This window comes from Pseudomonas ovata (assembly GCF_003131185.1).
Taxonomy (GTDB): domain Bacteria; phylum Pseudomonadota; class Gammaproteobacteria; order Pseudomonadales; family Pseudomonadaceae; genus Aquipseudomonas; species Aquipseudomonas ovata.
In genome coordinates this window covers 1-56330 of sequence record NZ_QFFU01000016.1, presented here as the reverse complement: position 1 = coordinate 56330, position 56330 = coordinate 1, and the positions used below count along the sequence as shown (strand labels likewise).

Sequence of the window (56330 nt, the reverse complement as noted above, 5' to 3'; positions counted from 1 at the left end):
GCGCCTCAGAGGGCCCGGTTTTACCCAGCCTGTTCGCATCGCCCTCTGGTCAGTGACGCCTACCGGTTCCCAGCTTCTGCCCATTCCCAGCGTTTGATAAGTTTGTTTTTTCGTGCCATTGATTTGCAAAACTGATCAATCTTCACACCGAATGCAACAGAAACTGCTGCACCGCCCGCGCCTCGGGGGTGACCAGGCTCTGTTCGTTCCAGATCAGGCCCAGCTCCATGTCCGGCACCGGATCGCTGAGCGGACGCGTTTCCAGGCGCCGGCCTTCCAGCGACCAGTGGCGAAAGACCATTTTCGACAGCACCGTCACGCCAAAACCGTTGGCCACCAGGCCGCGCAAGGCCTCCATCGAACTGGTCCGGAACGCCACGCGCGGGCTGACCCCGCACTGTTGCCAGTAGCGATTGGTCGACGCCTCGCCCTCATCGACAGTGAACATCAGGTAAGGCAGGGGCTCCAGGTCCTTGAGGCTGATTTTCTCGGCCTGCATCAAGGGGTGATCCACCGGCAGCCAGACCTGGCGCTTGGACTGCATCAGCACCGCCTTGTTGAGGGCCAGGTCCGGGTCGGAATTGGAGACAATGATCAGTCCCAGGTCCAGCGCGCCGCTGGACACCGCATTCTCGATCGAGACCCGGTCCATGTCCTGCAGGTCGAACTCTACATCCGGGTAGCTGCGGCGAAAGCGCATCAGCACGGTGGGCAAGTAGTAGCCCAGTACGGTGTAGCTGGCGCCGATGCGCACCGTGCCGCTGATGGCCGCCCCGGTGCTCAACGGCTCGCTCACGGCATCCTGCACGGCATTGAGGATCGAGCGGGTGCGTTCCAGAAACCGGTGGCCTTCCAGTGTCAGGCGCACGCCATAGGGCAGGCGCTCGAACAGGCTGACATTGAGGGCCTGCTCCAGTTGCGCCACGGCAGCGGTGATCGCCGACTGGGAAATATGCTCGCTGGCGGCGGCCAGGGAGAACTGGCCCATCTCGGCGGCGGCGCGAAAATAGCGCAGTTGACGAAGCGAAATGTCACGGGGATGGGCCATCTGTTTTTTTTATACCCGATGTCTGTTTTTAGAAATTTACGATAGCGCAAGCGCAGACTAACGTACTTGAAAACCGATCGCGGGTCTCTCAAGCGGTCGACTACAAGAATAAAAGCCTGAGGATCCGCCGCATGAACAGTCCTGTGTCGACCGTCACTCCAACGCTTGATGACAAGTACCTGCAAGCCTCGGGCACGGTCCTGATGACCGGCGTGCAGGCCCTGGTCAGGCTGCCGATGATGCAGCGCCAGCGCGACCTGGCAGCGGGGCTCAACACCGCAGGCTTCATCTCCGGCTATCGCGGCTCGCCCCTGGGCGGCTTCGACCAGGCCTTGTGGAAGGCCCGCGAGCACCTCAAGACCCAGCACGTCACCTTTCACCCAGGGCTCAACGAAGACCTGGCGGCGACCTCGTTGTGGGGCACCCAACAGGTCAACCTGTTCGAGGGCGCGCAGTACGACGGCGTGTTCGGCATGTGGTACGGCAAGGGCCCGGGCGTCGACCGCTGTGGCGACGTGCTGCGCCATGCCAATGCGGCCGGCACGTCACAGTTTGGTGGCGTGCTGGCCATTGCCGGTGACGATCACGGCGCGCGTTCCTCTTCACTGCCGCACCAGACCGAGCACATCTTCAAGGCGGTGATGATCCCGGTGCTGGCGCCGTCGGGGGTGCAAGAGTACCTCGACTTCGGCCTGCACGGCTTTGCCATGTCGCGCTACTCGGGCTGCTGGGTGGCCATGAAAGCGGTGGCCGACACCGTCGAAAGCGGCGCGGTGGTCGACGTCAGCCTGGACCGGGTCAATCCGGTGATCCCCGATTTCGAATTGCCCGCCGGCGGCCTGAACATCCGCTGGCCGGACCCGCCGCTGGCGCAGGAACAGCGCCTGATGGAGCACAAGCTGTACGCCGTGGCCGCCTATGCGCGGGCCAATGGCCTGGACCGCATCGTGCTGGACGCGCCGCGTGCGCGGATCGGCATCGTCACCTCCGGCAAGTCGTACCTCGACGTCTGCCAGGCGCTGAAGATCCTGGGCATCGATCAGGACCGCGCCGCGCAACTGGGCCTGCGGGTGTACAAGGTCGGCATGGTCTGGCCGCTGGACGCCGAAGGCGTGCGGCACTTTGCCGACGGGCTGGAAGAGATCATCGTGGTTGAGGAAAAGCGCCAGATGATCGAATACCAGCTCAAGGAAGAGCTGTACAACTGGCGCGAGGACGTGCGCCCGCGCATCGTCGGCAAGTTCGACGACAAGGGCGAGTGGACCCGGCCGCACACCGACTGGCTGCTGCCGGCCACCAGCGACCTGACCCCTTCGCAGATCGCCCGGGCCCTGGCCAAGCGCATCCTGCGTTATCACCAGAGTGGCGAATTGCAGGTGGCCCTGGCGGTGCTCGAAGCCGGGCTGGCCGCCAACCAGCGCTTCACCACGCTGATGGACCGCCTGCCGCATTACTGCTCGGGCTGCCCGCACAACAGCTCGACCAAAGTGCCCGAGGGCAGCCGCGCCCTGGCCGGCATCGGTTGCCATTACATGGCCGCCTGGATCTACCCGCAGACCAAGACCTTCAGCCAGATGGGCGGCGAGGGCGCGGCCTGGATCGGCCAGGCGCCGTTCACCCGCACCCCGCACGTGTTCGTCAACCTGGGCGACGGCACCTATTTTCACTCCGGGTTGCTGGCCATTCGTGCTGCGGTCGCGGCCAAGGTCAACATCACCTACAAGATTCTCTACAACGACGCGGTGGCCATGACCGGCGGGCAGCCGGTGGATGGCTCGTTGAGCGTGGCGCAGATTTCCCGGCAACTGGCAGCCGAAGGCGTGCAGCGCATCGTGGTGGTCACCGACGACACCGAGCGCTACAAGACCATCACCGACCTGGCGCCTGGCGTACCGGTGCTGTCCCGTGCACAAATGGACGAGGTGCAAACCTCCCTGCGCGAGTACCAGGGCGTGTCGGCGCTGATCTACGACCAGACCTGCGCTGCCGAAAAACGCCGCCGTCGCAAGCGCGGCAAGTTTGCCGACCCGGCGCGCCGGGTGATGATCAACGAGGCGGTGTGTGAAGGCTGCGGCGACTGCAGCAGCCAGTCCAACTGCATGTCGGTGACCACGGTGCAGACCGAGTTCGGCAGCAAGCGCGAGATCGACCAGTCGTCGTGCAACAAGGACTTCACCTGCCTGGAAGGCTTCTGCCCCAGCTTTGTCACCATCGAGGGCGGTGCGCTGCGCAAACCCAAGGCACTGGCCGACCAGGAACGCTGGGACCTGCCGGAGCCTGAAGTGGCAGCGCTGGCGCAACCGTTCAGCATTCTGATCACCGGCGTCGGCGGCACCGGCGTGGTGACCATTGGGGCGTTGCTGGGCATGGCCGCGTTTATCGAAGGCAAGGGCACCTTGAGCCTGGACATGGCCGGCATGGCGCAGAAAGGCGGTGCGGTGTGGTCGCACATCCGCATTGCCGCGCACCAGGACCAGTTGCATGCACCGCGCATCGCCGAGGGCGAAGCCAACCTGCTGCTCGGGTGCGACCTGGTGGTCAGTGCCAACACCGAGACCCTGCTGAAAATGCGCCAGGGCGTGACCTTTGCCGTGATCAACAGCGAAGAAAGCCTGACCGGCACCTTTGTGCGCACCTTCGCCCGGCAAGCCGAAAGCGGCGATGTCCAGGCCCACCCGGACCCGATGTTTCGCACTGCCGACATGGCCCGGCAGATCAGCGAAGCGGTCGGCGACAAGCAGGTGCAGTTTCTCAATGCCAGCCGCATCGCCACCGCCCTGATGGGCGACTCGATTGCCACCAACACCTTCATGCTCGGCTTTGCCTGCCAGAAAGGCTGGCTGCCGGTGACCGAAGCTGCGCTGCTCAAGGCCATCGAACTGAACGGTACGGCGGTGGCCTTCAACCAGGCCGCCTTTGCCTGGGGACGCCGTGCAGCGTTCGACCTGCCACGAGTGCAGGCCAGGATCGACGAGGCGCAGGTCAAGAGCGCCGACCGGGTGCTGTCGCAGACGCTGGCCGAGCAGGTCAGCCGCCGGGCCGACTTCCTCACCCAGTACCAGAACGCTGCACTGGCCCGGCGCTACACCACCCGCGTCGACGCCTTCGTCGCTGCCGAAACCCGTCTGGTTGGCCATGCCGGCCCGCTGAGCGAGGCGGTGGCGCGGCACTATTTCAAGGTGCTGGCAATCAAGGACGAGTACGAAGTGGCGCGGCTGTATACCGACGGCCAGTTCCTGAAAAAGATCGAGTCGACCTTCGAGGGTGACTACCGCCTGCGCTTTCACCTGGCGCCGCCGGTGCTGAACACCTCCGGAGCCGGGCAAAAAGCCAAGAAAACCTACGGCCCATGGATGCTCAAGGCGCTGCGCCTGCTGAGCCACTGCAAGGCGGTGCGCAATACCTGGCTCGACCCGTTCGCCCGCACCCATGAACGCAAGGCCGAACTGGCTTGGCAGCGCGAGTACGAGAGCCTGCTGGATGAACTGCTCGGCGGCCTGAACGCCGGCAACCTCACCCTGGCCCTTGAGCTGGCCCGCCTGCCGGACGCCGTGCGCGGCTATGGTGCGGTCAAGGACCGCTACCTGCAACACGCCCGGCAGCATAAGGACACCCTGCTCGCGCAGTGGCGCAACCCGGTGCTGTTTCACGAGGTGGCAAATCCTGCGACCCGCATTGCCGCCGCGCAGCTGTAAACGCACTGATCTACCCTCATACCTATAAGAATCGATAAGGACGGAGAACCGACATGAGCCATCTACCGGGACTGAATTTTTTCCTTGGCGAAGAGATCGACATGCTGCGCGACGCCGTGGCCGGTTTTGCCGCCAAGGAAATTGCGCCACGCGCCGAAGAGGCCGACCGCACCGACCAGTTCCCCATGGACCTGTGGCGCAAGTTCGGCGACATGGGCCTGCTGGGCCTGACCGTCAGCGAAGAATATGGCGGCGCGGGCATGGGCTACCTGGCGCACATGATCGCCATGGAAGAAATCTCCCGCGCCGCCGGCGGCATCGGCCTGTCGTACGGTGCGCACTCCAACCTGTGCGTCAACCAGATCAACCGCAACGGCACCGACGAACAGAAGCGTCGCTTCCTGCCCGGCCTCATCAGCGGCGAACACATCGGCGCGCTGGCCATGAGCGAGCCCAATGCCGGCTCTGACGTGGTGTCGATGAAACTGCGCGCCGACCGCCAGGGCGACCGCTACGTGCTCAACGGCACCAAGATGTGGATCACCAACGGCCCCGATTGCGATGTGCTGGTGGTCTACGCCAAGACCGACCTGGCCGCCGGCGCCAAGGGCATGACCGCATTCATCGTCGAAAAGGGCGCGGCCGGGTTCTCGGTGGCGCAGAAGCTCGACAAGCTGGGCATGCGTGGCTCGCACACCGGCGAGCTGGTGTTCCAGGACGTGGAAGTGCCACAGGAAAACGTACTGGGTGGCGTCGGCGAGGGCGTCAAGGTGCTGATGAGCGGCCTGGACTACGAGCGCGCCGTGTTGTCCGGTGGCCCGCTGGGCCTGATGCAGGCGGCCATGGACGTGGTGGTGCCGTACATCCACGACCGCAAGCAGTTCGGCCAGAGCATCGGCCAGTTCCAGCTGATCCAGGCCAAGATGGCCGACATGTACACCACCCAGCAGGCCTGCCGCGCCTACCTGTATGCCGTGGGCAAGCACCTGGACGGGCTGGGCAGCGGCCATGTGCGCCAGGTGCGCAAGGACTGCGCGGGGGTTATCTTGTATGCCGCCGAAAAGGCCACCTGGCTGGCCGGCGAAGCGATCCAGATCCTGGGCGGCAATGGTTATATCAACGAGTTTCCGGTGGGCCGGCTGTGGCGCGACGCCAAGTTGTACGAGATCGGCGCCGGCACCAGCGAAATCCGCCGCATGCTGATTGGCCGCGAGCTGTTCAACGAAACGCTTTGATGCCCATAACAACAAGAGGCGGCCAATGAGCACACTCAAGACCCAACTCAACCCCCGTTCTGCCGACTTCCAGGCCAACCGCGAAGCGATGCTGGCGCAGGTCGAGGCGCTGCGCACCCTGTTGGCCCAGGTGCACGAAGGCGGTGGCGCCAAGGCCCGGCAACGGCATGTGGCCAAGGGCAAGCTGCTGCCACGCGAGCGCATCGACCAGTTGCTCGACCCCGGCTCGCCATTTCTTGAAATCGGCGCCCTGGCCGCCTGGGAGGTGTACGGCGAAGACGTCGCCGCCGCCGGTGTGATCGCCGGCATCGGCCGCATCGAAGGCGTCGAATGCATGATCATCGCCAACGACGCCACCGTGAAGGGCGGCAGCTACTACCCGCTGACAGTCAAGAAACACCTGCGGGCCCAGGACATTGCCCGGCACAACCGTTTGCCGTGCCTGTACCTGGTCGATTCCGGCGGCGCCAACCTGCCGCGCCAGGACGAGGTGTTTCCCGACCGCGACCATTTTGGCCGGATCTTTTTCAACCAGGCCAACCTCAGTGCCCAAGGCATCCCGCAGATCGCCGTGGTCATGGGCTCGTGCACCGCCGGCGGCGCCTACGTGCCGGCCATGAGCGACGAAACCATCATGGTCGCCCAACAAGCGACGATTTTTCTTGCCGGCCCGCCGCTGGTCAAGGCCGCCACCGGCGAGGTGGTCACCGCCGAAGCCCTGGGCGGCGCGGATGTGCACTGCAAGACCTCGGGGGTGGCCGACCATTACGCTGAAAACGACGCCCACGCCCTGGCACTGGCGCGGCGCTGCGTGGCCAACCTCAACTGGCGCAAGCTGGGGCAACTGGACTGCGTGGCCCCCATCGCGCCGCGCTATGCAGCCGACGAGCTGTATGGCGTGATCCCGGCCGACACCAAGCAGCCATTCGACGTGCGCGAAATCATTGCGCGCCTGGTCGATGACTCGGCCCTTGATGAGTTCAAGGCGCTGTTCGGCACTACGCTGGTGTGCGGCTTTGCACGGCTCAACGGTTACCCGATCGCGATCCTGGCCAACAACGGCATCCTGTTTGCCGAGGCCGCGCAAAAGGGCGCGCACTTTATCGAACTGGCCTGCCAGCGCGGCATCCCCTTGGTCTTTCTGCAGAACATCACCGGTTTCATGGTCGGGCAAAAATACGAGGCTGGCGGCATTGCCAAGCACGGCGCCAAGCTGGTGACGGCCGTGGCCTGCGCCCAGGTGCCCAAGTTCACCGTGATCATTGGCGGCAGCTTCGGGGCCGGCAACTACGGCATGTGCGGGCGTGCGTTCGACCCACGCTTCCTGTGGATGTGGCCCAACGCCCGGATTGGCGTGATGGGCGCGCAACAGGCTGCCGGCGTGTTGGTGCAGGTCAAGCAGGAGCAGGCAGAGCGTGCCGGCCAGACCTTCAGCGCCGAAGATGAACAACGCCTCCGGCAGCCGATCGTCGAGCAATACGAGCGCCAGGCCCATGCCTTTTATTCCAGCGCCCGCTTGTGGGATGACGGTGTGATTGATCCAGCGCAGACCCGCGAGGTGCTGGCGCTGGCCTTGTCGGCCAGCCTCAACGCCCCGATCGAGCCGACCCGCTTCGGCGTGTTCCGCATGTAAGCCGGCGCCCCTGCTCAAGGACAGAACGATGAGCCATTTCACCACCTTGCAACTGCAGCGCGACCCTCGTGGGGTCGCCACGCTCTGGCTGAACCGGCCGGAGAAAAACAACGCTTTCAATGCACAGATGATCCATGAGCTGATTACAGTATTGCGCCAGCTCGACGCTGACGAGACCGTGCGCTTCCTGCTGCTGCGCGGGCGCGGCAAGCACTTCAGTGCCGGGGCTGACCTGGCCTGGATGCAGGCCGCCGCCGGCCTCGATTACGCGGCCAACCTCAAGGACGCGCATGAGCTGGGCGAGTTGATGAGCCTGCTGTATCACCTGCCGTTTCCGACCCTGGCCGTGGTGCAGGGCGCCGCCTTCGGCGGTGCGGTGGGGTTGTGCGCCTGTTGCGACATCGCCATTGGCGCCGTGGACGCGCTGTTCAGCCTGTCCGAGGTGCGCATCGGCCTGGCACCGGGGGTCATCAGCCCGTACGTGGTGCAGGCCATCGGCGAACGCGCCAGCCGCCGCTATGCCTTGAGCGGCGAACGTTTCAGCGGCGAACGCGCCCGTGAGCTGGGCTTGCTGGCCGAGGTCTATGCGGCTGACGGGCTTGAGGCGGCAGTCGAGCAATGGACCGCCACCTTGCGGCTTAACAGCCCGCAAGCCATGCGGGTGTGCAAGGCATTGCTGCAGGATGTCGGCAGCGGCGTATTGAGCGAGGCCTTGCGCCTGCGCACGGAAAACACCATCGCTGGCATCCGGGTCAGTGAGGAAGGCCAGGAAGGCCTGAATGCCTTTCTTGAAAAACGCCCCCCCTCATGGGCTTGATCGACCTTGACGTCCCCCTCGACAGAGCGAATGCCATGAACACAACCACAATCACCACGCTGCTGGTCGCCAATCGCGGCGAGATCGCCTGCCGGGTCATGCGCACCGCCAAGGCGCTGGGGATCACCTGCGTGGCGGTGCACAGTGAAATCGACCGTCACGCCCGTCATGTGCGCGAGGCCGATATCGCGGTCAACCTGGGCGGCGCCAGGCCCGCCGAAAGCTACCTGTCGATCGAGCGCATCATCGAGGCGGCCCGTGCCACCGGTGCGCAGGCGGTGCATCCGGGCTACGGTTTTTTATCCGAGAACGCCGGCTTTGCCCGCCAGCTCGAAGCGGCCGGGCTGATATTCCTCGGCCCCCCGGCCAGCGCCATCGAAGCGATGGGCAGCAAGTCGGCGGCCAAGTCATTGATGGAACAAGCCGGTGTGCCCCTGGTGCCCGGTTACCACGGCGAAGACCAGAGCCTGGACACCTTCCGCCGTGCCTGCGCAACCATCGGTTACCCGATGCTGCTCAAGGCCACCGCCGGCGGGGGCGGCAAGGGCATGAAAGTGGTCGAGCACGAAGGCCAACTGGCCGAGGCGCTGTCGTCCGCCCAGCGCGAGGCGCAGTCCTCGTTTGGGGACGCACGCATGCTGGTGGAAAAATACGTGCTCCAGCCACGGCACGTCGAAATCCAGGTGTTCGCCGACCAGCACGGTCATTGCCTGTACCTCAATGAGCGCGACTGCTCGATCCAGCGCCGGCACCAGAAGGTCGTCGAAGAAGCGCCGGCCCCGGGCCTGTCGCCTGAGCTGCGCCAGGCCATGGGCGAGGCGGCGGTGCAGGCCGCCCAGGCCATCGGCTATGTTGGCGCCGGCACCGTGGAATTTCTGCTCGATGCACGCGGTGAATTTTTCTTCATGGAAATGAACACCCGCCTGCAGGTCGAGCACCCGGTGACCGAGGCCATCACCGGCCTTGACCTGGTGGCCTGGCAGATCCGCGTGGCCCGTGGCGAGCCGCTGCCGATCACCCAGGCGCAGGTGCCGCTCAACGGCCATGCCATCGAAGTGCGCCTGTATGCCGAAGACCCCGAGGGCGGCTTCCTGCCGGCCAGCGGTCATCTGGACCTGTACCGCGAACCTCAGCCGGGACCGGGGCGTCGGGTCGACAGCGGCGTCGAGCAGGGCGATGAGGTCTCGCCGTTCTACGACCCGATGGTCGCCAAGCTCATCGCCTGGGGCGAGAACCGCGAAGAAGCCCGCCAGCGCCTGCTCGCCATGCTGGCCGAAACGGTCATCGGCGGCTTCAAGACCAACCTGGCTTTTCTGCAACGCATCCTGGCCCACCCGGCGTTTGCCGAAGCGCAGCTGGACACCGGCTTTATCGAGCGCCACCACGCACAGCTTTTGCCAGCGCCTGGCGAACTGCCTGAAGCGTTCTGGCAACAGGCGGCGAGCGGCTTGCTCGACACTGATACTGTCCGGCAGCGTGCTGACGACCCGCATTCACCCTGGGCCAGCCGGCATGGCTGGCGCAGCGGCCTGCCTCAGGCCTGTGCCGTGACGCTGGTGTGCGGTGAGGTCACGCAGCGCGTACTGCTCGAACCGCAAACGTGCGGGACGGTCAACCGCGCAGGCCGGGTGCGCCAGGGCGACACCTTGTATGTGCGCTGGGGCGTGCAGTGGCACGCGGTGCGCCGCTTCGATCCGCTGGCTGCCGTCCAGGCCGGCCATGGCCATCAAGGCGGGCTGGCCGCGCCCATGAACGGCAGCATCGTCAGGGTCCTGGTCGAGGCCGGCCAGATCGTGGAGGCGGGCGCCGCACTGGTGGTGCTCGACGCCATGAAAATGGAGCACAGCATTCGTGCGGCCGAGGCCGGGACCGTGGCGGCCGTGTATTGCCGCGAAGGCGAGCTGGTCAGTGAAGGCACCGTGCTGGTCGATATGGAGGCCGCCTCATGAACCTGCCTACCCATGTACGCCTGGTGGAAGTCGGCCCCCGCGACGGGCTGCAGAATGAACAGCGCCCGCTGGGGCTCGAACAGAAAATCCAGTTGATCGACCGCCTCTCGGCCACCGGCCTGAGCCATATCGAAGCCGGCAGTTTCGTCTCGCCCAAGTGGGTGCCGCAAATGGCCGGTAGCGCCGAAGTCTTTGCCGGCATCACCCAGCGGCCCGGTGTCACCTACAGTGCGCTGACCCCTAATTTGAAAGGGCTGGAAGCCGCCCTGCAGGCCGGGGTCAAGGAAGTCGCCGTGTTCGCGGCCGCCTCCGAGGCGTTCTCGCAACGCAATATCAACTGCTCGATTGCCGAGAGCCTGGCGCGCTTCGTGCCGGTGCTGGAGACCGCACGGCGTCACGGCGTGCAGGTGCGTGGCTACGTGTCCTGCGTGCTGGGGTGTCCTTATGAAGGGCAGGTGGCGCCCGGACAGGTGCGCTCGGTCGCCCGCGAACTGTACGAAATGGGTTGTCATGAAATCTCCCTGGGCGACACCCTGGGCGTCGGCACCGCCTCGGCCACGCGCACCTTGCTCGATGTCGTCAGCCGGGACGTGGCCCGCGAACACCTGGCCGGGCACTTTCACGACACCTACGGCCAGGCCGTGACCAATATCTACGCCAGCCTGCTGGAGGGCATCAGCGTGTTCGACAGCTCCGTGGCCGGCCTCGGCGGCTGCCCCTACGCCAAGGGCGCCTCCGGCAACGTGGCCACCGAAGACGTGTTGTACCTGCTGCACGGCATGGGGATTCAGACCGGCGTCGATCTGGACAAGGTGGTGGCGGCGGGAAACTTCATCTGCGAACAACTGGGCCGCAGCAATGCCTCGAAGGTGGCGGCGGCCTGTGCGGCGGGGGCGTAGGGGGATTTCGACAGGCATAACCTGCGGTTTATGTAAAACACCTGAATCAAGACAGGGTACCTACATCAGAGACATCGTACCCATTCTTGGTTTTACTCATATTCAAGGCGTACTTTCTCGCCGGCCCGGCCAACCAAGCAACGGATATTCGTTGTCCTGATGAATTTTCATGGCCTGGGGCAGGAAGGCTCGCAAGGCGCCTTCAGGTAAAAGATTGCTGAGTACAGGGTTGCAGATATTCAGGCGCTATAGTGAATACGTTTTTCCCGCTGGAGTACCCGGCAACGTACCTCATCCGCTCGCCCTTGAGCGTCAGCTGCTATGAGGCCGCATCAATCGGTCTTGCAACGTGCAAAAAAAGGCGCTCCGAAGAGCGCCCCTTGACTGCTTATTGCAAGCTGACCGTCTTGAGGTCGGGCTTCGATGAGCCGCCGATCTCGATGCGACGGGGCTTGGCTTCTTCCGGCACGATGCGCTGCAGTTCAATGCTCAGCAAGCCATTGTTCAATGCCGCGCCCTTGACTTCGATGTGATCGGCCAGGCGGAATGACAACCGGAATGCCCGTTGGGCAATGCCTTGGTGCAGGTAGGTGACTTCCTTCTCGGATTCACGCTTGCCTCCGGCCACGGTCAGCACACCGTTCTCGACCTGGATGTCCATGTCCTGCTCGGTCAGGCCGGCTGCCGCAATCACGATCCTGTATTCGTTGTCGCCATGCTTCTCGACGTTGTGAGGAGGGTAGGCGTTTCCGGCCTCGCTACGGAGCGCCGATTCGAACAGGTCGTTGAAGCGATCAAAACCGACTGACTGACGGAACAGGGGAGCCAGCGAAAGATGAGTAGCCATTTCAAAATCTCCTGAGTGTTCTCCAAGTGATTTAAGACGTGACCCGTTTTCGGCATCACGTACCGCAAATATAAGAACGGCAAAACGGCTTTCAAGGGCAGGAAATAGAAAATTTCAGACAGGCTGGCGGCGTGTTTGATAACGACGCGTTATAAGAGCAAGGCCGCGCAATGGGCGGGGCTTGAGGGCGGGCGAGGGGGGCAAAGGGGCGGTTCAGTGTCGAAAACCCGTTTCAGATCAACGCTTTTGCCTTGACCAAACCCCGGAAACGACAAAGCCCTGAACGATCAGGGCTTTGTGCTATCAAAGATGGCGGAGGCATAGAGATTCGAACTCTAGGACCTGTTACAGTCGGCAGTTTTCAAGACTGCTGCCTTAAACCACTCGGCCATACCTCCACTTTTGCTGCGGGCGCCATAATACCCGAATGTAACAAGCTGTCAAACTCTCCCGGTGGTGAGTCAGGGCGCCTCTGTTATGATCTTTGCAACTTGTCATTTCACAGCAAGCTTATCAACTGTAAGGAGCTTCGCCATGCGCGAACAGGATTACGTTCTCAAAACCGGTACGCAGGAGGCCGACCAGCTCGAGGTCAGTCGTGTCCTGCGCAACACTTACGGCCTTCTGGCCCTCACCCTGGCCTTCAGCGGCGTCATGGCGTTCGTTGCCCAGCAGATGGGCGTGCGCTACCCGAACGTGTTCGTGGTGCTGATCGGCTTTTATGGTCTGTTCTTCCTCACCGCCAAGCTGCGTGATTCGGTCTGGGGTATCGTTTCGACCTTCGCCCTGACCGGCTTCATGGGCTTTATCCTGGGCCCGATCCTCAACCGCTACCTGGGCATGACCGGTGGCGCTGAAGTGGTCGGTTCGGCGTTTGCCATGACTGCCCTGGTCTTTGGTGGCCTGTCGGCCTACGTGCTGATGACCCGCAAGGACATGAGCTTCCTGGGCGGCTTCATCACCGCAGGCTTCTTCGTGCTGCTGGCGGCCGTGCTGGCCAGCCTGTTCTTCCAGATCAGCGGCCTGCAACTGGCGATCAGCGCAGGTTTCGTACTGTTCTCGTCGGCCTGCATCCTGTTCCAGACCAGCGCGATCATCCACGGTGGCGAGCGTAACTACATCATGGCGACCATCAGCCTGTATGTATCGATCTACAACCTGTTCATCAGCCTGTTGCAGATCTTCGGCATCATGAGCCGCGACGACTAATCGTCACCTGGCCTCACAAAAAGCCCGCGCAAGCGGGCTTTTTGCTGTTTACGTCAATTGGCAAAGCGTTGCAGGGAAAAGGCCGAGAGGTCGATGTCGCTGGCGCCCTGCACGCAGCGCTGCGCCAGGGCCTCGCCCAGTGCGGCTGAATGCTTGAAGCCGTGCCCGGAGCAGGCCGAGACCACGGTGACGTTGCGCAGGCGCGGGTGTTCGTCGACGATGAAGTGGTAGTCGGGGGTCACGGTGTAGGTACACACCGAGGACTTGGTCACCGCTGGCCGCAGGCCGTCAATCTTGCCCAGCACCTGTGTGCGGTACATGGCCTGGACCTGATTGTCATCGACCGTACGGTCCAGCGCCGCAGGGTCGCAGGCCTGGTGGTACTGCTCGGTGGCCATCTTCATGCTGCCTTCGCCAGGCAGGGGCGGGAAGCCATAACTGACGTCGGTAAAGCCTGGCCCGTGGGTGAGAATGAAGCTGGGTGAGTGAGCGGCAAATACGCCAGGGGCTTCAATCTCGAACCAGTACAGCACTTGCCGGCAGACCCGCAGCAGTGAATCGAAGGGCGCGCCCAGCAGGCCGGCCGTCCACATCCCGGCAGCGATAATCACCTTGTCGGCCAGGATCGTGCCCTGGTCGGTGCTGATCTGCACTGCCGTACTGACATTCTCCAGCGCCGTGACCGTCTCGTTGACCCGCAGAGTGGCGCCGTGCTGCGCTGCCTGTTGCAATTGCACGGCAATGCATCGTTCCGGGCGCAGGTAACCGCCCTCGGGCTCGAAATAGCCGATGGCACTGTCCAGCACCGGGGCAAACTGTGCAAAGCGTTGGCGGATTGCCCTGGCGTCCAGGACCTCGTGATCAATGCCATAGGCTTGCGCCAGGGCGATGGTCCTGTGGGTAAAGTCGTCGGCGTCCCTGGGGTCGTAGCGTGGGCTGGAGGTCATCACCAGCACGCCGCACTGCTCGAACAGCGGCTCACCCGACAAAGCCTCCAGCTCGCGCCACAGCTGGTGCGAGCGTTGCACCAGCGGCAGGTACTGCGGCCCCTCGCCATTGGACAGACGAGTGATCCGTGTGTCGCCATGGCTGGAGCCCTGGGTATGCGGTGGGGCATAGCGGTCGATACCCACGGCCTTCACGCCTGCCTTGGCCAGTTGGTACAGCGTAGCGGCACCCATCGCGCCCAGGCCGAGCACGGCCACCTCGTAATGCTGCTGCATGGTCGGTTCGCCTTGGAAAAGGGCATCATTTCAACGGCAGGCCGATGAAAAATCAATGCCTTATCGAAGGCCGCAGCCGATCTGAAGCCTGCTGGTCCCTTTAGTCGATGTGACCATTGGTCGCTTGCTTTTATTTGTCATTTAGGGTTCGAAAAAGCTTCAAAAGTTGTCCACGAAAATCGTGGGTATGTCTGTGGGTAACTTTGCGAAACCCTTGTGTAGCGGGGTGTTTGGGGGTGTGGTTAATTTTTGATCAGTGCTTGATTCGGCCTGATGGCTGCACAGGTCAGAAGCTTTTTCAACTGCGAAAGCGAGCCTGAAAACAGGTTTTTTATGCCGTTGATCAGTGGTTTACAGCCGCCTTGGGCCCATGAAAAAAGGCGCGACCCTCATCGGGACGCGCCTTTTCATGACCTGCCGGGTGATCAGACGATCGGCTGGTCGCTCCACTCACCGTTGACCAGGCGACGCAGACCCAACGGGTTGGCGTTCTGCAGGGCCGGTGGCAGCAGGCTGTCGGCGTGGTTCTGGTAGCAGACCGGGCGCAGGAAGCGGTCGATGGCCAGGGTGCCCACCGAGGTGCCGCGCGAATCGGAGGTCGCAGGGTACGGGCCGCCGTGAACCATGGCGTCGCAGACCTCGACACCGGTCGGGTAGCCGTTGACCAGGATACGACCGACCTTGTCTTCCAGCAGCGGCAGCAGCCACTGGTAGCCGGACAGGTCGGTCGGCTCGCCGATCAGGGTCGCGGTCAACTGGCCACGCAGGGCCAACAGGGCGTTCTTCAGTTCGGCATCATCGGCCACTTCGATGGCGATGGTGGTCGGGCCGAAGACTTCTTCCTGCAGCAGTTCGTCGCCGTTGAGCAGCAGGCTCACGTCAGCCTTGAACAGCTGTGCCTGGGCTTGCTTGCCTTCCTGGACCTTGCCGGCCAGGTGTGTGACACCCGGGTGCGACAACAGGTGCTCGACGCCTTTGCTGTAGCTGCGCAGGCCGCCGGCATTGAGCATGGTCTGGGCACCCTGGCCGCCGATGTGCTCGGCCAGTTGCTCCAGGAACGTCGAGAAGGCCGGCGAACGCAGACCGATGACCACGCCCGGGTTGGTGCAGAACTGGCCGGCACCCATGACCACGGACGAGGCCAGGTCGCGGGCAACGGTTTCGCCACGCACATTGAGCGCCTCGGGCAGCACGATCACCGGGTTGATGCTCGACATCTCGGCGAACACCGGGATCGGTTGCGGGCGCTCGGCGGCCATCTTGCTCAGGGCATTGCCGCCACCCAGGGAGCCGGTGAAGCCGACGGCCTGGATGGCCGGATGCTTGACCAGGCCTTCGCCGACGCCGTTGCCGAAGATCATGTTGAACACGCCTTTAGGCATGCCGGTGCGCTCGGCGGCACGGATGATGGCCTGGCCGACCAGATCGGCGGTGGCCATGTGGCCGCTGTGCGCCTTGAACACCACCGGGCAGCCGGCGGCCAGGGCTGCAGCGGTATCGCCGCCGGCAGTGGAGAAGGCCAGCGGGAAGTTGCTGGCGCCGAACACGGCCACCGGGCCTACGCCGATGCGGTACTGGCGCAGGTCGACGCGCGGCAGTGGCTTGCGGTCCGGCAGCGGCAGGTCGATGCGCGCGCCCAGGTAGTCGCCACGACGCAGGATCTGCGCGAACAGACGCATCTGGCCGCTGGTGCGACCGCGCTCACCCTGGATGCGGGCTTGTGGCAAAGCCGTTTCCTGGCACACCACGGCGACGAAGTCGTCACCCAGTTGATCGAGTTCATCGGCGATGGCGTCGAGGAACTCGGCGCGGCGTTCAGGGCTCAGTTGACGAAATTCAGGGAAGGCGGCCTTGGCCGCATTGGCGGCGGCGTCGATTTCGCCTTCGGTGGCCTGCACGAAGGTGTAGGGCAGGGCTTCACCGGTGGTGGCGTCCAGGCTTTGCTGCTGGGTCTGACCAAGGGCGCTGCGGGCGCCGCCGATGAAGTTGTGGCCGAGAAGGGTGGACATCGGTATCTCCTGTTGTTTTGACATGGGCGGCGGGTTGATCACCTGCCTGGTGCCCCGTGGGTTGCCGAATCGCGGATGGATGAAGATGGAACTGGCGAGCTGCACACAGGCCAGCACCGGTGCATCGATAAGTTGGCAGTCATCGTACAACTACGCCTGTCCGATGCGCAACTGCCACTCAGTGTTAACCTATGGCCATCATCTGCCCTTCGGAGTCGGGACATGATCTATGTGTGGCTAATCGTTGCAGCTGTCATGGGGTTCTTTGCGCTGGGCAAACTGAGTGCTCATCTGCGGCGTGTACGCAAAATGCGTCGTGAACAGGTCATTCGCCATTACAAGCTGCCGGCCGGTCTGTTCGAAACCCTGCGCCATCGCCATCCGCACCTGACCATCAAGGATTGCCAACTGGTCGCCCAGGGCCTGCGCCAGTTCTTCCTTGCCTATCACAATAGCGGTCATCGCTATGTGTCGATGCCTTCGCAAGTGGTCGACGACCTGTGGCATGAGTTCATCCTGCACACCCGCGCCTATGAAGACTTCTGCAAGCAGGCCTTTGGCGGCCTGCTGCACCATACCCCGGCCGCCGCACTGGGCGATGAGGCGCCGGCCAAGGGCAATGCCGGTTTGCGCCGTACCTGGTGGCACGTCTGCCGTGAAGACAACATCCATCCACGTGTGCCCCGGCGCCTGCCGTTGTTGTTTGCGCTGGACGCCAAGCTGGTGATCGCCGGTGGCTTTGTGTACATGCTGGACTGCCAGGGCATGCGGCGCGCCAGCAGCGACACCAGCCCCGGCCCCGTCATCTATTGCGGGGGCGACCTGGCCGCCCCTGGCAGCGATGGCTACTCCAGCCCGAGCGATGCCGGGTGCAGCGGCGGCCCCGATGGCGACGGCGATGGCGGCTCCGGTGGCGATGGCGGCGGTGACAGCAGTGGCTGTGGCGGTGGCTGTGGCGGCGGCGGGGGCGACTGACGCCTGATCAGGCCGCTGCACTGGCCGCCTGCCGTGAATTCCAGATAAAACCCGACAGTGCCAGCAAAGGCAGGACAGTGCCGGCGATCACGATCGCGCCCCAGCCGCCGTGGTTGAACAACACGCTGGCCATCGCCGAGCCGGCCGCCCCGCCCAGGAAAATACTGGTCATGTACAGCGCATTCAGGCGGCTGCGGCTGTTGGCATCCAGAGCGTAGACCGCGCGCTGGCCCAGCACCATGTTCACCTGCACACAGAAGTCCAGCACGATGCCGGTCAAGGCCAGGCCAATGACACTGGCACCGAGCGTCGTGAGCGCTGGCAAAAAGCACAGTGCGGCCAGCAGCAGGACCGTGAGGCTGGTCTGGCGGGTGTAGCCGGCATCGGCCAGCCGTCCGCTGATGGGTGCGGCCACTGCACCGATGGCCCCGGCGAGGGCGAACAGCGCGATCTGGCTCTGCGACAGGCCATGGTTGCGCACCAGTTCCAGCGGCACAGCGGTCCAGAACAGGCTGAACGTGGCAAACAGGCAGGCTTGATAGAACGCCCGCTGGCGCAGCACCGGCTGGGTGCGCAGCAGATGCCACAGCGAGGCCAGCAGTTGCGGGTAGGACGCGCTGTGCTGCGGCTTGCGCGGTGGCAGGGTGACGGCCAGCACCGCGCAGAGGCCGACCATGACCACGGCCGCCGCGGCAAACACGGCCCGCCAGCCAAAATGATCGGCCACCAGGCTGGCAATCGGCCGCGCCAGCAGGATGCCCAGCAGCAACCCACCCATGATCGAACCGACCACGCGGCCACGCGAGTCTTCCGGGGCCAGGTGCGCGGCCAATGGAATCAGGATCTGCACTGACACCGAGCTGAATCCCACCAGCAGGCACAGCACCAGGAACAGATTGGGTTGTTCCACCAGCGCCGCCCCGGCCAGGCCCAGCACGGTCAGCAAAGTGGTGGCGATGATCAGTCGACGGTTCTCCAGCAGGTCGCCCAGCGGCACCAGAAAAAACAGCCCCAGCGCATAACCGATCTGGGTCAGCGACACGATCAGGCTGGCCAGGGTCGGCGACAGCCCCAGGTCCGGCGCGATCAGCGCAATGATCGGTTGCGCGTAGTAGATATTGGCCACGATGGCGCCACAGCAGAAGGCGAATAGCAGGACCAGGCGGCGGGTCATCGGGGTGGCGGGCGAGTTCATGATCGGGCGAGGGCTCTGGAATGGGTTAACGGCAGAATATGAGCAGGCTAACGGTATGGGCTTGCGGCCAGAAGGGTTGGCAGATTGATACTGGATATTTCCGGTGCTGATGACGGGGTTGTCAGGACGCCGCATTTTTGTGCGTGGCAATCAGTCTTCGCGACCGTTGGTCGCTCCCACGCACTGACTCTGTTGGAGCGACCATCGGTCGCGAAAGGGCCGGCTCAGGCGCACTATTTTTTGCCGGGCAATCAGTCTTCGCGACCGTTGGTCGCTCCTACACCACTGAGCGTGGTGCCGGGTCCGCATTCCAGGATCAGGCTGGCGCCACCAAACCGGCTGCTTTCGATCCGCAGGCCAAACCCGTGCAATTCTGCAATCGCCGCCACCAGCGACAGGCCCAGGCCGAAGCCTTGCGGGTTGTCGTGTTCGCTGCGGTGAAAACGCTGGAACACCAGTTGGCGTTCGGCTTCGGGAATGCCGGGGCCGGAGTCCTGTACTTCGATGCGTGGCGTGCCTTGCCAGGTGCTGGCGTTCAGCGCCACGGTGCCGCCGGTCGGGGTGAACTTGATGGCATTGTCCAGCAGATTGGCCAGGGCTTCGAACAGCAAGGCCCGGTCACCGACCACCGCAGGCAACGGCTCGTCCAGGTTCAACAGCAGGGTGATTTCGCCTTCTTCGGCCAGCGGCAGGTAGAAGTCATGCACTTCGCGCAACAAAGCCGCCAGGTCCAGGGCCACGAAGGCCGAGCGCCGGCGCTGGTCCTGCAGTTCGGAGATACGCAGCAGGCCGCGAAAGCGCGCCATCAGCGAGTCGGCCTCGGCAATCACCTGGCTGATTTCCGGGCTGTGCGGCGAATCCGGGGCTTCCTGCTGGATGCGGTAGAGCCGGGCGCGCAGGCGGGTCAGCGGGGTGCGCAGGTCGTGGGCAATGTTGTCGCACACGCCCTTGACCTCGTTCATCAACCGTTCGATCTGTTCGAGCATGGCATTGACGATCAGCGCCAGCATGTCCAGCTCGTCACGCCGCGAAGACACCGGCAGGCGCTTGCTCATGTCGCCGCTGACAATCGCCTCGGCGCTGGCCTGCAAGGCATGAATGCGGCGCAAGGGCCGGCGCCGCAGCAAGTACCAGCCGGCGACCCCGGGAATGATGGTCAGCGACAGGCCCCAGAGCAGGGCATGCAGGATCAGGGTCGAGACCGCAAACAGCGAGCCGTTGTCGCGTACCAGGATCAACCAGTTGCCAGCACGGGTACGCGTGGCCACGGCCGCACAGCTGCTGCGTGGCATGTTGGGATCGGTGGAGGCGATGCAATTGCCCAGCTCGTGAATCTGACCGTCCAGTGGCAGATTGGCCGGAATCTGCCGGATGGGTCCGAACAGCGGCCGCAAGCGTGCATCGAACAGGCCGAAGGCGTCCACGGCCGGTTTGTCGAAGGCCATGCTCGCCACCAGCGCGTCGACCAGGTCCTGGCCTTCGAAGCGGGCGAACAGTTGTTGGCGCTGGATCAGCGAATGGCGCGCCATCTGGTCCAGGTAACCCTTGACCTCCCAGTACAGCACCCCCAGCAAAATGCTGCTCCAGGCCACGAACAAGGTGCTGTACAGCGCCAGCAGACGGCTGCTGGAGGAGCGCCAGCCTTTAGGCAGATTCGCTAATGACATAGCCGGTCCCGCGTACAGTACGAATCAGGGGCGTACTGCCGGAAACGTCGATTTTCTTGCGCAGCCGGCCGATGTGCACATCGATCAGGTTGGTGCCGGGGTCGAAGTGATAGCCCCAGACCTCCTGGAAAATCATCATCCGGGTCACGACCTGGCCGTGATTGCGCATCAGAAATTCCAGCAGCTTGTATTCGGTCGGTAACAGGCTCAACGCCCGCTCGCCACGCCGTGCTTCGCGGCTGAGCAGGTCCAGCTCAAGGTCGGCGACCTGCAGCTGGCTTTTCTGTTCGCTGGCCGGGCTGTTGCGGCGCAGCAGCACTTCGACCCTGGCGGCCATTTCGTCGGAGGCAAACGGCTTGGACAGGTAGTCATCGCCGCCGGCCCGCAGGCCACGCACGCGCTCGTCGACATCCGACAGGGCGCTGATCATCAGGATCGGGGTGCTGATGCCCTGGGCGCGCAGCCGCGTGACAATGGTCAGGCCATCGACCTGCGGCAGCATGCGGTCCAGGGTGATCAGGTCATAATCGCCGCTGACGGCCTTGGCCAGGCCTTCCTGGCCATTGTCTACCCAGTCGACACTCAGCCCGTGGCTGCTGAGTTCAGCAACGATTTCTCTTGCGGTGACAGCGTCGTCTTCGATTGCCAGGATTCGGGTCATGCTGTGGGCCTGAGAGAGTCGGACAAAACCGTATCTTGCCTGCCGCAACCTGAAAATTTCCTGAAGAAAGCGTGATGGCCTGATGATCCTGACGCTGGCAGACCACTTGCGGGAGGCTCTGCCGGCAATGAGGCCGTCAAAGCCTCCCGCAAGCGCGTGGTGTGATGAGGGCTATTCGCGGCTGACGCCGCTCCTGCTGGTCTTGCGGCGTTCTTCCAGCAATTTCTTCTTGTCGCGCTCACGCTTGGCGGTGATGTCGTTTTCACTGCGGATCTGCGCGTGGCTGAGCAGGCCGAAGATGAAGCTGCCGCCGATGATATTGCCGGCCAGGGTGGGCCCTGCGAACACCAGCCAGAAGTCGGACCAGCTCGCTTCGCCGGCGAACACCAGATACGACACTTCGGCGGTGCCAACCACGATATGGGTGAAGTCGCCCAGCGCCATCAGGTAGGTGATCATCACGATGATCGCGATCTTGGCGTTTTCCATCGAGGCGATCATCCACACCATGGTGGCGATCATCCAGCCGGACACGATGCCTTTGGCGAACATCTTGCTGATGTCGTTCTCCATGACCTTGCGGCCGATTTCCAGAAAGGCCATGTCGGTCTTGGTGTCGAAGATGGGCAGGTTCAGCATGACCCAGGCCACCAGGATCGTGCCGGCCAGGTTGCCTATCAATACCACGCCCCACAGGCGCAAGAGCCGGCCGATATTGCCCAGGTTCAGCTTGCTCATCACCGGCAGCACGGCGGTCAGGGTGTTCTCGGTAAACAGTTGCTGGCGCGCCAGGATCACCGCCAGAAAGCCTGCCGAGTAGCCAAGGCTGGCGATGACATGACTGGCGTCGCTGTCGCCTAGGCGCGAGCGCAGCAATCCCATGGCCATCAACGACAGGCCCATGGTCAGGCCGGCGGCCAGTGCCGACCACCACAAGGCGGCTACGGTGCGTTCCAGTTCGTGGTCGCCCTGGACGCGGATGGTCTCATGCAGGACAGCCGCGCGCGGCGGCAGCTTGTCTTCGATCTCGCGTTCTTCGTCGGCTGACAGGCCGGGGGTCTTGCCATCGGGTTGCTCGTCCATACCACTTCCTTCACGCGAGAGAATCAACAGGGGGCTGATGTGTAGTGTCAGACAGATGGCCCGCCGCGTCGTTCGCCTGCGTGATACCTGTGTCAGCCGCCCAGCAAGTCCTGGCTTTGCACGCGTTGCACACCCAGGCCAAGCATTGCCTGCCAGGCACCGGCCAGTGATCCATCAAGGTCGATGGCGCGGCAGGCGTCCTCGACCACATAGGTGGTGAAGCCGGCCTTGCAGGCGTCCTGCGCCGACCAGGCCACGCAGAAGTCCAGGGCCAGGCCGACCACGTACAGGGTGTCGATGCCGTGTTCGCGCAAATAGCCGGTCAGGCCGGTGGGTGTGCTGCGGTCGGCTTCCATGAAGGCGGAGTAACTGTCGATGTCCGGGTTGCAGCCCTTGCGCGCAATCAATTGTGCATGCGGCAGGTCGAGGTCGGCATGCAGTTGCGCGCCCTGGCTGCCCTGGACGCAATGCACCGGCCACAGGGTTTGCGGCCCGTAGGGCAGGGTGATGCGCTGGAACGGTTCATGCCCTGGGTGGCTTGGGGCAAAGGAGATATGCCCGGCCGGGTGCCAGTCCTGGGTCAGGATCACCCGGGTAAAGCGCCGGCCCAGGCGATTGATCAGCGGCACCAGAGCATCGCCGTCCTTTACCGCCAGAGCGCCGCCGGGCATGAAGTCGTATTGCATGTCGATGACCAGCAATGCACAGCGCCGGTCAGCAAGATTATGGAGAGTGGGCATGATCAGGCTCCGAGGGGTTGGCGACAGAGTGTGCCTGTGCCAGCCGATGCAGGGAATGGCCCCCAAAAAAAGTGCTGCCCGCCAATGACAATACGTATCAATAACAAATACAACTCTGTAACATTTGTCACAAAAAACGATCAGGGCCGAACACGGCTCGATTCTCACCTGGAGCACGCTGTCGATGCGTCGTATCGCCGTTTCATTTCTTGCCTTGCAGGCCTTTTCCCCGCTTGCCCTGGCTGACCAGACCCTTACCGCACCTTCCTCGATCGAGTTGCAGGCCACCGACGTCAATGCCGCCGTCGACACCGAGCGCGCCACCGGCCCGGTGCAAGGCTACAAGGCCACCCGTTCGGCCAGCGCCACACGCACCGACACGCCCATTCACGAAACCCCGCAGTCGATCAGCGTGGTCACCCGCGAGGCGGTCGAAGACCTGGGCGCCACTCGCTTGCAGGACGCACTGGACTACGCCGGTGGCGTGGGCCGGGCCAACAACTTCGGCGGCCAGGGCCTGACCACCATCACCGTGCGCGGCTTTACCACGGGTGAGTTCTACCGCAACGGCTTTCCGATCAACCGCGGCTACCCGAACATGCCCGATGCCAACACCATCGAGCGCCTGGAAGTGCTGCGTGGCCCTGCGGCGACCCTGTATGGTCGCAGTGATCCGGGTGGTACTTTCAACGTGGTGTCCAAGCAGCCTTCGAGCGAACGCTCGGTGACCCTGGGCAGCCAGCTCAACGATCAAGGCATGTACCGTGGCACCCTGGACGCTACCGGTCCGCTGGACGAAGACGGCCGCTTTGCCTATCGCCTCAATGTGCTGGGCGAGGGCGGTGAGACCTTTCGCGACCACGTCGAGACCGAACGCTATGCGGTGACCCCGGTGCTGAGCTGGCAGGTCAACGACAGCACGCGCATCACCTTCGAAGGTGAATTCATGCGCAACAATCATCCGCTGGACCGTGGCCTGACCCGCTACCCGACCCAGACCGGCACCGCTTCGCGCGATACGTTCTGGGGCGAGAAGGACGTCGGCAAGCTGCACAACGACAACAACATGGGCCAGTTGCGTTTCGAACATGACCTCAACGCCAACTGGACCCTGGGCGGCGGTGTGCAGATTCTCGACGGCACCTTGCAAGGCAATGCCGTCGAAGGCAGCCGCATGCAGCCGGACGGCCGCACCCTGGTGCGCAACTTCAACTACCGCAAGCTGGAGTGGACCGACCGTGACGTGCAACTGAACGTCACCGGGCGCTTCGACACCGCAGGCTTCGAGCACCTGCTGCTGGCCGGTGTCGAGTATGAAGATTACGACTACAAGTCGATCATTCAGCGCTCGAACCCGGCGTTGAACACCTACGCCATCGACATCTTCAATCCGGTCTACGGCCAGCCACGCCCGGCCCTGAGCCTGACGCCGACCCACGACCAGGAAAACCTCAAGACCTGGGCGGCCTTCGTGCAGGACCAGGTCAGCCTGACCGAGCGCCTGAAATTGCTGGTCGGGGCGCGGTTCGAGCGTTTCGAGCATGACTACGACACCTATGTGGCCGGCGGACGCAGCTGGACCAAGAGCGATAACTCGGTCACCCCGCGCCTGGGCCTGACCTATGAACTGACCGACGACCTGGCGGTGTATGCCAGCGCCTCGCGTTCGTTCAAGCCCAATGCCGGCGCCGCACGCCCGGACCAGACCGTTACCGCTGTGACCAGCGCGCAGAAAGGCTTCGACCCGGAAAAAGGCAAGGCCTTCGAGCTGGGCGCCAAATGGCAGGTGCTGGATAAACAGTTGAGCGTGGAAGCGGCGATCTACCAGATCGACAAGAAAAACGTACTGACCACCGACCCGCTGGATTCCAGCTACAGCGTCGCGGCCGGCGAGGTGCGCAGCCGTGGCTTCGATTTCAACGTGGTGGGCAATATCACCCCGGCCTGGCGTGTGATCGGCGGTTATGCCTATGTCGATGCGCAAGTGACCAAAGACAATACCCTGCGTGACGGCACCCGGCTGGTGAACATTCCGAAACAGAGCGTCAGCCTGCTGAGCCTGTACGAAATCCAGGACGGCCCGCTGCGCGGCCTGGGCCTGGGTGGCGGTGCCCGCTATGTGGACGAACGCGCCGGCCAGACTGCCAATGTGCCCAACTTCAGCATGGACAGCTACACCGTGGTCGACTTCCTGTCGTACTACAAGGTCAACGAAGACGTGCGCCTGAACCTGGACGTGAAGAATATCTTCGACAAGGACTACGAAGAAGGCGCCTTCGGCAACGTCTACGCCTACCCGGGCGCTCCGCGCACCGTACAGGTCGGGATCTCCTACAAGCTCTAGGTTCTGTACGTAAAGTGGCTGCGCTCGGCCATGCTGCGTTAAAAATCGACTCGCAATGCTCATTGACACGTGTCAACTGCGCTTGCTCGCCGCTTTTTGCCTTGCCTGACCTTCGCTCACCGACTTTTCGTACAGAGCCTAAGGCACCGTAGGAGCGACCATCGGTCGCGAATGCTGCTTGCCAGGCACAGATGAGGCGGTGCCTGAGCGGGCCCTTTCGCGACCGATGGTCACTGCCACAGAATGAGGACAAAGGCCTGGAATCTTGCCACGCCCGGCCGCTCCTGCGGGCGCACCCTGTTCGCTCAGGCAAATACCCGGATCGGCTCGCCCGCCTGCCAGGCCTGGATGTCTTCGATCATCTGTCCGTAGAACGTACGGTAGTTGTTCTCGGTGACATAGCCCACGTGCGGGGTGGCCAGCACATTGTCGAGCTGTCGGAACGGATGCCCGGCCGGCAGCGGTTCCTGGTCGAACACATCCAGCGCCGCGCCGGCGATCCGGCGCTGGCGCAGGGTGTCGATCAGGGCCGCTTCATCGATGATCGGCCCGCGTGAGGTATTGATCAGGTAAGCGTCCGGTTTCATCCAGCCCAGCGCCTGTGCATCCACCAGCCCCCGGCTGCGATCACTGAGCACCAGGTGCACCGACAGCACATCGGCCTGCTCGAACAGTTGCTGCTTGCTGACGCGGGTCACACCGACCTCGGCGGCGGCCTCGTCGGTCAGGTTCTGGCTCCAGGCAATCACCTTCATGCCAAAGGCCTGGCCGTAGCGGGCGATCCATTTGCCGATACTGCCCAGTCCCAGCAACCCCAGGGTCTTGCCATGCAGGTCGCGGCCCAGCCCGACCTGCCAGCCGCCTGTACGCAGCGAGTGGGCTTCGCCGGCCAGGTTACGGGTAATGCCCATGATCAGCGCCCAGGTCAGTTCCGGTGCGGCGTGCTTGTAGCTCTCGGTGCCGCACACCTCGATGCCTTGGGCCCGCGCCGCCTTCACGTCGATGGCAGCATTGCGCATGCCACCGGTGACCAGCAGCTTCAGGTTCGGTAAACGGCTGAGCAGGGCCTGGTCGAACAGCGTGCGCTCGCGCATCACGCAGATCACCTGATAGTCGGCCAGCCGCTCGGCCAGGGTCTCGGTGTCGGCAGGGTAGTCGTGCAAAAAACTGACCTGGCCGATCGGGTCGAGCACCGACCAGTCCACCACATCGCAGGCCACGTGTTGCCAGTCGTCGAGTACCGCAATAGTCAGCAAGGGCATCCATGAGTCTCCATTAATTGAACAGTCCGGCGGCCAGGTTGATGGTCAGGCCCAGGATGGCTGTATTGAAGATAAAGCCGATCAGGCTTTGCGCCAGAACGATCTTGCGCATCTCGCGTGTCATGACCCCGACATCGGAGGTCTGCACGGCCACGCCCAAGGTGAAGGAAAAGTACAAGAAATCCCACTGGTCCGGATGCTTTTCGCCGTCGGGGAAATTCAGCGCCGGTGTCGGGCCGGGCCAGGTGTAGAACAGCCGGGCGTAATGCAGGCTGAAGATGACACCGATCAACAGCCAGGAGCCCACCACCGTCACGCCCGTGAAGCTGTATTTGAGCGCCTGATGATCGCCGGGCATGACCTTGCTGCTGGCCAGCTCGACGATGATCGCGGCAAGACTCGCCAATGCGGCCACGCACACCATGAGCAATACCACCCCGGCATTCTCTTTTTCGATAATGGCGATCCTCCTGACATCGGCGGCGCTGTTGGTGAACGTGCGACCCAGGATCAGGGCCAGAAACAGCCAGACCGTGACATTCCAGCCGATCAGGCCGCACTGCATCAGGCTCAGGGGCGGGATCAGCCAGGCCGAGCCGATGCCGGCCGCCAGGCCAAGGACGGCGGAGCCGGTCAGGCGTGGGTGAGTGCGCAGGATGTGCGGCATATCATTTGTGCCCCAATGCGCTGAACGCCTCGCGAATACGCTGCACGGCGGCAATGGAGCTCTGGTTGTCACCGTGTACGCACAAGGTGTCGACCTGCAGTGACAAGGCACTGCCATCGCTGGCGGTCAGGGGCTCACCACGGGCCAGGGTCAGGGCCTGGGCGATCAAGGTTTCAGGGTCATGGTGCACCGCGCCCGGCAGGCTGCGCGACATCAGGTGCCCGTCCGGGTCATAGGCGCGGTCGGCAAAGGCTTCGAACCAGATCGGCACGCCGTACTCGGCGCTCAGGCCTTGTGCAGTGCTGTTGTCCCGCGAGGCCATGAGCATCAGGCGCAGGTCGCTACCATAGGCGGCTACGGCCTTGAACACCGCTCGCAACTGGGCCGGGGCGCGCATCATGTCGTTGTACATCGCGCCATGCGGCTTGACGTACTGCACGCGGCCGCCCTCGGCGCGGCAGATGCCGTCCAGTGCGCCGATCTGGTACAGCAGCATGTCTTCGACTTCCTGCGCCGAGCAGTTCATCGAACGGCGACCAAAGCCGACCAGGTCCGGGTAGGCCGGGTGCGCGCCGATGGTCACCTGATGTTCCAGGGCCAGCGCCACGGTCTTGCGCATGATGGACGGGTCAGAGGCATGAAAGCCGCAGGCAATGTTGGCGCAGTCGATCCAGGGCATGACCTGGGCGTCGCCGCCCATGGTCCAGGCACCGAAGCTTTCGCCGATGTCGCAGTTGAGCAGAGGGATGTTCATAGGATCGATTCCAGGGTTATCCGGCCGTAAGCATAACCGGGGCGCGGCACAAGATCGCCCCGGTCAGCCTGCGTGCTTACTTTTCCCACGGCGCCCTGGGAATCATCAGGCCATGGTTGCCGTTATAGGCCGCGCGCGCCGGCGACTCCCAGCCTTCAAGCAGAGTGGCGGGCAGGCTGTAGATCTCGACCCCCAGAGGTCGGCAGACCTTGAGCGGGTCTTCGGCATCCGGCCCCCACATCGGCAGCGACAGATCGCCGCCCGGGCAGGTCGACAGCGCGCACAACAGGTCGATTTCAGCGAAGAATTCCAGGTAGTCACCCTGCCTGGCCGGGCAAGCCTTCATGAAATACAGGTCGTCATGGTTCAGGCCCGTGCACTGGAAAATGTTCAGCACATCATGCACATCGAACTCGGTCAGGCCATGGGGCAGCACGGCGCGGGTCAGGTTGGAATGGCAGTGGTGGTGAAAGTCCTCACCGGTGAGCATGCGGTTCACATACGGGTCGCAGCGTGTGCCCAGCAGGTCGTGCAAGCGCCCGCCATGCTCGTCGATACCGTAGTCGGCCAGGCTGTCGTCGGTAATGGTCACCATCGGCCGCAAGAACGGCAGGTTCGACCACAACCGGTCATGGGTGCTGACATGTGCGCCCTGCAATTGCCGGGTGCGCGCGGCCCACAGGCGCTCGCGCGGGTCGTTGGCGTTCCAGACGTTGAAATCACCCACCTGGGGCCCGACCGGTGTGGTGACACGAAACACATGCCCGGCCGGCACCTTCCAGGCGCGCCCGGTACGAATCGGCACCTCGAACTGCTCGACCAGCGTGCGGCCGTCCTTGTGGTCGCGAATACGCTCGTAAAAAGCGGTGTCGACCTGCAGGGCGCTGCCTTTGCTGACCTGATAGGCGGCGGGGTAGTCCTTGTACATGGTGGAGGCTCCGGTTTTCATGAGGAGGACGCCGTCGTGCCGACGCGCCGAAACCCTGACATCAAGCCATAACCGTGCCAAGTAAGTGGCCAGGGTGGGTGCCTGAACGATGACAATCACGCTGGCCTGCTGTATAGATGCCTGCACCAAGGGGAGCCCGGGCACGGGCTGAGAAATCGCTGATGCAGTGCGATGACCCTGATACCTGATCCGGATCATGCCGGCGGAGGGATGGGCTTTTAACCTGCCTTTTTGCCGGTCTCCTGTTTGCTTCTACAGAGAGCCCAGCCCATGAACGAACGTTTTTCCGAAACCCTGCGCCTGCAGAGCGAGCCGACCTGGTCGGCGGCCGTGCAGCACCGTTTTGTCGATGAACTGTGTGCCGGCACCCTCGATGATCGGGTGATGGGTCACTACCTGATTCAAGACCACCGTTTTCTCGACAGCTTCCTGACCCTGCTGGGTGCTGCGATTGCCAGCGCCGACTGCTTCGAGGCGCGCCTGCGCCTGGGGCGTTTTGCCGGGATGATCTCGGGCGAGGAGAACACCTATTTTCTGCGCGCGTTCGCGGCCCTGGACATTACTGCGCAACAACGCCAGACACCACCGGACACGGCGGCCACCGCAGGCTTCAAGGCCTTGATGCAGGAGGCGGCCGCGACCCGTTCCTATGCGGCGGCGCTGGCGGTGCTGACAGTGGCCGAATGGCTGTACCTGGACTGGGCCAGCCGCGCGCCGCAGCCGTTGCCGGATAACTTTGTCCATGCCGAATGGATCACGCTGCACGACAACCCGTTCTTTCGCGATTTCATCGCGTTCCTGCGTGCCGAACTGGATCGGGTGGGGCCGGCCGAAGAGGCGTTGAGCCGGGACTTCTTCTTGCGTGCGGTGCAGCTGGAACACGAATTTTTCGACACCGTCTATGCCATCGAGGCCTGAACCATGGATATTTTCGACCGTCTCAAAGCGGCCGCCGCGACAGACTGGCAGGGCTATGTCGACCATTCCTTCGTGCGCCAGATGGGCGCTGGTACTTTGCCGCAAGCCGCGTTTCGCCACTACCTGGTCCAGGATTATCTGTTTCTGATCCAGTTTGCCCGTGCCTGGGCGCTGGCCGCCTACAAGAGCCGCACCCTGGCCGACATCCGCGCCGCCCAGGCCGGGCTGGCGGCGATCCTCGACGAGACCGAGCTGCATGTGCGCCTCTGCGCCCGCTGGGGGCTCAGCCGTGAAGCCATGGAGGCCGCGCCTGAGCACCAGGCCACGGTGGCCTACACCCGCTACGTGCTCGATTGCGGTGCTGCCGGCGACTTGCTGGAACTGCACGTCGCGCTGGCGCCTTGTGTCATTGGCTACGCCGTCATCGGCCGGGCCTTGGCGCCCGAGGGCGTCGAGGCGTTGGCCGATCATCCCTACCGCGACTGGATTGCCGAATACGCCGGCGACGGCTATCAACAGGTGGCCCGTGATGCACGTCGACATCTGGATGAACTGGCCGCCCGCAGCATGACCGAGCAGCGCTTCGCCGACCTGGTGGGTGTGTTCGGCAAGGCTTCGCGGCTGGAGGCCGATTTCTGGCAGATGGGGCTGGACGCCGATCACACATAAAAAAAACGGCGCGCAAGGGGGTTGCGCGCCGGTCGCCAGCAAGAAGTGGCCAGGTTTACAGGTGATTCGGGTCGATCAACGCACCAGGCATGGCTGCTTGTTGTTGAACGTCCAGTTTGGAATCAGAAACTGCATGGCGGCGGCGTCGTCGCGGGCGCCCAGGCCCATGCCTTTGTAAAGCTCGTGGGCCTTGTTGACCTGGTCCATGTCCAGTTCGACGCCCAGGCCCGGCTTGTTCGGCACATGCACCTTGCCCTCGACAATGCGCAACGGCTCCTTGGTCAGGCGCTGGCCGTCCTGCCAGATCCAGTGGGTGTCCAGCGCGGTGATCTCGCCCGGTGCGGCAGCGCCGACATGGGTGAACATCGCCAGCGAAATGTCGAAGTGGTTATTGGAATGCGAACCCCAGGTCAGGCCCCACTCGTTGCACATCTGCGCCACGCGCACCGAACCCTGCATGGTCCAGAAGTGCGGGTCGGCCAGAGGGATGTCCACCGATTGCAACTGGATGGTGTGGCCCATCTGGCGCCAGTCGGTGGCGATCATGTTGGTGGCGGTGCGCAGGCCGGTGGCGCGGCGGAACTCGGCCATGACTTCGCGACCGGAATAACCGTTTTCGGCGCCGCATGGGTCTTCGGCATAGGCCAGTACATGGTGCTGGTCGCGGCACAGACGCACGGCTTCCTTCAATGACCAGGCGCCGTTGGGGTCCAGGGTGATGCGTGCGTCGGGAAAGCGCTCGGCCAGTGCGGTGACCGCTTCGATCTCCTCGTCACCGCGCAGCACGCCGCCCTTGAGCTTGAAGTCCTTGAAGCCATAGCGGTCACGCGCCGCTTCGGCCAGGCGGACCACCGCTTCAGGGGTCAGGGCCTTTTCATGACGAATGCGGAACCATTCGTTGTCCGCTTCCTGCTCGCGACGGTAGGGCAGATCGGTCTGGTCCTGGTCACCGACGTAGAACAGGTAGCCGAGCATCTCCACGGCGTCGCGCTGCTGGCCTTCACCGAGCAGGGCGGCCACCGGCACTTCCAGGTGCTGGCCGAGCAGGTCGAGCAGGGCAGCTTCCAGGGCGGTGACCGCATGAATGGCGATGCGCAGGTCGAAGGTCTGCAGGCCGCGGCCGGCCGAGTCGCGTTCGGCGAAGGCCTTGCGCGCGTCGTTGAGCATCTTCTGGTAGCTGCCGATGCCGTGGCCGACCACCAGGGTGCGGGCGTCTTCCAGGGTCTGGCGGATCGCCTCGCCGCCGGGCACCTCGCCGACGCCCGTGTTACCGGCGCTGTCCTTGAGAATCAGGATATTGCGCGTAAAGTAAGGGCCATGGGCACCGCTCAGGTTGAGCAGCATGTCGTCATGGCCCGCCACGGGAACGACCTGCAGGCTGGTGATGACAGGCGTCTTGCCGGTGGTATGAGCGGTCTGTTGAGTCATGGTCGGGTCCTTATTATCAAGTCTTTTTTGTCTGGCTCGGTGGGGCGAAGCGATTTCGGGTCTTCAGTGGCTGACGGGGGCTCAGGAGGGACCCCTATGTCATGCAGGTTTAAACAGGTTGCCGTTTTCTTTGTCGGTTATCATACAAGTTATTGATGCTGCTGCAAGAGGGTTAGCGATAGGAATCATCGGATGCGTAACCCAAAAGTGCGTATGAATGAATTTTTGTTTTTTAATATATTGATTTATAAGGTTTTATTTATTTTTTACCTGGTGTTTGTTGATCCTGGAGGTGAAATTCATCCATTCTTGCTTGTATTACAAGTTAGACAAGTTGAAAGCCTGTCTGACAAGTCACCACGCCGCGGCAGGTGCTATGATCCGCTGCATTGCTCAGGTTCCCGGCCCTTTGCTGCGTATACCTGATGGCCGGTTGGTGTGTGAAAAAAGACAACCTGTGTCTGGATAATCGTCATGCAAGAATCCTCGAAAGCCGCCCCCAAGCGCCGGCAACACAATCTGGCCACTGACCTTGTGACCGAATTGAGCCAGCGCATTCTGCTGGGCAAGATCGCGCCGGGTCACAAGCTGCCTTCGGAAAATGAAATCGTGCGCGAGCACGGCGTCAGCCGCACGGTGGTGCGCGAGGCCATTTCCAAGCTGCAGGCGTCGGGGCTGGTGGTCACCCACCAGGGCAAGGGCACCTTCGTGCTGGAGCGCCAGCACCAGACCGGCCTGCGCCTGAAGGTCGAGACCGCCTCACGGGTGCGCGACATCATTGAATTGCGCATTGGCCTGGAAACCCAGGCCGTGGCCCTGGCGGCGTTGCGCCGTACTGACGAGCAACTGGCGGCCATGCGCCAGGCGCTGGACGACTACCAGGATCTGCTGGCCAGCCATGACAGCTGTGTCGAGGCCGATAAGCGCTTTCACATGCTGATCGCCGAGGCCACCGGCAACCCTTACTTTCTGGAAATCATGCAGCACTTGGGCAGTGCAGTGATCCCGCGCGCTCGCCTCGACACCAACGAGCGCGGCGGCAGCAACCTGGCGCCCCACGGCTACCTGGCCAACCTGGAACATGAAGCGCTGCTCAGCGCCATCCGCCGCAAAGACCCCGACGCCGCCCGCGCCGCGATGTGGACTCACCTGAGCAACAGCCGCGAACGCCTGGTGCCTTTGTAAAAACCCCGCGTCGCATGACAGACATGGCGCCAGGGTAGGAGCGCGCTCTGCCCGCGACCGGCTGCGTTAGCAGTCGTAAATTTGCAGCGTTTCGCAGATTTTCAGATCGTAAATTTTCAGCATTTCGCAGGTTTTCAGATCTTAAATTTGCAGCGTTTCATCAATTTTACGACTGCTAACGCAGCCGGTCGCGGGCAAGCGCGCTCCTACTGGGCCTCCATCACGCCGAGCATCACTTGTGCTTGCCACGGGTAATACGGGTTGAAGGTCAGCCGTGCATGCACCTTGCCGGCGGCGCGGTAGCCCCAGTCCGAGTACCACACCGGCTCGCCGGCGACGCAGCGGGCCATATCGGTTGCTTCCTGGCCGTTCCAGCAGATGCGCTGGCTGCCGTTGGGACCGTACAGCGGGTTGTCGGGCGAGAACAACAGGCCCATGTGGGAAAACTGGCTGATCTGCTGTTCGGGCAGATAATCCTCGCGCACCAGCACCCGTGGATGCGCGGCAGTGCTGTCCGGATCGCTGCCGTACCACACCAGCCGGCTGGCCGGGTGGGTGAAGCGCGCGTTGAAGCTGTCCAGTACAAATCCGGTATCGAGCACCGAGTCATGCTCGGTCAGCGCTACGAATACCGGCTTGGCATAAGGCTTTTCGACCAGTCGCTGGCGCGCCAACACGCTGCTGAGGTGAAACTGGGCAAAGCCGTTGGTGGGCACGTTCAGGTAGCGCACCGGGGTCTGCATGGGCCGCACGCCGTCGTTGGGTTCGGCCAGCCAGGGTCTGGCCCAGCCGATCCACGGCGTCAGCCATACATAGGCGCTGTCGGAGCGAAACGCTGGCGAAAACAGCAACAACCCGGCGACGTCATCGTGCTCGTAGGCATAGTCGAGCACCAGATTGGCCCCGGTGGAAAACCCGCCCAGATACACCTTGGGTACATCGCGGGCCAGTTGCGCGGCCTGCTCGCGCACCACCTGTTGCCACTGCTCCAGCGTCACCTCCAGCATGTCTTCGGGACGTGTGCCATGGCCGGGCAGCAGCACAGTACGCACCAGATAACCCTGATCGGCCAGGGTGCGGCCGATGTCATGAAACGACCAGGGCGAATCGCCAAGCCCGTGCACCAGCAACACGCCGGCCCTGGGCGTACCGGCCGGGCGCCACTCCTGCGGCGCGTTCCAGGCCAGCTCGGCATCGCGGTTGTCGGTCTGGAAAACACGGTGGTTCTGCAGCCACTCCAGTGTCTGTTGCCGGTAGCCGGAAAAGCCGGTGTGCGGCTGCACATCGCCGGTTTTCCAGGCACAGGCTTGCAGGGGGAGGGCGCATAAGACAGCAAGCAGGCGGTAGCGGGGCACGTTCAAGACCTTCAATGACCAGGGCACCCGGCACTGTGCCACGCGCTTCGCGCGAGGCTCCACTTTCAGGCACACTCCGGGCCTCATAACTTCAACAAAATGTATCGGCATGCCGATCCTGCCGCAGGAGACTGCCATGTTCGCCCTTGATCGCGCCCTGGCCCAGGACATCGTCGACCGTGCCATGGCAATCCTGCCTTACAACGTCAATGTCATGGATTACTTGGGCATCATCATCGGCAGCGGTGATGCCGGGCGCCTGAGCACCCGTCATGAGGGGGCTCAGGAAGTGCTGGCGACCTGTCAGGTGGTGGAAATCGACGCCCTGGCTGCCAGTCGCCTGGGCGGGGTCAGGCCGGGTGTGAACCTGCCCTTGATGCTGGATCATCAATTGATCGGCGTGCTGGGCATCACCGGCGACCCCGAGCAGGTGCGTGTGTACGGCGAGCTGGTCAAGATGACTGCCGAGATGCTCATGGAGCAGCGCCGCCAGCAGGCCGACCGGCAATGGCGCCGGCAACGCGGCGAAGAATTGCTGGCGCGCCTGCTGTGGGGCGACTGCCCCGACAGCCTGGTCGACGAAGCCCTGCACCTGGGCCTGCAACCGCAGCAGCCGCGCCAGGCGGTGCTGATGCGCCTGAGCGAGCCGCTGGACATGAGTCACCCGCTGGTCATGCGGCTCAGCAGCCGCTACCCGCAAAGTTGGTGCCTGTTGCGCGAGCCGACCCTGTTGTACTGGTGCCGGACGGTCGAGCGTGAGCGCAGCCACGAGCGTACCCCTGAACGTGGTTACGACGACGCTCACTTGCTTGAACAGGCCACCGCCCAGGGCTGGCCGATCCTGCGCATGGCCACCGCCGAAGCTTCGTCGAGCCTGCCAGGGTTGCGCCAGGCCTGTGCTGCCACCCTGGACCTGCTCGACTACGCCAGCCATATCCGCCCGGCGCAGCGCCTGCTGCACTTGCAGGACCTGCGCCTGCCGGTGCTGTTCTGGCGTCATCGCCACGACTGGCTGGCGCAGGACATTGCCGGCTCCATCACGCGCCTGCACGAGCACCCCCAGTTAGTGGAAACCCTGGATCGCTGGTTCGAGCACAGCGGCGAAAGCCAGGTGTGCGCCGAGGCCCTGGGCATTCATCGCAACAGCCTGCGCTATCGCCTGGAAAAGATCGCCGAACTCACCGGTTGCAACCCGTACCGCAGCGACGACCTGTTGCGGCTGTACCTGGGGCGGCACGTCACGCCTGGTCTGTGCAAATGAACGACAGGCGATGACTGGCATTGTGCGACGGCCCGGCGTAAAGCCCTGGTGCGGATGCGAACATGCGGGCACAAGAAGAGGAGATGCATCATGAAAATCGTCATTGCCCCCGACTCGTTCAAGGACAGCCTCAGCGCGCAAGCCGTCGCCCAGGCCATCGCCAGCGGCCTGAGCGACGTCTGGCCCGAGGCCGAGCTGCGCCTGTGCCCGATGGCCGACGGCGGCGAGGGCACGGTCGAATCAGTGTTGCAGGCCTGCAACGGCCAGTTGCGCACGGCCCAGGTACAAGGCCCGCTGGGCGAACCGGTCGAAGCGCACTGGGGCTGGTTGGCCGAAAGCCGCACGGCCATTATCGAGATGGCCACTGCCAGCGGCCTGCAACTGCTGAGCCGCGAACAGCGCGATGCCTGCGTCACCAGCACGTTGGGTACCGGTGAACTGATTGCCAGTGCCTTGGACGCGGGCGCGCAGCGGGTGATCCTGGCCATTGGCGGCAGTGCGACCAACGACGGCGGCAGCGGCATGCTCGCCGCGCTGGGGGTGCGTTTCCTGGACGCTGATGACGCGCCTTTGGCGCCTGGCGGCCTGGCCTTGGCGCAGCTAGCGCGTATCGACCTGAGCGGGCTGGATGCGCGCCTGGCGCAGGTGCGATTTGAAATTGCCGCCGACGTCGACAACCCGTTGTGTGGTCCGCACGGCGCGTCGTACACCTTTGGCCCGCAGAAAGGCGCAACGCCTGAGCAAGTGCTGGCGCTGGATGCCGCCCTGGATCATCTGGCCGATCACTGCGCCCAAGTGCTGGGGACCGACGTGCGTGACAACCCCGGCAGCGGCGCAGCCGGCGGCATGGGCTTTGCGGCCAAGGCCTTCTTGCACGCCACCTTCCGCCCCGGCGTCGAAGTGGTCGCGGAACTGACCGGGCTTGAACAGGCGCTGGTTGGTGCGGACCTGGTGATCACCGGCGAAGGCCGCTTCGATGCCCAGACCCTGCGCGGCAAGACGCCGTTGGGTGTGGCCCGTTTTGCCGCCCGTCATAAGGTGCCGGTGATCGTCCTGGCCGGCACCTTGGGCGAAGGCTACGAGCAGTTGTACGCACACGGTATCCACGCCGCTTTCGCATTGGCCAACGGTCCGCTGACCCTGGACGAGGCCTGCCGACACGCCGCTGCCTTGTTGCATGACCGCGCCCGTGACCTGGCCCGGCTGTGGGACCTGGCGGCCGGTAGGACCGACTTCAGTCGCGAACCAGGCACCGCCGATTCATGACCCTTCGCGGCTGAAGCGGATCGCCGCCCGGCCGCTACAGCAAAAGCGCATGCGGGTGGATAAATGAGGGCTATGGCCCTCAAGAAGTCTGAGCAGAGGCCGATAGGGTGGTGGGGTTGTACGACAACCTCGTTTCGATCCGCCACCTTATAAGAAAGAGCCGTAGCCATGAACCTACGCAACCTGACCATCGCCCGCCGTGCGGGTCTGGGCTTTACCTTGATCTCCCTGCTTGTGGCTGTACTGGGCTGGTTTGCGCTGGCTCAGATGCAGACCATCCGTGAAAGCGAAGTCGCCGTTGAAACCAACTGGGTGCCGAGCATGCGGGTGGTCAGTGACATTCGCGAAATCATGCTGCGCATCCGCACCATTTCCCTGCGCATGGCCCTGGACCCGGATCCGGCCAACGTGGCCACCTACAAGGGGCAGATGGACACCCGTCTCAAGGACCTGGATGGCAAGCTGGTCATTCTCGACAGATTCATCGATACCCCTGAAGAAAAAGTGCTGGCCGATCAGTTCCGCACCACCCTGGCCGAGTACCGCAGTGGTCTGGAGCGCTCGTTCGTGCTCGCGGCGCAGAAGGATAACGCCGGGCTGATCAAACTGCTGTTGGTCGACATGAAGCAGATCGTCGATGGCTCGGGCAAGCAACTGTCCGACCTGGGTGATTTCTATGCCAAGCGCATCGAGGCCGAAGGCCTGGCGGCCGCCACCCAATACGATCATTCGCGCTTGATTGTGATGGCATTTGTACTCTTGGCCGCGCTGGCCACCATCGGGCTGGCACTGTGGCTGACCCGCAGCATTGTGCGCCCGCTTGAAAGTGCCGTGCGCGCCGCCGAGCATGTGGCCAGTGGCGACCTGACCCATGACATTCATGTCCAGGGCGAAGATGAAGTCACCCGCCTGCAACGGGCTTTGCAACAGATGCAGAACAACCTGCGCGAAGCCATGCGTCATATCGGCAGCTCGGCCACGCAACTGGCCTCGGCGGCCACCGAGCTCAATTCGGTCACCGAAGACAGCTACCGCGGACTGCACCAGCAGAATGCCGAGATCGACCAGGCGGCCACGGCCGTCAACGAGATGACTTCAGCGGTCGAAGAAGTGGCGCGCAACGCCGTATCGACCTCTGACGCCTCCAACCATTCCAGCACCTCGGCCAAGGCTGGCCAGCAGCGCGTGCTGGACACCGTGCAGTCGATCCAGACGTTGACCGATAACGTGCAGGCCACCTCGACGCTGGTGCAGAGCCTGGCCAACCAGTCCCAGGACATTGGCAAGGTACTGGATGTCATCCGTTCGATCGCCGAACAGACCAACCTGCTGGCGCTCAACGCCGCCATCGAGGCGGCGCGGGCCGGCGAGTCCGGGCGTGGCTTTGCCGTGGTCGCCGACGAAGTGCGGGCCCTGGCGCACCGCACCCAGCAGTCGACCCTGGAGATCGACGCCATGGTCAATGCCATGCGCAACGGCTCGGCCCAGGCCCTGGAGTCGATGCAGACCAGCCGCGACCGCGCCGGCTCCACCCTGGAAATGGCCCGTGGCGCCGGTGAATCGCTGAGCGAGATCACCCGCTCTATCAATCAGATCTCTGAGCGCAATCTGGTCATTGCCAGCGCCGCCGAAGAGCAGGCCCAGGTGGCGCGGGAAGTGGACCGCAACATTGTCAATATTCGCGACCTGTCGATGCAGTCGACCCAGGGCGCCAACCAGATCAGCGCCTCCAGCAACGAGCTGTCGCGCCTGGCGGGCGATCTGAATCAGGTGGTGGCGCGCTTCAAGGTCTGACCGATACACCGCTTGCCCATGGCCGGCCTTGGCGCGCATTATCGCCACGGTCGGTCAGGACGGCCTTGGGCAGCCTGATCATGGTCAGGTTCAAGAGGGCAGTGCGTCATGGACAAGCATCTTACCCCGCAGGTCACCCGCAGCTGGCTGCATGCACCGCGCCATCGCCAGTGGCTTGACCAGGAAGGCGCACGCCTGCTGGCGTTCGCCAGGGCCGCCAGGCTGGAACAGGGGTTCGGCGACCTGGACACCTATGGCCGGCTGCGCGTGGGTGCGCGGGCCCAGACCCTCAATACCTCCCGCCTGGTGCATTGCTTTGCCCTGGCGCATATCCAGGGCATTCCGGGGTTTTCCGAACTGATCGACCATGGCTTGGCCGCCCTGTCGGGGCCGCTGCGTGATGCCGAGCATGGCGGCTGGTTCGATGCGCCGCTGGACGAAGGCGGTGGCACCGACAAGCAGGCGTACCTGCATGCCTTCGTGGCACTGGCGGCCAGCTCTGCCGTGGTGGCCGGACGGCCGGCGGCCAGGGCGCTGCTCGAAGAAGCGACAAGCGTCATGCTTGAGCGGTTCTGGAGTGAAGAAGAGGGCGTGCTGCGCGAGTCGTTCTCCCGTGACTGGCAGATCGAAGAGGCGTATCGCGGCGCCAACAGCAACATGCATGGCCTTGAAGCCTTTCTGGCGCTGGCCGATGTCAGCGGCGACAGTCGTTGGCTGGAGCGCGGGCTGCGCATCACCGAGCGGCTGATCCACCAGCACGCGGCGGCCAATGACTTTCAGGTGGTGGAGCATTTCAGCCAGCACTGGGAGCCACTGCCGGACTACAACCTTGATAACCCCGCCGACCCGTTTCGTCCCTATGGCACCACCCCAGGCCACGGCTTCGAGTGGGCACGGCTGCTGTTGCATCTGGAGGCGGCGCTGCTGGAGTCTCGCTGCAATGCGCCAGGCTGGCTGCTCAAACAGGCCGGTGAACTGTTCGACAGCGCCTGCCGGCATGCTTGGGAGGTCGATGGGGCGCCGGGCATCGTCTATACCCTGGACAACGAGCGCCAGCCGGTGATTCGCCAGCGCTTGCACTGGACCCACTGCGAAGCGGTGGCGGCGGCCGGCGCGCTGTTGCAGCGCACCGGCGAGCCGGTCTATGAAACCTGGTATCGACGCTTCTGGGATTTTAATGACACCTGTTTCATCGACCGCGAGCACGGCAGCTGGCGCCATGAACTCGACGCGAGCAACCGCCCCAGCGCCGAGATCTGGCCCGGCAAGCCGGACCTGTACCACGCCTATCAGGCCGTGTTGCTGCCTATGCTGCCCCTGGCGCCCAGCCTGGCCTGCGCACTGGCCAGGCAGACCCAGGGTTGACGCAACCGGTCTGCAGCGTGGCGCGGTCAACGTGCGGCAATCTCGACCCACTCGCCATTCAAGCGCACCGGCCACACTTCCAGCTTTTGCTCGGGGTATTCCAGGCAGCTGCCGTCGTGCAAACGGAAATGCTGCTTATACAGCGGCGAGGCAATCACCAGGTCGTCGCCCAGCTTGCCCAGCAGGCCACGGCCGATCACATTGGCGCCTGACTTCGGGTCACGGTTGTCCATCGCATACAGGGCCTGTTCCTGACCTGGCAGGTAGAACAGCGCCACCTGGCGGTCGTTGAACCAGGCCACCACGCCGGAGTTGGCGACCAGGTCCTGGCGCTCGCACAGGGTTTGCCAGTGCAGGGCGGCGGTCTGGGCGTGTTCGGCATACGCTTCGTGGGTCTGGCTCATTACACCACCTCCTTGAACAGGGGAATCAGGTTGAGTTCATCGGCGCGTGCCGGGCGACGCTGCTCGCGCTCACGCACAAAGTGCACGTCCGGGTCCTGGCGCTTGTCGTTGACGAAGGTGCGGAAGCGCTTGAGTTTTTCCGGGTCCTTCAGGGCGTTGGCCCATTCGCATTCATAGCGGTCGACCACCAGTTGCATTTGCGACTCAAGCTCGGCGGCCAGGCCCAGGCTGTCGTCGATGATCACCGCCTTGAGGTAATCCAGGCCGCCTTCGAGCGACTCGCGCCATACCGAGGTGCGTTGCAGTTTGTCGGCGGTGCGGATGTAAAGCATCAGGAAGCGGTCGATGTAGCGGATCAGCGTCTCGTCATCCAGGTCGGTGGCGAACAGCTCGGCGTGGCGCGGGCGCATGCCGCCGTTGCCGGAGACGTACAGGTTCCAGCCGTTCTCGGTGGCGATGATGCCCACGTCCTTGCTCTGCGCCTCGGCGCACTCGCGGGTGCAGCCGCTGACCGCGAACTTGAGCTTGTGCGGTGAGCGCAGGCCCTTGTAGCGATCCTCGATGCGCAAGGCCATGGCCACGCTGTCTTGCACGCCATAGCGGCACCAGGTGCTGCCCACGCAGGATTTCACCGTGCGGGTCGACTTGCCGTAGGCATGGCCGGTCTCGAAGCCGGCGGCGATCAGTTCGCTCCAGATGTCCGGCAGCTCGTGCAGTTGCGCGCCGAACAGGTCGATGCGCTGGCCGCCGGTGATCTTGGTGTACAGGTCATATTTCTTGGCCACCGCGCCGATGGCGATCAAGCCGTCTGGCGTCACTTCACCGCCGGGAATGCGCGGCACCACCGAGTAGGTGCCGTTCTTCTGCATATTGGCCATGAAGGTGTCATTGGTGTCCTGCAACGGGATCAGCAACGGGTCGGTGATCGGCCGGTTCCAGCACGACGCCAGGATCGAACCCACCGCCGGCTTGCAGATGTCGCAGCCCTGTTCGCCCTTGCCATGGTGATGCAGCAGTTCGTCGAAGCTTTCGATGTTCTCGACCCGCACGATCGAATACAGCTCCTGGCGGGTGTAGGCGAAGTGCTCGCACAGGCTCTTGTCGACGCTCACCCCACGGGCAATCAGTTCATGTTCGAACACCTGCTTGAGCAGGGCCGCGCAGCCGCCGCATCCGGTGGCCGCCTTGGTGCAGGCCTTGATACCGGCCAGGTCCGTGCAGCCGCCGTCGATGGCGGCGCAGATCGAACCCTTGCTGACGTTGTGGCACGAGCAGATGGTTGCCGTGGCGGGCAGGGCGTCGGCGCCCAGCGCCGGGGCGCCGTCGCTGTGCGGCAGGATCAGGCTGGCCGGGTCAGCGGGCAGGGCGATGCCGTTCTGGGCGTATTGCAGCAGGGTGTCGTAGTAGCTGTTGTCACCCACCAGCACCGCGCCCAGCACCTGCTTGCCATCGGCCGAGACGACAAGACGACGGTAGCTGGCAGTGGCTTCGTCGATGTAGCGGTAGCTGACCGCACCGGCCAGGGCGCCGTGGGCGTCGCCGATGGAGCCGACATCCACGCCCAGCAGCTTGAGCTTGGTCGACATGTCAGCGCCGAAGAACGACTCGGCATCCTGTTCGCATAATTGCGCCGCCACGCTGCGGGCCATCTGGTAGCCGGGTGCGACCAGGCCGAACACACTGCCATTCCAGGCCGCACACTCACCGATGGCGAAGATATCGGCATCGCTGGTGAGGCAGTGTTCATTGATGTTGACCCCGCCACGCGGGCCCAGCTCCAGCTCGCACTGGCGCGCCAGGGCGTCTTGCGGGCGAATGCCGGCAGAGAAGACGATCAGGTCGGTTTCCAGGAATTCGTCGCCGGCAAAGTTCATGCGGTAACGGTATTCGCTGCCGGCGCTGATCGACTGAGTGGCGCGCGACAGGTGCACGCCGACGCCCAGGGCTTCGATACGGGCCTTGAGGGCTGCGCCGCCGAGTTCATCGAGCTGCACCGGCATCAGGCGTGGGGCGAACTCCACCACATGGGCTTCCAGCCCCAGGGACTTGAGCGCATTGGCCGCTTCCAGGCCCAGCAGGCCACCGCCGACCACCACGCCTCGGCGCGCCTTGGCGGCGGCAGCGCGGATGGTGTCCAGGTCGGCCAGGGTGCGGTACACCAGGCGCGAGTCGCCCTCGGCGCCTTCGATGGGCGGCACGAACGGGTAGGAACCGGTGGCCAGCACCAGCTTGTCGTAGGCAAAGCTGCCGTGGGCGGTGATGACTTCGCGACGGCTGCGGTCGATCTCCAGCACCGGCACGCCCAGGTGCAGGCTCAGGCCGGGCTGCTCGTAGAGCGCTGCGGCACTCATGGCCAGGGATTCGGCATCGCGGCCGCCAAAGTATTCCGACAAGTGCACGCGGTCATAGGCCCGCTGCGCTTCTTCGCCGAAGACATGGATGCGATAGCGTTCAAGTGCGCCGCCCGCAATCAACTGCTCGACGCAATGATGACCGACCATGCCATTGCCGATGACGATCAGTGTTTTTACATCGTTGTGAGTCAAGACTGTGGAGTTCATAGCACGTCCCGGCCTAGGCCAATCAGGTTTTGTGAAGCAAAAAAAAGGCGCCCGGAACCTTTCGGTTCCAGGCGCCTTTGCCTGTTCTGGTTATAGGGTGTCATCGGGGCGTCGTTGCCGGATGCACCTGGTGCCCTTTGGCCTCTGCCGGCACATGCCTGGGCAAGAGTGGCGATCAGCGTCGATCGGCCGGGGCAGCCCGGCCACACGAAGGGCGGGGTTGGCAACAGCAATGCAGAGCTTGTGCCAGCTTGCGCAAAGCCTTGTAAACCGGGCGTTTGCAGGCATTGGTCAAGGTTTCAGGTTGATGCAAGGTTGCCTTTAAATGGTGCGCAACGGTCCATAAGGCTGTAAATCTGTGCATGAACAGGTCTATTAATCTTGTGTTTCAGACTGGTGAACTCAATCAATGCCCGAATCGATCCCGCAGATTAACCCTGCACGTCCCGCGGACATCGCCGCGATTCTTGCGTTCGTGATGCACGCCCGGGCGCAGATCTTTCCCATGCTCGACCCCGATGTACTGCCCGCCGACCTGGCCGGTTTCGAGCAGGTCTACCTCAATGATGCCGATGGCCATTTCCTGATTGCCAAAGTGCACGGGCAGATTGTCGCCGCCCTCGGCTACCTGCCGTACGATCATCGTTTTGCGCAGCTCGATTACCAGGGCCGCAAGACCGTGGAAATCGTGCGCCTGTTCGTCGACCCTGCGTGGCGCAGCGCCGGCCTGGCCGGCCGGCTGTTTGAGGTCATCTGCGAGCAGGCGCGGGCCGATGCGGTCGACGTGCTGTACCTGCACACTCACCCGTTTCTGCCGGGCGCCATTCGCTTCTGGGAAAAGCACGGTTTTGTAACCGTTGACGTCGAAAGCGACCCGGTGTGGCAGACCACCCATATGGAGAAAGTGCTGGATGAACAGTGAACTGCAACACGAGCGCTGGCAGCGTCTATGGACGGCATTGGGCGCGCCACCGGCACCTGAGCGTTTCGAGCAACTGCGCACGCTGTACGCTGAGCCGGGTCGGCATTACCACAACGCCACGCATATCCTGGCCTGCCTGCAAGGCTTCGATGAACTGCGCGACCTTGCCGAAGCGCCGCTGCAAGTGGAATTGGCCATCTGGTACCACGACGCGATCTACGACCCGAGCCGCCAGGACAACGAAGCGCGCAGCGCCGATCTGGCAGGCGAGGTGCTGGCCTGCGCAGGACTCGATCACTGCCGCCAGGCAGTGATCGACCTGATCATGGCCACTGATCACCGGCAGCCGGCCAGCACCCATGATCAGCGGCTGCTGGTGGACATCGACCTGTCGATCCTGGGCGCCGACGCGCCGGCTTACCGGACCTACACCGAAGCGGTGCGGCGTGAATACGGGCGTTTTCCAGACGCGCTTTACCGCCCCGGCCGAGCGGCAGTGTTGAAGAAATTTCTCCAGCGTCCGGTGATCTTCACCACCGAGCCGGGCAGGGCGCGCTGGGAGGCCCCGGCGCGGCGCAATATCGAAGCCGAGATTCGTGAGCTTGAAGCGTAGGGCCGAGGCCCAGGCTGGCTACATCAATGCGGGGCGTGGCGCTTGACGGTCTTGAGCAGGTCTTCAGGGCTGATATGCCCGACGATCCCGGCCTTGTCGCTGCCCGGCAGCGGCAGGTCGAGGATATGGCCCTTCATCTTGCCCACCACATGCATCTCGCATGGCTTGCAATCGAAGGTCAGGGTCAGCACTTCATCACCATGCACCAGTTGCATCGGGGCCACCTTGGTGCGTACGCCGGTCACGCCCTTGGCCTGCTTGGGGCACAGGTTGAACGAGAAGCGCAGGCAATGCTTGGTGATCATCACCGGCACGTCACCGGTTTCTTCGTGGGCCTCGTAGGCCGCATCGATCAACTGCACGCCATGACGATGATAGAAATCACGCGCCTTCTGGTTGTACACGTTGGCCAGGAACGACAGGTGCGACTCAGGGTAGACCGGCGGCGGGCTGGTCTCGGCCTTGCGACCACCCCGTGGATGGGCTGCAAGGCGCGCGGTTTCCAGGGCCTCGATGGCTTCGCGGCGCAGGGCCTTGAGCTGCGAGTTGGGGATGAAGAAGGCTTGTGGGGCGTCAAGCTTCACGTCCTGGGCATGGTAGATCGTGGTGCCCAGCTGGGTCAGCAGGTCACGCAACTGTTCCAGCGCCTGCTCGGGTTTGTTCGCCGTGCCGAACGGGCCTTCCAGCGTGACCGTGGCACTGACGCCTTCCTCGCTGGTGGCACACAGGCTCAGACGCTCTTCACGCAGCTGCGCCTTCCACTGGATGCCGATACGGCGCTCGGCCGAGGTGCGGGCCAGCGCTTGCTGCCAGTTATGGTCCAGGTTGCGGCTTAGCGGCTGGTTGGGGCGCACGCTGGCCAGGGCAGCCGGCATCTCGTTGGGTTCGACCCGGTAGCGCCAGCGCTTCTCGCCGTCTTCTTCGAACTCACCCTTGAGCTCGGCGATGTTGGCGCGAAAGCCGACCACTTCACGCTTTACCTGCACGTTGAGGCCGTCGCCGTTGGACAGTGGCTCATGGGTCACGGCGATCAGGTCGCGCTTGTTGACCTTCTCGACGGTGCCCACCGGCAGGCCGGTGAAGGTCGGGGTGTCGAAGGCACCGATGTCGATCTTGCGGTCGGACACGAAATAGTCAGTGCTGCCACGGTGAAAGGTCTTTTCCGGATCAGGCACGAAAAAGTGCGCGGTGTGGCCGCTGGAAGCGCGGGCCAGGTCCGGGCGATCGTTGAGGATTTCGTCCAGGCGCTGACGGTAGTAAGCGGTGATGTTCTTCACATAGCTCACATCCTTGTAGCGGCCCTCGATCTTGAACGAACGCACACCGGCCTCGACCAGCGCCCGCAGGTTGGCACTCTGGTTGTTGTCCTTCATCGACAGCAGGTGCTTTTCGAACGCCACCACACGGCCCTGGTCGTCCTTGAGCGTGTAGGGCAGGCGGCAGGCCTGGGAGCAGTCGCCGCGGTTGGCGCTGCGCCCGGTGTGCGCATGGGAAATGTTGCACTGCCCGGAGAAGGCCACGCACAGCGCGCCATGAATGAAGAACTCGACAGCGGCGTCGGTGCCGTCGGCGATCTCGCGGATCTGCTCCAGGTTCAGCTCGCGAGCCAGGACCAGTTGCGAGAAGCCGGCCTGGTCGAGAAACTGCGCCCGCGCCAGGGTGCGGATGTCGGTCTGGGTGCTGGCATGCAGCTCGATGGGCGGAATGTCCAGCTCCATGACCCCCAGGTCCTGCACGATCAGGGCATCGACACCGGCATCGTAGAGCTGGTGAATCATCTTGCGCGCCGGCTCCAGCTCATCATCGTGCAGGATGGTGTTGAGGGTGGTGAAGATCCGCGCATGGTAGCGGCGGGCGAACTTCACCAGCTCGGCAATCTCGCTGACCTCGTTACTGGCGTTGTGCCGTGCGCCAAAGCTCGGCCCGCCAATGTACACGGCATCGGCGCCATGCAAAATGGCCTCGCGGGCAATGCTGACGTCGCGGGCAGGGCTGAGCAGTTCGAGGTGGTGCTTGGGTAAGGACATGACGAGCGAGATCCGGCGCAGGGCAAAGCGCGCATTGTAGAGGTACTGGCCGTGCGCCGCACCCTTTGCCGGTCAGATGGACGTGGATCGACGCCAATCACCTATTTATGCGAGTGATTATCAACAAGTTCTAGCCTATGCAGTGCGCCTCTTCATTGCCGTCCTTCAACTATCCGGATAGTCATGCACACCCTGGCGGATAGCCGTGGCCCGCCGCTTGCGGCCTAATCGACACCGGACTCAGGCGGAGACGACCATGGCCACGCTCGACGATTATTACGATGTGCAGTACAACGCCCGCGCCAGCGTGGCCGACTATGAGCACTATCCCCGGTTGTACCGCAGCCTGAGCGAGGCCGCGCACGCCAGTTTGCCGGTGATCAGGGACGTCGCCTACGGCCCGGGCAGTGGTGAGCGGCTGGATGTTTTTCCGGCCGCGCAGCCTGATGCGCCGGTGCTGTTGTTCATTCACGGCGGGTACTGGCGCGCCCTGTCCAAGGCCGACTCGGCCTTCATGGCGCCGGCGCTGACCCAGGCGGGCGCCTGTGTGGTGGTGATCGATTACGACCTGGCGCCAGCCGTGACGCTGGATCACATCGTCGACCAGACCCGGCGCGCCCTGGCCTGGGTCCATCGGCATATTGCCGAATTCGGCGGCGACCCTGCGCGCATCGTGGCCAGCGGCAGTTCGGCCGGCGGGCATCTGGTGGGCATGCTGCTGGCGGGCGGCTGGCATCAAGACTACGGCGTACCGCCCTCGGTGCTGCACGGTGCCTTGCCGATCAGTGGACTGTTCGACCTGCAGCCCTTGCTGGCCACCCATATCAATGCCTGGATGCATCTTGATGAAGTGTCGGCCCGGCGCAACAGCCCGCAGTTTCACCTGCCAGCACACGACACACCGCTGAAAATCAGCTACGGCGCGCTTGAAAGCGAAGCGTTTGCTCGCCAGTCCCATGACTATCTCGACGCCTGGTGTCGCGAGGGTTTGTCAGGGCAAGGGGTCAAGGCGCCGGGCCGCAATCATTTCGATGTGGTGCTGCAACTGGGCGAGCCCGGCACACCGTTGTACCTGGCGGCCAGGCAACTGCTGGGCCTCTGAGCGGTAACAGGGCTGTGTCGGGACTACCCAGATTCTGGGCCGTGCAGCCGCTAGACACGGTTTTCAGACGTTGTTGTCAAGCGCTCGCCACCCGTGCGGCGTTGCCATGCCTTGAGGCAAGGACTGCTCTGTTCCGGGGCATTGCGCGGTGGCGGCGACGAGTGGGTAAACGCCGGTTCAAGGCACTGGCGCCCGCACTATCCGGATAGTGCGCGATTGCTATCCGCAAAGTGCGGGTTTGTTTGCGCGGGGTCGGCGTGGCCTGACGCTTGCATCGAGTTCAGGCAGATGCGCCGCAGAGCGCACACCTGATAACCGCGAAACAGCCTTGATGACGAGTGCCATGATCAATTCCAAGCCTGAATCTCACCTGCGTGATATCCATGCCGACCATTTCGACCTGGCCGGTGCCTGTTCCTGGATGTCGCATATCTGCGGCCCTCACCAGCTCAAGGCCAGCAGCCCGGGGCGCATCCAGTTTCGCCACAGCGCCAACGTGCTCAAGTCGATGTCCACCACGCTGGGCATTGTCGAGTACGGCACCGATGTCACCGTGGGCATCGCCGACCTCGACAGCTTCAACAGCTACAGCGTCAGCCTGCCGCTGTGCGGCGAGCAGGAATTGAACAAGGGCGGCCAGCGCTTGCGCTCCGACGCCGAGCACGGGGTGATCATTGCCCCCAACGAAACCCAGGAACTGAGCATCGCCGGCGACTGCCGCAAGTTGCAGGTGGTGATCAGCCGGGTGGCGATGAACCAGACCCTGGAAGACTTGCTCCAGCGCCCGATCGGCGAGCCCTTGCGCTTCGCCGCCGGCATGGACGCGGTCAACGGGGCCGCAGCTTCCTGGTGGCGCATGGCTCGGCACTTTATCGAGGAGATGGAACGCGGCGAGCTGTACGACCACCTGCTGTTCAGTCGCGACCTGGAAAACGCTCTGGTCAAGGGCCTGATCCTGGCCCAGCCCAATAACTATTCCGACGCCTTGCGTGACACCCTCGGGGTGCGCATGCCGCATTACCTGGTGCGCGCCAGGGACTACATTCACGCCCACGCCCGCGAAGACCTGTGTGTCGAGGACATCGAGGCCGCCAGCGGCGTATCACGCTTCAAGCTGTTCGAAGGCTTTCGCAAGTACATCGAACTCTCGCCGATGGCCTACCTGAAAAAGTACCGTCTTACCGGCGTGCGCCAGGAAATCCTCGAGCACCGGGGCACCCGCAATATCTCGGCGATTGCCATGGAATGGGGCTTCACCCACCTGGGGCGCTTTTCCAGCGAGTACCGCAAGCAGTTCGACGAAAGCCCGAGCACGACCTTGCAGCGGGCCGAAGTCCGGCGTTCGCGGTCGCATTGAGGTGCGGTCGTTACTGAGCGATTTTGATGACGACCTTACCGAAGGCACCCCTGGCCAGATGTTCGTACGCCTCGCGTGCCTGATCGAACGGGTACACATGATCGATGATCGGACGAATCTTGTGCTCATTGAGGAAGTCGTTCATTCGATCAAATGACGAGCGTGGAGCAACGGCTATGCCGCGAATCGTCGTTTGTCGAAAAATCATGGGCATCAGGTTCAGGGCAGAGGTCTGGCCTGTCAGAAAGCCGATCTGCGCAATACGTCCACCTGCCTTTGTGGCGGCAACCGATTGATTGATGCCGTCACCGCCTGCCACGTCCAGCAGCAGATCCACGCCCTTGCCATCAGTGAGCTTCAGGACTTCCTCGGCCCACTCAGGGGTGGTGCGATAGTTCACGCCAGCAACCGCGCCCAGCTTTTTTACCGCTTGCAGATTGGCATCACGGCTGGAGGTGACGATGACCCTGGCGCCCAAGGCAGTGGCAATCTGTGCCGCAAAAACAGAAACACCTCCAGATCCCTGCACCAGAACGGTCTGGCCGGCCTCGACCTGACCATAGTCGACGAGCGCATACCACGCTGTCAGGGCCGCAATCGGAAGGGTCGCGGCCTCCTCATCCGACATGTAGTCAGGAACGCGTACCGCGCTGTCTTCATGAATGACCATGTACTGCGCCAGGCCACCCGGCAGTGGCGAGCCGAAGCAGTAGTCGGGTTCATCCGGCCCAGGCATGCCGTCCAGCCAGCGTGAATACAGGTGTGAGTTGACCCGATCGCCAACGGCGAATCGGCTGACACCTTCGCCCACTGCCACGACAGTCCCCGCCGCATCGCTGACGGGGATCAGCGGCTTGGGCACCTTGTGAGGTTCGTAGATACCGTCAACGATGGCCTTGTCGCGGAAGTTGAGCGATACCGCGCCTACTTTCACCAGCAGTTCACCGGCTTGGGGCACGGGGGTCTGTGTCTCGCCCTGTACCAGGTTATCCAGTCCGAAATCGTTCAGAAGCCACGCTTTCATGTTCCGTCTCCAGTCGTTTTGAGGTGCAGAGCAGGAAACGCTCTGTCAGCGCCCATTGTTCTGGATTGCCCCGCCGGGATAAATGCGCAGGAACCGACAGCATTGTTATGCTGGCAAGCAACAATCATCGCAGTGACAGGTTTCTTGGAGGAGGGCTGATGGAGCTTCTACAGGCGATGCAGGTATTCGCCAGGCTGGCGGAACTGGAGAGCTTCACCAAAGTTGCAGAAGCCATGCAGACAGGGCGCCCGCACGTCACTCGTACCATTCAGGACCTTGAAGCTTCGCTGGGAGTTCGGCTCTTTCAGCGCACGACTCGCAAGGTAAAACTGACTGCGCAGGGCGCGCGATTTTACGAACGCGTCAAAGAAATCCTGGCGAACATCGCAGAGACGACGACCATGTTTGATCGCAATGGATCAGCATTACGTGGACGGCTTCGAATCGATATCCCCACGGCCTTTTCCCAGCACCGCTTCATGGAAAGCCTCAGGCGATTTACAGAGGCTTTTCCCGAAATCGAGCTGGCGCTGGGGGTGACCGACCGCAGGGTGGATCTTGTGGCCGAGGGCATCGACTGCGTCGTCAGGATTGGTGACCTTCCAGATTCAAGTCTGGTGGCCAGAAAAATTGGCACCGTCATCATGGTGACCTGTGCGTCCCCGGTGTATCTCCAGGCCTGTGGGGCACCCGCGACCCTGCACGATCTGATCGATCATCGGTGTGTCAGCTTCCTTTCCGGCCAGAGTAAGAGGCCGCTTCCCTGGCATTTCTCGGTGGACGGCGAGGATCATCCTTACACGCCCCACGGGGGCATCACTGTGAATGAGTCAAATGCCTACGTTCAATGTGGTGTTGCCGGCTTCGGTATTGTCCAGGCGCCAGGAATCGCCGTTGAGACCTTCCTGGCAAATGGAGAACTGGTCGAGGTGCTCGGCTCCCATCGTCCACAGCCGCGCCTGGTGTCGGTGCTTTACCCAAGCAGAACGCATCTTGCTCCTCAGGTAGAAGCCTTTGTGGAGTGGCTGAAAGAACATTTTCCTGTGCTGCACCCTGACTGGTTCATTGCGCCATCACCTTCGATTGCAGGCTGACTGCGCAACGGCCGGATTTCGCGAACACGTTGCAAGTCGTGTTACAAGGCGCGCAAGCGCAGCAGCCGCGTGCCGTCGAGCGGGTCGGTCAGCCAGTGGCCGTGTACGCCAAAGGCATTGAGCAGGCGTTCGGGGGTCAGCACGTCGTGAGGCAGGCCCAAGGCAATCAGGCGCCCACCGTGGAGCAGGGCCAAACGGTCACATTCCAGCGCCTGGTTGAGGTCGTGCAGGGCGATCACGCAGGTGACCGGCAAGGCCTTGACCAGGCCGAGAATGCTCAACTGATGCTGAATGTCGAGGTGGTTGGTGGGTTCGTCCAGCAGCAGGATCTGCGGCCGTTGCGCCAGGGCGCGGGCAATATGCGCGCGCTGGCGTTCGCCGCCGGACAGGGTCTGCCAGTGACGCTCGCGCAGGTGCAGCAGGTCGACGTCCACCAAGGCCTGGCGCACGATCTCATCGTCCTCGCCGCTCCAGGGTGCCAGCGCCGACAGCCAGGGCGTGCGACCCAGCTCCACGGCGTCGCGCACGGTGATGCTGTCGCTGGTGTCGGCCTGCTGCTCGACCACCGCCAGTTGCCGGGCCACGTCACGGCGCTTCATCTGTGCCAGCGGCTGGCCGGCCAGGTGCACGCTGCCGGCGCTGGGTGCCAGGAGACCTGACAGCAGCTTGAGCAGTGTGGACTTGCCCGAACCGTTAGGGCCGACAATGCCCAGGGTTTCGCCGGGCCGCACGCTGAGGCTGACGTCCTGCAGCAAGGCCTGGCCCTTGACGATATGGGTCAGCCCGGTGCAACCGAGCGCTGCGGTATCGAGCAAGGGAGAAAAGGCATTCATCGCGGGCTTTTTCCCCGGATCAGGATCAGGGCGAACACCGGCGCGCCGATCAGCGCGGTGATCACCCCGACCGGCAGGGTCTGGCCCTTGATCAATGTGCGCGACAGCACGTCAGCGGCAATCAGAAACAGCGCGCCGCACAAGGCGCTGACCGGCACCAGCCGGGTATGACGCACGCCGACCAGCATGCGCACGGCATGCGGGATCACCAGACCGACAAAACCGATGGAGCCGACAATCGACACCATCACGGCGGTGATCAGCGCTGCGCAGGTGATCAGCAGTACTTGCACACGGCGTACCGCAATGCCCAGCGAGGCGGCCGAGTCGCTGCCGAACATGAACGCATCCAGCGCCCGGCGATGCCACATGCACACCAGCAGGCCGGCCAGCACCACCGGCACCGCCAGCCACACCGAATGCCAGCGCACGCCGCTGAGGTTGCCCAGCAGCCAGAACATGATGCCGCGTGCCTGCTCGGAGCTGGCCGACTTGGTGATCAGAAACGACGTCAGGGCATTGAACAGTTGTGAGCCGGCAATGCCCGCCAGAATGATATGCCCGGCCGCGCTTGAGCCTTGGGAAGAGCGGGCGAGCAGGGCGACCATGGCAAACGCGGCCATGGCGCCGGCGAATGCGCCGGCCGACAGCGAAATCGCCCCGGCACCGATGCCCAGCAGGGCGACCAGCACCGCACCGGTCGAGGCGCCGGCAGAAATACCCAGCAAATATGGCTCTGCCAGCGGGTTGCGCAGCAGCGATTGCAGCACCACCCCTGACAGCGCAAGGCCGGCACCGCAGGCGGCGGCGACGATGGCACGGGTCAGGCGGTAGTTCCAGATGATGCCTTCGTCGATGGGGTCAACCGGGAAACCGGCGCCCCATAGCTTGTTGGCCAGGATCTGCCCGACCACCTCCATGCTGATGCAGGTTTCGCCGATGGCGGCGCCGGCGATCACGGCCAGTACCAGCACGACGCTGACCCACAGGGCATGGCCCACCAACACCCAGGCTCTCATGGGGCCTTGTTGAACCGGTCAGCAGCGTCGGCCAGCTCTTCGATACCTGTGAACATGCGCAGGCTGGCCTGCATGGCGTCGGCGTCGATGATGACGATGCGGTCGTTCTTGACCGCGTCCATGTTGCGCGTCACCGGGTCCGACTTGAGGAAGGCCAGTTTGCGCGTGTAGTCGTCAGCCGGAAAGCGGCGGCGGTCCATGCGGGCGATGACCAGGATGTTCGGGTTGGCCTTGGCAATGGTTTCCCAGCCCACGGTCGGCCACTCTTCATCGGAGGTGACGATGTTGCGCAGCCCCAGGCTGTTGAGCATGAAATCCGGAATGCCTTTGCGCCCGGCCACATACGGGTCGATGTCGAGGTCGGCACTGGAGAACCAGAACACCGCCGAGACGTCTTTGGCCTTGTTGCGGTCGACGTTGGCCAGCGCCTTGGCCAGCCGCGCCTTCAGTTCGTCGACCACCTGACGGCCACGGTCCTGGACGTCGAAGATCTGAGCCAGTTGCTCGACGCTTTTATAGAGGGTGTCGATGCGAAACGGCTCCAGCCGCGTACCGTCGGCGCCGACCAGGTTGTCCTTGCCTTCACAGTCCGAAGGCAGGATGTAGGTCGGGATCTTCAGGTCATGAAACTGCTCGCGGGTGCCGACCACGCCCTGTTTGCCCACCATCCACTCCAGTTGCACGGCCACCAGCCCCGGGCGTTTGCCGATCACTGCTTCGAAACTTGGGTCGTTGTCGGCCAGGCGCTCGACCTTGTCGTTCTGGGCCTTGAAGCGCGGCAGTACGTCGTTGAACCACAGTGAAGTGCCGGCCAGGCGTTCACCCAGGCCCAGTTCATAGAGCATCTCGGTGCCGGCCTGGCCGATGGTCACCGCCTTGTCCGGGGCCTTGGCGAAGGTCAGCGGCAGGCCGCAGTTCTCGATCGTCAGCGGATACCGGGTGGGGGCGGCAAGGCTCTGGGCACAAAAGCCCAGGGTGACCATCAGCAGGGTCAGGCGCGGCAGCGACAGCAGGGGCGGCATGAAAGGGCGATCTCCATTTCGTACGAAAGCGGGACGCAGTGTACAGGCAGGAAATACATCGCGGTCGCGACCCGACAGGCAGGCCTCGGCAGAACACACGACAGCAAGGCGTGCGCGGATGTCCTTCCCGGACACCCCGCCGGTCAGTAAAAATTCAGGTCGGCAGGTCTCCTGACTGGCACGTCTGCGCCTTGCTCCAGCCTTCCCGGGGGTGAAACCCAGTGGCGCCTATGAAGCGGCTCGATGCCTACAGTTGCGGGGGCAGTTTCGTTTGCTTTTACCTGAGCGGTGACTGCGCATCGGTGGTGCTGCGTTGCAAACCGGATCGCAATGCTCATTTACTTGAGTAAACTCCGCTTGCTCGCCGCTTTGCGCCTTGACTCACCTTCGCGCGTCGACTTCTCAGGCAAAACCAGGCGTTTCACGGCCTGCGAATTCCCTGTTAGTTCCTCTCGGAAACCGACGGCGGCGATGGTAAACCATCGACACACGAGTCGCTAACGGTTTGTGTCCAGCCGCTGCAGGCAGTTGATCAGGTGCAGGCGCATGGCCGCGCGGGCCGCGTCGCCGTCCTGATGGACGATGGCCGTGAAGATCTGCGCCTGCTCGCGGGCCTGGGCCTCGGGGTCTTCGGCATGCGCCAGCACGGGCTGGTTGCCGAAGCCGGTGCCGATGCGTGGCAGGATGCTGCTGCCCAACTGGTTCATCACGTCGGTGAAAAAGCCATTGGCGGTGCACAGGGCAATATGGCGATGGAACTGGTAGTCAGCCTGTACCGTATCGACGCCTTGCCGGGCGCAGTCCTGCAAATGCTGCAACGCCTGGGCGATGGCCTCCAGTTGTTCCGGGGTGCGGCGCCGGGCGGCCAGGGCAGCGGCTTCCGGCTCCAGGCTCAGGCGCAGTTCGAGCACCGCCACGGCGTCGTGGCGCGTGCCGACCGCTGGCTCGTCGGGCGTTGCGCTGCGTGCTTGTGCGGCATCGACCACGAAGGTGCCGATGCCGTGGCGGGTTTCCACCAGGCCCTCGGCCTGCAGGCGCGACATGGCTTCACGCACCACAGTGCGGCTGACACCGGTTTCAAGGATGATGGCCTGCTCGGTGGGCAGTTTTTCACCGCTTTTGATCTCGCCTTCACGAATCCTGCGGGAAAACTCGGCGACCAGCTGCTGGGTCAGGTTCGAGCGACGGCCCGAAGCGGCGGATGGTTGGTCCATATCGATGGTCAAGTCCTGTGGGGCGCTGAGTATAACCTCGTGACGCGCCGGGATGCGGGTGTGTTTGTCGTTCTGTGCGGCCTATAATCGGGTATCCGACAAGAATGAGGCTGTAATGTCCGACAACGCCGCTCCCGCGCAGAAAAACCATCGACGCCTGGCCGAAACCCTGGTCGACCGCTTTGCCCAGCGCATGCGCGACGGCGTGCTGCAGCGCGGCGAAAAGCTGCCCTCGGAAGTGCATATCATGGAAGCCGAAGGTGTCAGTCGCACCGTGGTGCGTGATGCCCTGTCGCGGTTGCAGGCTGCCGGTCTGGTCGAGACCCGGCACGGGGTCGGCACCTTCGTGCTCGACATGCCGGCACCGGAAGGCTTCAGCGTGGGGCCGGCGACCATCGCCACCTTGTCCGATGTACTCAATCTGCTGGAGTTTCGCCTGAGCGTGGAAGTGGAAGCCGCCGGGATGGCCGCCCAGCGGCGCAGCCCCGAGGCGTTGCTGGAACTGAAGCGGGCCTTCGAGGCGCTGCTCGAAGGCCCGCAAAAATCCGGCACCACCATCAATGCCGACTTCCAGTTCCATCTGAAGATTGCCAAGGCCAGCGGCAATGCCTACCTGATCGACATCATGAAGCACCTGGGCACCAAGCTGATCCCGCGCACCCGCATGAACTCGGCCTACACCGGTCAAAGCGACCGCACCGCCTACCTCAAGGGCATCGATGCCGAACACCGGCAGATCTACGAAGCCATCGCCCAGGGCAACGTCGATGCCGCGCGTGCCGCCATGTACCTGCACCTCAACGGCAGCCGCATGCGCCTGCGCCGCACCCAGTCGCTATACGGCGACTGACCCCCGTAGGAGCGCGCTTGCCCGCGACCGGCTGCGTAGCAGTCGTAAAAATAGTGGCGTTTCCAAGATTTCTGCGAGCGCTACGCACTCGGTCGCCGGCAAGCGGGCTCCTACCGGACGGTGTCTGTCCCAATAGCCTGCTGGCCCGCGACTCAACGGCAGCCGCATGCGCCTGCGCCGCACCCA

Annotated in this window: 47 protein-coding genes, 1 tRNA gene, 1 pseudogene and 2 riboswitches; of the genes and pseudogenes, 24 read left to right on the top strand and 25 right to left on the bottom strand. The window is 63.5% G+C overall.

The annotated features are described in order from the left end of the window. Positions 1-142 precede the first annotated feature (142 nt). Positions 143-1048 (bottom strand): LysR family transcriptional regulator, encoded by a 906-nt coding sequence (locus tag DGA31_RS19530; protein WP_109513672.1) that lies wholly within the window; start codon positions 1046-1048, stop codon positions 143-145. A 143-nt stretch (positions 1049-1191) separates the two neighbouring features. Between DGA31_RS19530 and DGA31_RS19525 the strand changes: the two genes are divergently transcribed. From DGA31_RS19525 to DGA31_RS19500, 6 genes are read left to right on the top strand one after another with little or no spacing between them, the layout of a single operon-like run. Further along, positions 1192-4743 carry an indolepyruvate ferredoxin oxidoreductase family protein gene (locus tag DGA31_RS19525; RefSeq protein ID WP_421957989.1) on the top strand — a complete coding sequence of 1184 codons (3552 nt, stop codon included), beginning with the start codon at positions 1192-1194 and terminating at the stop codon, positions 4741-4743. Between the two features lie 53 nt (positions 4744-4796). Beyond that, positions 4797-5978, top strand: coding sequence for an isovaleryl-CoA dehydrogenase (locus DGA31_RS19520; RefSeq protein ID WP_109513670.1), 1182 nt, complete (start codon positions 4797-4799; stop codon positions 5976-5978). A 25-nt stretch (positions 5979-6003) separates the two neighbouring features. Then, the gene (locus DGA31_RS19515) at positions 6004-7611 is read left to right on the top strand and encodes a carboxyl transferase domain-containing protein (protein WP_109513669.1); all 1608 of its coding nucleotides are present in this window, start codon (positions 6004-6006) and stop codon (positions 7609-7611) included. A gap of 28 nt (positions 7612-7639) precedes the next feature. After that, on the top strand, positions 7640-8428 hold the full coding sequence (locus tag DGA31_RS19510; RefSeq protein WP_056837093.1) for a gamma-carboxygeranoyl-CoA hydratase: 789 nt from the start codon (positions 7640-7642) through the stop codon (positions 8426-8428). Between the two features lie 35 nt (positions 8429-8463). After that, entirely contained in the window at positions 8464-10377 is a 1914-nt protein-coding gene (locus DGA31_RS19505; RefSeq protein WP_109513712.1) for an acetyl/propionyl/methylcrotonyl-CoA carboxylase subunit alpha, read from the top strand. Further along, complete coding sequence (locus DGA31_RS19500) at positions 10374-11276, top strand: hydroxymethylglutaryl-CoA lyase (RefSeq protein WP_056837097.1); 903 nt, start codon at positions 10374-10376, stop codon at positions 11274-11276. Before DGA31_RS19505 ends, DGA31_RS19500 begins: the two co-directional genes overlap by 4 nt. A gap of 102 nt (positions 11277-11378) precedes the next feature. On the opposite strand, the gene DGA31_RS30855 is transcribed toward DGA31_RS19500, so the two are convergent. The 3 genes from DGA31_RS30855 to DGA31_RS19490 form a co-directional block, all read right to left on the bottom strand. Then, positions 11379-11471, bottom strand: a complete 93-nt coding sequence (locus tag DGA31_RS30855) for a hypothetical protein (protein ID WP_421957987.1) — start codon at positions 11469-11471, stop codon at positions 11379-11381. Positions 11472-11664: 193 nt separating this feature from the next. Further along, positions 11665-12123: an Hsp20 family protein gene (locus DGA31_RS19495; protein ID WP_109513668.1), complete on the bottom strand. Its 459-nt coding sequence runs from the start codon at positions 12121-12123 to the stop codon at positions 11665-11667. Between the two features lie 310 nt (positions 12124-12433). Next, positions 12434-12521, bottom strand: a tRNA-Ser gene (locus DGA31_RS19490). A gap of 136 nt (positions 12522-12657) precedes the next feature. Between DGA31_RS19490 and DGA31_RS19485 the strand changes: the two genes are divergently transcribed. Next, complete coding sequence (locus tag DGA31_RS19485) at positions 12658-13332, top strand: Bax inhibitor-1/YccA family protein (protein WP_056837108.1); 675 nt, start codon at positions 12658-12660, stop codon at positions 13330-13332. Between the two features lie 53 nt (positions 13333-13385). Here DGA31_RS19485 and solA read toward each other — a convergent pair whose 3' ends face one another. Both solA and DGA31_RS19475 read right to left on the bottom strand, forming a co-directional pair. Beyond that, the gene (solA, locus tag DGA31_RS19480) at positions 13386-14555 is read right to left on the bottom strand and encodes an N-methyl-L-tryptophan oxidase (RefSeq protein WP_109513667.1); all 1170 of its coding nucleotides are present in this window, start codon (positions 14553-14555) and stop codon (positions 13386-13388) included. Between the two features lie 425 nt (positions 14556-14980). After that, positions 14981-16564: an aldehyde dehydrogenase (NADP(+)) gene (locus DGA31_RS19475; protein ID WP_109513711.1), complete on the bottom strand. Its 1584-nt coding sequence runs from the start codon at positions 16562-16564 to the stop codon at positions 14981-14983. Between the two features lie 222 nt (positions 16565-16786). Here DGA31_RS19475 and DGA31_RS19470 point away from each other — a divergent pair, with 222 nt between their 5' ends. Next, the gene (locus DGA31_RS19470) at positions 16787-17539 is read left to right on the top strand and encodes a glycine-rich domain-containing protein (RefSeq protein WP_206606848.1); all 753 of its coding nucleotides are present in this window, start codon (positions 16787-16789) and stop codon (positions 17537-17539) included. Positions 17540-17546: 7 nt separating this feature from the next. On the opposite strand, the gene DGA31_RS19465 is transcribed toward DGA31_RS19470, so the two are convergent. The 5 genes from DGA31_RS19465 to pncA form a co-directional block, all read right to left on the bottom strand. Beyond that, positions 17547-18734: an MFS transporter gene (locus tag DGA31_RS19465; protein ID WP_109513665.1), complete on the bottom strand. Its 1188-nt coding sequence runs from the start codon at positions 18732-18734 to the stop codon at positions 17547-17549. A 251-nt stretch (positions 18735-18985) separates the two neighbouring features. Continuing rightward, the gene (locus DGA31_RS19460; RefSeq protein ID WP_109513664.1) at positions 18986-20401 is read right to left on the bottom strand and encodes a sensor histidine kinase; all 1416 of its coding nucleotides are present in this window, start codon (positions 20399-20401) and stop codon (positions 18986-18988) included. Further along, positions 20379-21062 (bottom strand): response regulator transcription factor, encoded by a 684-nt coding sequence (locus DGA31_RS19455; RefSeq protein WP_109513663.1) that lies wholly within the window; start codon positions 21060-21062, stop codon positions 20379-20381. Before DGA31_RS19455 ends, DGA31_RS19460 begins: the two co-directional genes overlap by 23 nt. A 171-nt stretch (positions 21063-21233) precedes the next feature. After that, positions 21234-22145 carry a formate/nitrite transporter family protein gene (locus DGA31_RS19450; RefSeq protein ID WP_109513662.1) on the bottom strand — a complete coding sequence of 304 codons (912 nt, stop codon included), beginning with the start codon at positions 22143-22145 and terminating at the stop codon, positions 21234-21236. A gap of 92 nt (positions 22146-22237) precedes the next feature. Further along, positions 22238-22885 (bottom strand): bifunctional nicotinamidase/pyrazinamidase, encoded by a 648-nt coding sequence (gene pncA / locus DGA31_RS19445; RefSeq protein ID WP_109513661.1) that lies wholly within the window; start codon positions 22883-22885, stop codon positions 22238-22240. Positions 22886-23069: 184 nt separating this feature from the next. Between pncA and DGA31_RS19440 the strand changes: the two genes are divergently transcribed. After that, positions 23070-25229 (top strand): TonB-dependent siderophore receptor, encoded by a 2160-nt coding sequence (locus DGA31_RS19440; RefSeq protein WP_109513660.1) that lies wholly within the window; start codon positions 23070-23072, stop codon positions 25227-25229. A gap of 305 nt (positions 25230-25534) precedes the next feature. On the opposite strand, the gene DGA31_RS19435 is transcribed toward DGA31_RS19440, so the two are convergent. The 4 genes from DGA31_RS19435 to DGA31_RS19420 form a co-directional block, all read right to left on the bottom strand. Beyond that, complete coding sequence (locus tag DGA31_RS19435; RefSeq protein WP_109513659.1) at positions 25535-26491, bottom strand: D-2-hydroxyacid dehydrogenase family protein; 957 nt, start codon at positions 26489-26491, stop codon at positions 25535-25537. A gap of 13 nt (positions 26492-26504) precedes the next feature. Next, a complete protein-coding gene (locus DGA31_RS19430) occupies positions 26505-27158 on the bottom strand; it encodes a DUF1345 domain-containing protein (protein WP_109513658.1) in 654 nt (217 codons plus the stop codon). 1 nt (position 27159) lies between these two features. Then, entirely contained in the window at positions 27160-27912 is a 753-nt protein-coding gene (locus DGA31_RS19425) for a 5-oxoprolinase subunit PxpA (protein WP_109513657.1), read from the bottom strand. A gap of 76 nt (positions 27913-27988) precedes the next feature. Continuing rightward, positions 27989-28840, bottom strand: a complete 852-nt coding sequence (locus tag DGA31_RS19420; RefSeq protein ID WP_109513656.1) for an urea carboxylase-associated family protein — start codon at positions 28838-28840, stop codon at positions 27989-27991. A gap of 139 nt (positions 28841-28979) precedes the next feature. After that, positions 28980-29089: riboswitch (TPP riboswitch) on the top strand. Positions 29090-29131: 42 nt separating this feature from the next. Here DGA31_RS19420 and DGA31_RS19415 point away from each other — a divergent pair. Together DGA31_RS19415 and DGA31_RS19410 are read left to right on the top strand one after the other, a co-directional pair. Next, entirely contained in the window at positions 29132-29779 is a 648-nt protein-coding gene (locus DGA31_RS19415) for a TenA family protein (RefSeq protein WP_056837134.1), read from the top strand. 3 nt (positions 29780-29782) lie between these two features. Beyond that, entirely contained in the window at positions 29783-30448 is a 666-nt protein-coding gene (locus DGA31_RS19410; protein WP_109513655.1) for a TenA family protein, read from the top strand. A 75-nt stretch (positions 30449-30523) separates the two neighbouring features. Here the strand turns inward: DGA31_RS19410 and gudD are convergent, their stop codons facing one another. Then, positions 30524-31876: a glucarate dehydratase gene (gudD, locus tag DGA31_RS19405; protein ID WP_056837137.1), complete on the bottom strand. Its 1353-nt coding sequence runs from the start codon at positions 31874-31876 to the stop codon at positions 30524-30526. Positions 31877-32068: 192 nt separating this feature from the next. On the opposite strand from gudD, the gene DGA31_RS29665 reads away from it, so the two are divergent. Beyond that, positions 32069-32302: a hypothetical protein gene (locus tag DGA31_RS29665; protein WP_152035061.1), complete on the top strand. Its 234-nt coding sequence runs from the start codon at positions 32069-32071 to the stop codon at positions 32300-32302. Between the two features lie 48 nt (positions 32303-32350). Continuing rightward, positions 32351-33061, top strand: a complete 711-nt coding sequence (locus DGA31_RS19400) for a FadR/GntR family transcriptional regulator (protein ID WP_056837139.1) — start codon at positions 32351-32353, stop codon at positions 33059-33061. A gap of 206 nt (positions 33062-33267) precedes the next feature. On the opposite strand, the gene DGA31_RS19395 is transcribed toward DGA31_RS19400, so the two are convergent. After that, complete coding sequence (locus DGA31_RS19395; RefSeq protein ID WP_241509622.1) at positions 33268-34374, bottom strand: alpha/beta hydrolase; 1107 nt, start codon at positions 34372-34374, stop codon at positions 33268-33270. Between the two features lie 178 nt (positions 34375-34552). Here DGA31_RS19395 and DGA31_RS19390 point away from each other — a divergent pair, with 178 nt between their 5' ends. The 5 genes and pseudogenes from DGA31_RS19390 to DGA31_RS19375 all read left to right on the top strand — a co-directional run bounded on the left by DGA31_RS19390 (position 34553) and on the right by DGA31_RS19375 (position 40102). Beyond that, positions 34553-35677 (top strand): CdaR family transcriptional regulator, encoded by a 1125-nt coding sequence (locus tag DGA31_RS19390; RefSeq protein WP_109513709.1) that lies wholly within the window; start codon positions 34553-34555, stop codon positions 35675-35677. A gap of 90 nt (positions 35678-35767) precedes the next feature. Further along, positions 35768-36943 carry a glycerate kinase gene (locus tag DGA31_RS19385; protein ID WP_109513654.1) on the top strand — a complete coding sequence of 392 codons (1176 nt, stop codon included), beginning with the start codon at positions 35768-35770 and terminating at the stop codon, positions 36941-36943. Positions 36944-37111: 168 nt separating this feature from the next. Next, positions 37112-37882, top strand: a pseudogene (locus DGA31_RS30850) (MCP four helix bundle domain-containing protein); the annotation flags it as partial. Next, complete coding sequence (locus tag DGA31_RS30845) at positions 37874-38737, top strand: methyl-accepting chemotaxis protein (RefSeq protein WP_421957988.1); 864 nt, start codon at positions 37874-37876, stop codon at positions 38735-38737. The pseudogene DGA31_RS30850 and the gene DGA31_RS30845, both read left to right, overlap by 9 nt. 108 nt (positions 38738-38845) lie before the next feature. Continuing rightward, entirely contained in the window at positions 38846-40102 is a 1257-nt protein-coding gene (locus tag DGA31_RS19375; RefSeq protein WP_056837147.1) for a D-mannose isomerase, read from the top strand. A 26-nt stretch (positions 40103-40128) separates the two neighbouring features. On the opposite strand, the gene nirD is transcribed toward DGA31_RS19375, so the two are convergent. Continuing rightward, positions 40129-40506 (bottom strand): nitrite reductase small subunit NirD, encoded by a 378-nt coding sequence (gene nirD, locus DGA31_RS19370; protein ID WP_109513652.1) that lies wholly within the window; start codon positions 40504-40506, stop codon positions 40129-40131. Further along, on the bottom strand, positions 40506-43067 hold the full coding sequence (gene nirB, locus DGA31_RS19365) for a nitrite reductase large subunit NirB (protein ID WP_109513651.1): 2562 nt from the start codon (positions 43065-43067) through the stop codon (positions 40506-40508). The genes nirD and nirB overlap by 1 nt, the downstream gene beginning before the upstream one ends. A 409-nt stretch (positions 43068-43476) precedes the next feature. On the opposite strand from nirB, the gene DGA31_RS19360 reads away from it, so the two are divergent. Continuing rightward, positions 43477-43989, top strand: coding sequence for a GNAT family N-acetyltransferase (locus tag DGA31_RS19360; RefSeq protein ID WP_109513650.1), 513 nt, complete (start codon positions 43477-43479; stop codon positions 43987-43989). Beyond that, positions 43979-44602 (top strand): HD domain-containing protein, encoded by a 624-nt coding sequence (locus tag DGA31_RS19355; RefSeq protein WP_109513649.1) that lies wholly within the window; start codon positions 43979-43981, stop codon positions 44600-44602. Before DGA31_RS19360 ends, DGA31_RS19355 begins: the two co-directional genes overlap by 11 nt. A 23-nt stretch (positions 44603-44625) precedes the next feature. On the opposite strand, the gene DGA31_RS19350 is transcribed toward DGA31_RS19355, so the two are convergent. Further along, positions 44626-46629 (bottom strand): peptidase U32 family protein, encoded by a 2004-nt coding sequence (locus DGA31_RS19350; RefSeq protein ID WP_109513648.1) that lies wholly within the window; start codon positions 46627-46629, stop codon positions 44626-44628. A gap of 256 nt (positions 46630-46885) precedes the next feature. Here DGA31_RS19350 and DGA31_RS19345 point away from each other — a divergent pair, with 256 nt between their 5' ends. Both DGA31_RS19345 and DGA31_RS19340 read left to right on the top strand, forming a co-directional pair. Then, a complete protein-coding gene (locus DGA31_RS19345) occupies positions 46886-47731 on the top strand; it encodes an alpha/beta hydrolase (RefSeq protein WP_109513647.1) in 846 nt (281 codons plus the stop codon). A gap of 343 nt (positions 47732-48074) precedes the next feature. Next, the gene (locus DGA31_RS19340) at positions 48075-49088 is read left to right on the top strand and encodes an AraC family transcriptional regulator (protein ID WP_193551523.1); all 1014 of its coding nucleotides are present in this window, start codon (positions 48075-48077) and stop codon (positions 49086-49088) included. 10 nt (positions 49089-49098) lie between these two features. On the opposite strand, the gene DGA31_RS19335 is transcribed toward DGA31_RS19340, so the two are convergent. Continuing rightward, a complete protein-coding gene (locus tag DGA31_RS19335) occupies positions 49099-50112 on the bottom strand; it encodes a zinc-dependent alcohol dehydrogenase family protein (protein WP_109513646.1) in 1014 nt (337 codons plus the stop codon). Positions 50113-50288: 176 nt separating this feature from the next. Between DGA31_RS19335 and DGA31_RS19330 the strand changes: the two genes are divergently transcribed. Beyond that, positions 50289-51206: a LysR family transcriptional regulator gene (locus DGA31_RS19330; RefSeq protein ID WP_109513707.1), complete on the top strand. Its 918-nt coding sequence runs from the start codon at positions 50289-50291 to the stop codon at positions 51204-51206. A 41-nt stretch (positions 51207-51247) separates the two neighbouring features. On the opposite strand, the gene DGA31_RS19325 is transcribed toward DGA31_RS19330, so the two are convergent. The 4 genes from DGA31_RS19325 to DGA31_RS19310 all read right to left on the bottom strand — a co-directional run bounded on the left by DGA31_RS19325 (position 51248) and on the right by DGA31_RS19310 (position 55294). Then, the gene (locus DGA31_RS19325; protein WP_109513645.1) at positions 51248-52039 is read right to left on the bottom strand and encodes an ABC transporter ATP-binding protein; all 792 of its coding nucleotides are present in this window, start codon (positions 52037-52039) and stop codon (positions 51248-51250) included. Further along, complete coding sequence (locus tag DGA31_RS19320; protein ID WP_109513644.1) at positions 52036-53058, bottom strand: FecCD family ABC transporter permease; 1023 nt, start codon at positions 53056-53058, stop codon at positions 52036-52038. The genes DGA31_RS19325 and DGA31_RS19320 overlap by 4 nt, the downstream gene beginning before the upstream one ends. Next, positions 53055-54068, bottom strand: a complete 1014-nt coding sequence (locus tag DGA31_RS19315) for an ABC transporter substrate-binding protein (protein WP_109513706.1) — start codon at positions 54066-54068, stop codon at positions 53055-53057. The genes DGA31_RS19320 and DGA31_RS19315 overlap by 4 nt, the downstream gene beginning before the upstream one ends. A gap of 156 nt (positions 54069-54224) precedes the next feature. Further along, positions 54225-54559: riboswitch (cobalamin riboswitch) on the bottom strand. 18 nt (positions 54560-54577) lie between these two features. After that, positions 54578-55294: a FadR/GntR family transcriptional regulator gene (locus DGA31_RS19310; RefSeq protein WP_056837170.1), complete on the bottom strand. Its 717-nt coding sequence runs from the start codon at positions 55292-55294 to the stop codon at positions 54578-54580. A 115-nt stretch (positions 55295-55409) separates the two neighbouring features. On the opposite strand from DGA31_RS19310, the gene DGA31_RS19305 reads away from it, so the two are divergent. Beyond that, on the top strand, positions 55410-56144 hold the full coding sequence (locus DGA31_RS19305; protein WP_056837172.1) for a FadR/GntR family transcriptional regulator: 735 nt from the start codon (positions 55410-55412) through the stop codon (positions 56142-56144). Positions 56145-56330 lie beyond the last annotated feature (186 nt).

Excerpts from the sequence above, each read along its gene's own strand:
- DGA31_RS19470 (WP_206606848.1), top strand. The coding sequence starts at position 16,787 with ATGATCTATGTGTGGCTAATCGTTGCAGCTGTCATGGGGTTCTTTGCG.
- DGA31_RS19355 (WP_109513649.1), top strand. The coding sequence starts at position 43,979 with ATGAACAGTGAACTGCAACACGAGCGCTGGCAGCGTCTATGGACGGCA.
- DGA31_RS19430 (WP_109513658.1), bottom strand. The coding sequence starts at position 27,158 with ATGCCGCACATCCTGCGCACTCACCCACGCCTGACCGGCTCCGCCGTC.
- DGA31_RS19400 (WP_056837139.1), top strand. The coding sequence starts at position 32,351 with ATGCAAGAATCCTCGAAAGCCGCCCCCAAGCGCCGGCAACACAATCTG.
- DGA31_RS19455 (WP_109513663.1), bottom strand. The coding sequence starts at position 21,062 with ATGACCCGAATCCTGGCAATCGAAGACGACGCTGTCACCGCAAGAGAA.
- DGA31_RS19305 (WP_056837172.1), top strand. The coding sequence starts at position 55,410 with ATGTCCGACAACGCCGCTCCCGCGCAGAAAAACCATCGACGCCTGGCC.
- DGA31_RS19340 (WP_193551523.1), top strand. The coding sequence starts at position 48,075 with ATGATCAATTCCAAGCCTGAATCTCACCTGCGTGATATCCATGCCGAC.
- DGA31_RS19425 (WP_109513657.1), bottom strand. The coding sequence starts at position 27,912 with ATGAACATCCCTCTGCTCAACTGCGACATCGGCGAAAGCTTCGGTGCC.
- DGA31_RS19530 (WP_109513672.1), bottom strand. The coding sequence starts at position 1,048 with ATGGCCCATCCCCGTGACATTTCGCTTCGTCAACTGCGCTATTTTCGC.
- DGA31_RS19330 (WP_109513707.1), top strand. The coding sequence starts at position 50,289 with ATGCAGGTATTCGCCAGGCTGGCGGAACTGGAGAGCTTCACCAAAGTT.
- DGA31_RS19450 (WP_109513662.1), bottom strand. The coding sequence starts at position 22,145 with ATGGACGAGCAACCCGATGGCAAGACCCCCGGCCTGTCAGCCGACGAA.
- DGA31_RS30845 (WP_421957988.1), top strand. The coding sequence starts at position 37,874 with ATGCAGAACAACCTGCGCGAAGCCATGCGTCATATCGGCAGCTCGGCC.
- solA (WP_109513667.1), bottom strand. The coding sequence starts at position 14,555 with ATGCAGCAGCATTACGAGGTGGCCGTGCTCGGCCTGGGCGCGATGGGT.
- DGA31_RS19345 (WP_109513647.1), top strand. The coding sequence starts at position 46,886 with ATGGCCACGCTCGACGATTATTACGATGTGCAGTACAACGCCCGCGCC.
- DGA31_RS19500 (WP_056837097.1), top strand. The coding sequence starts at position 10,374 with ATGAACCTGCCTACCCATGTACGCCTGGTGGAAGTCGGCCCCCGCGAC.
- DGA31_RS29665 (WP_152035061.1), top strand. The coding sequence starts at position 32,069 with ATGCGTAACCCAAAAGTGCGTATGAATGAATTTTTGTTTTTTAATATA.
- DGA31_RS19495 (WP_109513668.1), bottom strand. The coding sequence starts at position 12,123 with ATGGCTACTCATCTTTCGCTGGCTCCCCTGTTCCGTCAGTCAGTCGGT.
- DGA31_RS19460 (WP_109513664.1), bottom strand. The coding sequence starts at position 20,401 with ATGTCATTAGCGAATCTGCCTAAAGGCTGGCGCTCCTCCAGCAGCCGT.
- DGA31_RS19420 (WP_109513656.1), bottom strand. The coding sequence starts at position 28,840 with ATGTACAAGGACTACCCCGCCGCCTATCAGGTCAGCAAAGGCAGCGCC.
- nirB (WP_109513651.1), bottom strand. The coding sequence starts at position 43,067 with ATGAACTCCACAGTCTTGACTCACAACGATGTAAAAACACTGATCGTC.
- pncA (WP_109513661.1), bottom strand. The coding sequence starts at position 22,885 with ATGCCCACTCTCCATAATCTTGCTGACCGGCGCTGTGCATTGCTGGTC.
- DGA31_RS19335 (WP_109513646.1), bottom strand. The coding sequence starts at position 50,112 with ATGAAAGCGTGGCTTCTGAACGATTTCGGACTGGATAACCTGGTACAG.
- DGA31_RS19375 (WP_056837147.1), top strand. The coding sequence starts at position 38,846 with ATGGACAAGCATCTTACCCCGCAGGTCACCCGCAGCTGGCTGCATGCA.
- DGA31_RS19325 (WP_109513645.1), bottom strand. The coding sequence starts at position 52,039 with ATGAATGCCTTTTCTCCCTTGCTCGATACCGCAGCGCTCGGTTGCACC.
- DGA31_RS19385 (WP_109513654.1), top strand. The coding sequence starts at position 35,768 with ATGAAAATCGTCATTGCCCCCGACTCGTTCAAGGACAGCCTCAGCGCG.
- DGA31_RS19320 (WP_109513644.1), bottom strand. The coding sequence starts at position 53,058 with ATGAGAGCCTGGGTGTTGGTGGGCCATGCCCTGTGGGTCAGCGTCGTG.
- DGA31_RS19505 (WP_109513712.1), top strand. The coding sequence starts at position 8,464 with ATGAACACAACCACAATCACCACGCTGCTGGTCGCCAATCGCGGCGAG.
- DGA31_RS19350 (WP_109513648.1), bottom strand. The coding sequence starts at position 46,629 with ATGTCCTTACCCAAGCACCACCTCGAACTGCTCAGCCCTGCCCGCGAC.
- DGA31_RS19360 (WP_109513650.1), top strand. The coding sequence starts at position 43,477 with ATGCCCGAATCGATCCCGCAGATTAACCCTGCACGTCCCGCGGACATC.
- DGA31_RS19435 (WP_109513659.1), bottom strand. The coding sequence starts at position 26,491 with ATGCCCTTGCTGACTATTGCGGTACTCGACGACTGGCAACACGTGGCC.
- DGA31_RS19310 (WP_056837170.1), bottom strand. The coding sequence starts at position 55,294 with ATGGACCAACCATCCGCCGCTTCGGGCCGTCGCTCGAACCTGACCCAG.
- DGA31_RS19440 (WP_109513660.1), top strand. The coding sequence starts at position 23,070 with ATGCGTCGTATCGCCGTTTCATTTCTTGCCTTGCAGGCCTTTTCCCCG.
- DGA31_RS19415 (WP_056837134.1), top strand. The coding sequence starts at position 29,132 with ATGAACGAACGTTTTTCCGAAACCCTGCGCCTGCAGAGCGAGCCGACC.
- DGA31_RS19485 (WP_056837108.1), top strand. The coding sequence starts at position 12,658 with ATGCGCGAACAGGATTACGTTCTCAAAACCGGTACGCAGGAGGCCGAC.
- DGA31_RS19390 (WP_109513709.1), top strand. The coding sequence starts at position 34,553 with ATGTTCGCCCTTGATCGCGCCCTGGCCCAGGACATCGTCGACCGTGCC.
- DGA31_RS19515 (WP_109513669.1), top strand. The coding sequence starts at position 6,004 with ATGAGCACACTCAAGACCCAACTCAACCCCCGTTCTGCCGACTTCCAG.
- gudD (WP_056837137.1), bottom strand. The coding sequence starts at position 31,876 with ATGACTCAACAGACCGCTCATACCACCGGCAAGACGCCTGTCATCACC.
- DGA31_RS19465 (WP_109513665.1), bottom strand. The coding sequence starts at position 18,734 with ATGAACTCGCCCGCCACCCCGATGACCCGCCGCCTGGTCCTGCTATTC.
- DGA31_RS19520 (WP_109513670.1), top strand. The coding sequence starts at position 4,797 with ATGAGCCATCTACCGGGACTGAATTTTTTCCTTGGCGAAGAGATCGAC.
- DGA31_RS19410 (WP_109513655.1), top strand. The coding sequence starts at position 29,783 with ATGGATATTTTCGACCGTCTCAAAGCGGCCGCCGCGACAGACTGGCAG.
- nirD (WP_109513652.1), bottom strand. The coding sequence starts at position 40,506 with ATGAGCCAGACCCACGAAGCGTATGCCGAACACGCCCAGACCGCCGCC.
- DGA31_RS19510 (WP_056837093.1), top strand. The coding sequence starts at position 7,640 with ATGAGCCATTTCACCACCTTGCAACTGCAGCGCGACCCTCGTGGGGTC.
- DGA31_RS19475 (WP_109513711.1), bottom strand. The coding sequence starts at position 16,564 with ATGTCCACCCTTCTCGGCCACAACTTCATCGGCGGCGCCCGCAGCGCC.